Below are 55,688 nucleotides of genomic sequence, written 5' to 3'. Positions count from 1 at the left end.
CCGGGAACCCAGTCTGCTTCATGCTCCAGGTGCAGCGAGCGGACCCCCACTCCAGGTGTAATTCCGGCAACCGGCGATCCAGCGGTAAGCACGTAGCGGACATCGTAGGTGCGGAGGACTTCGGGATCGGCAGCAAGGTTCATGGCATGGATGCCGCCCTGGCTGTACCCCACCGCTACCAGCGGAGCTCCCCGCTTTGCCCCGGCCGCCTCAAGTGCCTCAAGGATTGCCTGGTTCACTTCCGAGGAGCTGTAGAACATTCCCTCGCCGATGCCTGCTTCATCGAAGGGATTGTCGCCCCCTGCCTGGATTCCTGCCGCTTGAGTGCCGGGAATGACCACGACATAAGCTGTTTCCCCTCCTTTTGGCACCTCAAGGACTTCGATGAACCCCGGTCCCCGTGCCTCAATCTGCCGTATCCGCTCCAACAGGCCGGCCGGCGAAGCCTCCAGGTCCACTGCCATCTCTTCTTCGCGCTGCACATCAATGTGCCTTGGCCTGAGGCCCGATGCAATGCCAAATACGGCGTCCCGGACCCAGGGGTTTTGTCCAATGTTGGTTTTCATTACCGAGGCCTGCGCGCCCAGTTGGCTCACCAGCCATTCCATAGTCTTTCCGTCGGCAGCCTTGGAAGTCAGGATCACAATGGCCGAGTGCAGGAGATCCTGATGGCTGCGGTACCCGAAATACTGGCTTGTTTTTGCGTGCTCTTCAGCCTTCTCGTAGTCCCGGATGCAGGTGCGGACCTCGGCACTGATCCGTTGCATCTCTGCCCGGACCGTCCGCAGCGCCCATGCACTGTCGCGCACGCTCGCCACGTAGCCCGCACCGGACCAGGCTGGCTGGTGGTCCGCCCGGCAAAGCTCGTCCAGGATGCGGCCGGATTCCTCTTCGGCCCACAACAGATCCTGTGCGAGCCCGTCGAGTTTCTCCGCGCCGGCCATGAGTTCCTCAAGCTGCACGCTGAACCCCGAGACGCCTCCGCTCACGGTGATACTGCCGTTCCGGGACGGGCCATACAGCCCAATGTCACCCTCCCCCCGTGGAGCCGCGGTGCTCATCGCGGCCAGCCGGACGTGGCGATTGGCACCCCGGTGTCGTCCTGGGCCCGCCGTGCTACCGCGAGCCGCGCCTCCTGCAGACGGTCGAGGGCGCGGCGCAGGCTGGAGGCCTGGAGAGTGACAGCATCCCGGTAAGCGCGCCCGGCCGGAGATTGCCAGTCGAGCAGCTGAATGTCATGGAATCCGCCAAGTACCTGTTCGACCTTGGCGCTGCAGGTTGCAAGGCGGCCCGCGACCGACATCAGCGTGGCATCCAGCTGCTGCCGGCTGTCCCAGATCCCGTCCATCGGACCGTCCCCCTGCTTTCCGACCCAGCCTCCCCGGCCGGATAATCCGTCCCAACCCTGCTGCTCCCAACGCTAGGCACGCGGCCCCGCCCCCGTAAGCGCCGCCGTCGGCTATGTGGACAAGTAACGTGGACGACCACGCTTAAGGCGGCCCCGGACTTCATGAAAGAATCAGCACATGCCTGAAACTGCCGCCACAGCTGATACCCGTACGCCCTCAGGACGCCTGGCCCTCGCCGCGTCATCGGAAAAGATCGCGCTTGGACCCCTGGACGGCCGTTACCAGTCCGCCGTCGCGCCACTCGTTGACTACCTGTCCGAGGCCGCCCTGAACCGGGACCGCGTGGCGGTCGAAGTGGAATGGCTCATCCACCTGACCAGCAACAACGTCCTTCCCGGCGCCGGTCCCCTGAGCCCGGAACAGCAGGACCAGCTCCGCGACATCGTCACTGAATTCGACGCCGCGTCCGTCGCCGAACTGGCTGAAATCGAAGCCGTGACCGTGCACGATGTGAAGGCCGTGGAGTACTACATCGGCCGCCGCCTCCCCGCCATCGGCATCGAAAACCTGACCGCCATGGTCCACTTCGGCTGCACCTCCGAGGACATCAACAACCTGTCCTACGCCCTCGGCGTGAAGGGTGCCGTGGAGGACGTGTGGCTCCCCGCTGCCCGCAAGCTCGTGGCGCAAATCAGCACCATGGCGGAGGAGAACCGGGCAGTTCCCATGCTGTCCCGCACCCACGGCCAGCCGGCCACCCCCACCACCCTGGGCAAGGAACTGGCCGTCATCGCGCACCGCCTGACCCGCCAGCTGGACCGGATCGCCAAGACCGAATACCTGGGCAAGATCAACGGGGCCACCGGCACCTACGCGGCCCATGTGGCGTCCGTCCCCGGCGCCGACTGGCAGCAGGTTTCCGAATCCTTCGTGGAGGGGCTGGGCCTTACCTGGAACCCGCTCACCACCCAGATCGAAAGCCACGACTGGCAGGCTGAGCTCTACGCCGACGTTGCCCGCTTCAACCGCATCCTGCACAACGTCTGCACCGACATCTGGAGCTACATCTCCATCGGCTACTTTGCGCAGATCCCAGTGGCCGGTGCCACGGGTTCGTCCACCATGCCGCACAAGGTCAACCCCATCCGCTTCGAAAACGCCGAGGCAAACCTGGAGATCTCCTCCGGACTGCTCGATGTCCTGGGCTCCACCCTGGTGACCTCCCGCTGGCAGCGGGACCTCACCGATTCCTCCAGCCAGCGCAATATCGGCGTCGCATTCGGGCACTCCCTCCTGGCCATCTCCAACGTTGCCAAGGGCCTGGAGCGCCTGGATGTCGCCGAAGACGTCCTGGCAGCGGACCTGGACACCAACTGGGAGGTCCTGGGCGAGGCCATCCAGATGGTCATGCGCGCCGAGGCGATTGCCGGCGTCGAGGGCATGGAAAACCCCTACGAGCGCCTCAAGGACCTCACCCGCGGCCAGCGCGTGGACGCTGCGCGCATGCAGGAGTTCGTGCAGGGCCTGGGCCTCTCCCCCGACGCTGAGGCCCGCCTCCTGGCCCTCACGCCCGGCAAATACACGGGTATCGCGGACCAGCTGGTGGACCACCTGAAGTAAGCCCCGCAAGGCAGGAACGTACGACGACGGCGCCGGGCCCGGGAGGGTCCGGCGCCTTTCGTTTGTCCAGGCAGGGCGTGCCTCCCGGGCCCGGAAGCAGGCGTTTCGGCAGCACTGCGGCGGGGTGGGAAACTGGAGTCATGAAGTTGCTCCTGATCCGCCACGGCGAGACCCCGGGAAACGTGCTGGGCCAGCTGGACACCGACCACCCGGGACCGGGCCTCACCGAACTGGGCGAACGGCAGGCAGAGGCGATGGCGCGGTCCCTGGTCAACGAACCCATCGGCGCCCTGTACGCGTCAACCTTGATCCGCACCCAGATCACCGCGGCACCCTTGGGCAGGCTCCGGGGCCTGGAAACCACGGTGCTGGAGGGGCTGCACGAGATCGAGGCGGGAGCACTGGAGAAGCTCACGGACCACGAGTCGCATAAGCGGTACATGGGAACGGTCATTTCCTGGGCTGCAGGTGAACTGGACAACCGCATGCCCGCAGGACCCGACGGCCACGCGTTCTTCGACCGGTTCGACGCCGCCATCGCCAGGGTGGTCGACAGGGCATCCGGGCAGCACAACACAGTGGCAGTGGTGAGCCATGGTGCGGCCATCAGGACCTGGGCCGGGCTCCGGGCCGACGGCATCGACCACGAATTCGCCGCCAGGCACGTGCTGGCCAATACCGGCATTGTGGCGCTGGAGGGTGACCCGGACACCGGCTGGAAGCTGATCCACTGGGAAGGCAGCCCGGTGGGCGGCCTCGCCCTGGCGGACCCCGCCTCCGCGGACCCGACGGGCCGGGACGCAGCCGCCCCCTAGGCCTGCTGCCGGTGGCGCCGGTGGGGCAGCGCCCGCGCGGCGGGACATGGGCCCACGTCCGCCCGGCTGCGCACGGCCGGTATGCCGCGGCGGGCTGACGGGACCCCGGGAATCAGCTGCGCTGCCATCACCGCGGCATCTGCCGCCGTCGGCCGTTCCCCGGGGTCCATGGCCGTCAGGGACCGCAGCAGGGGGACCCAGCCCCCGAGGTACTCCGGGACGTCCGGGGACCGAAGGGTCCGGGCCACCAGGGATTCAATGACGGTGCCCGGAAAGGCCTTGTTGCCGGTGAGGAGCTCCAGCAGGACAAGCCCCGTGGAGTACACGTCCCAGGACGGCGCAACGGTGCCGCCGGATGCCTGCTCGGGACTCATATAGTGCACTGTCCCGGACGAAATTCCGGGCTCGGGCGCCGAACCGGTGGCGGCGGCAATGCCGAAATCGATGATCCGGACTGGACTTCTCCGCAGGCCGCTGAGCATCAGGTTCGCGGGTTTGATGTCGCGGTGCACCAGCCCGCCGGCATGCAGGTGGGCGAGTGCACCGAAGAGGCCACGCGCCCACAGTGCCACATCACCGGACCCAGGGCGGTCCGCGCGGATGACCTCGGCAAGGCTGGCGCCCAGGGCCAGTTCCTCCACGAGGTACGGGCGCCCGGCACGGGAACCGCTGCCTGCCACCACGCCCTGGTCCACCAGGCTCACGATGGATGGATGGCTGAAGCGGGCCAGGACGGCAGCCTCATTCCGGATCCGCTGGTGCTGCTTCCGGCCGCCGGCCGTCGCGATCTTCACCGCAACGTCCGGGCCGCCCTCCAGGTCCACCGCGCGAAATACTTCGGCCGCGGATCCCCGGCCAAGGCGTTCCCTCAACTGGTACCGGCCGGCAAGGGGCGCCGCCCCGCTGTTCAGCAACGAATGCGGCGGCGCCGCAGCTGCCGTCCCGTTGGCGCTCATGCGGAGAGGTCAGCGGAACGAGGTGCCACGCGGGGTCCGGTGCTCCAGGCGTCAAGCTGGAACCCGCAGGCGCAACGCCACACGGGCGGAAGCTCGCTGTCCCCGGGGACAGTTGGGGCGAAGGTGTAGCTGGCACGCTCCCACCCAAGTGCCGGCGTCACCAGCTGCATCGGCGTACCGCAGTGGACGGCGGTGTGTCCCTGCGGCGCTGTGGTGCCGTCCAGGGTGGACCGCGTCAGGTCCGTGCGGGCATCCGGAATGGTCACGCCCATGGCGGGTTTACGCGGTGAAACTTCGGTGTAAGAGACCAACACACTCACGACTCCGTTGGGAAGCAACTTCGGGAACAATCGTAAGCTTACATATAACTAGGCGAACTAGCTAGTCAGGCTAGTGAACTTTTAATTCTTCTTCCCGGAGCTGAAGTGAATCGGTCATGCGCTGCAGGAAATCGACCACGATCCGCGCCTCTTCGGCGCTCAGGCCTTCCGCAACCGCCATCATGCGGCGGTGCATGGCGCCGAGCGTCTCCCGGACCTCCTTGTCCGACTCCACGGTGGGAACCACCACCACCGAACGGCGGTCGTAAGGGTGCGCCTCGCGGCGAACGTGCCCACTGGCCACCAGGCGGTCGATGAGCGATGTGGTGGAAGCGCTAGTAATATTGAGGAACCGGCTAAGGTCCTTGGGGACAACCTGCTTCCCCGATGCCTGGACCCGCAGCAGGTACCGCAGGGCGAGGATGTCCGTTTCGCCCATGCCCATGGAGTCCCTGGTGCTTCGGCGAATCTCGGTTTCGGCCGCGCGGTAATCGCGCAGGGCCTTCAGCACCGCCGCACTGTAGTCCAGTTGCCCGTCAGGTCCGTACCAGTAGCCGGATCCCTCGTTGCCCATAGAAACCATGACATCATTTTAGACCAACTGGTAACTAGACTGCCAAGTAATCTACTTTATGGTCGCGTGGGGGTTATCCGGGCGCTAACCCCTTGGAAACACCTGCGTAACTCGCCGCACCTAGCCTTGTCAGGCATACCCCTCCGGCGAATCGAGGCAGATATGCAGACCAACCCCAGGCTCAACATTCGACAGGTTGCCTGGTCCAACCCCGTGGGCGCTGACCTTCGCCGCGCGCAGCAGGCAGAACTCGACGCCCGCTTCGGCCGGCCCGACCATGAGCCTGGGCCGCCGCCGTCGGGCGCCGACTGCGCCGTCTTCCTGGTGGCGTACGACAAAGGCTCGGGACAACCGGTGGGTTGCGGTGGGCTCCGGCTCCTGGACGGAACGACGGCCGAAATCAAGCGGCTCTACGTGCTGCCGTACACCCGTGGCTCTGGGGTGGCCAGCTCCATCCTCGCGGCCCTGGAGGCGGAGGCCTTCAGCCAGGGCATAACCAGGATCAAGGCCGAGGCCGGGTCGGCACAACCGGACGGCCGGAACTTCTACGAAAATTCAGGCTTCGAGCCGATCCCGAACTTCGGGCCCTACACGGGCGTGGAGCACTCGTACTGCTATGCCAAACGCATCAACGCCCACAGCGCCGCCCAGACGGCCATGGCCTAGCGTCCGGCCGGCCCGGGAAGCCGTCACACTGGGACCGTGGCGGGCGGCATCAGCTAACCTCGGCCGTATGGAAGCAGCAGACATCACCTTCCGGACCCGCAAATGGGTCCGGCCGGAGGACCTCAACGCCAACGGAACCCTTTTCGGCGGCAGCCTGCTGAAGTGGATCGACGAAGAAGCCGCCATCTACGCCATCCTCCAATTGGGGAACGGCCGCGCGGTCACCAAGTACATCTCTGAAATCAACTTCGTCAGCTCCGCGGTCCAGGGTGACCTCATCGAGATGGGCCTGACGGCAACCCGGTTCGGCCGGACCTCACTGACCATGCGCGCCGAGGTCCGCAACATGATCACCAGGCAGAGCATCCTCACCATCGAGGAGATCGTCTTCGTGAACCTGGGCCGGGACGGAAAGCCGGAACCGCACGGCTATACGGAGATCACCTACGACCGGGACCGAATCCCCACCCACCACCTCGGCGGAACCCCCGACCAGGACTGAAACGTTTCCCGCCGGTTCACGCCGGGGGCCCCAACCGTTTTCCCGACAGGTCCAAAGTGAGAAGCCGGGCTGTTTATCGAATCGATAGCTATAACAGCCCGGTTTTCGTCATGCCCGGCTATAGGCTGTGCGGACATGCTCTGATTCCAGTCCAGAAATGAGTCCTGATCGTGCGTAAATTGCAGACTTTGGTTGCCGCCGCCGTTGCCGCCACCCTCCTCGCCGGCTGCGGCGGGGGCTCCACCCCGCCGGCCTCCACCGGTGAAGCCTCCGGAGCTCCCGCGGGAGCGTCCGGGGACACCCTGGTGATCTACACCAACTCCAACGGGGAGGGCCGGGGCGACTGGTTGGCCGCCAAGGCGGCCGAGGCTGGATTCAAGATCGAGATCGTGGGGGCCGGCGGCGCCGATGCCACCAACAAGCTCATTGCCGAGAAGAACAACCCCATCGCCGACGTCGCGTTCGGCCTGAACAACATGTACTTCTCCCAGGTCAAGAACGAGGGCGCGCTGGAGGCGTACCAGCCCGCGTGGGCGGGCGAGGTGGACAAGGGCCTGGGCGACGGGGAGACGTACTGGCCCCTGGTGAAGCAGGCCATCCTTCTGGGCTACAACTCGGACAAGATCTCCAAGGACGCCGCACCGAAGGACTGGACGGACCTGTGGTCCAAGGACGAGTTCAGGAGCCGCTATGAGCGGGTCACCGGCCTGGGCACCGCAACGGCGCAGCTGGTTTTCGCCGGCATCCTTTCGCGTTACCGGGATGACTCGGGCGATCTTGGGATCTCCGACGACGGGTGGAAGCAGGTTGAGCAGTACTTCAAGAACGGCAGCCCCGCAGTGGCCAAGACCGACCTGTTTGCCCGCATCGCGTCCGGCGAGGTGGACATGGGCCAGATGCCGTCCTCGATCATTGCCGACCGCGAAAAGTCCTTCAAAGTGAACGTGGACACCGTCATTCCCTCCGTGGGTGTCCCGCTTGCCGTGGAGCAGATAGCCCTGGTGAAAGGCACCAAGAAAAAGGAGCAGGCGCAGAAGTTCATCGACTGGTTCGGCAGCGCGGACGTGCAGGGCGAGTTCGCCCAGAAGTTCAATTCCATGCCCGTCAACAAAAGCGCCCAGGCGAAAGCCAACCCGGAGGTGGTGGACTTTTTCGCCGGCCTGAAGCAGCAGGACATCGACTGGAACTTCGTTCAGAAGAACATGGGCGCCTGGGTGGAGAAGATCGAACTCGAATACATGACGTAGCCCGTCCTGCCAGCCGCCGTTTCCGCGTTCCATCAGACAGGGTTGCCATGATCCGCTTGGAAGACATCGAAGTTACTTTTGGCGATTTCACCGCCATTCCGCACTTGGACCTGCATGTCCAGCCGGGTGAGTTTTTCACCCTCCTGGGGCCCTCCGGCTGTGGGAAGACGACGGCGCTGCGCACCCTGGCCGGCTTCATCCAGCCGGCCAGGGGGACGGTCCGGGTGGACGGGAAGGACGTGACCCGCCTTCCGAGCGACAAGCGTCAGGTGGGCATGGTGTTCCAGAACTATGCCCTGTTCCCGAGCATGAGCGTATGGGAGAACATCGCCTTCGGGCTCCGGGTCCGGAAGGAAAAACCTGCCGACAGCGACCGCCTTGTGCGGGACATTGCGCGGCGCGTGGACCTCAGCGACGAGCAGCTGGCCAAGAACGTGGCCGAGCTGTCCGGCGGCCAGCAGCAGCGCGTGGCCGTGGCCCGCGCCCTGGTGCTGCGGCCCAAGATCCTGCTGCTGGACGAGCCGCTGTCCAACCTCGATGCCAAGCTCCGCCACCAGTTGCGCCAGCAGCTCAAGGACCTGCAGAGCGAGTTCGGCATCACCACCGTGTACGTCACCCACGACCAGGACGAGGCCCTTGCCATGAGTGACCGGGTGGCGGTCTTCAACAAGGGGGTGGTTGAACAGGTTGGGACGCCCCAGGACATCTACGACCATGCTGCTACGGAGTTTGTCTGCAACTTCATCGGTGACAGCTCAGCCCTGACGCCGGACTTCGTGGCGGAGGTCAACCGGCTCTCCGGGGCCGGCCTCAGTACGGATGCCAGGTCCTACCTGCGCGTTGAAAAAGCCTCCCTGGACCGGCCCTCGGACGGAGGGACCGCCGTCGGGCTTCCCGCCACCGTGGTTTCCCGGACGTACCACGGCCTGCACAGCCGCTATGTGGTCCGCAGCCATGGCGCGGACATCCGCCTCCTGGTCCGTGAAGACGGCGCCGCCCACCCTGGGGCCGGCACGGCCACGACGGTCTACGTCCAGCCCGGGCATGTCCTCCAGTACCATCCGGGAACCGGCGCCGCACTGGCACAGGACCCGGCGGTTGCCCTGAAATGAGCGTCAACAGCCCGGTGCGCAGCATGGCCCGCTCCCCGTTCGTCCTGGTGGTGGGGGTCATCCTCACCTGGTTCATCGCCGCATTCCTGGTGTGGCCCAACGTCAACATCCTGATCGCCACCTTCTTCCCCGACGGCAGCTTTTCGGGCCGCGCCGCGGAGAAGCTGTTTTCCTCCCAGCGGGCCATGAAGGCACTGGGCAACAGCTTCCTGCTGGCCGTGGCGCTGTCCGTCACCGTGAACCTGGTGGGCGTCTTCATCGTCCTGGTAACGCATTACTTTCGGATCCGCGGCTCGAGGATCCTGTTCCTCGGCTACGCGTCCACGTTCATCTATGGCGGCATCGTGCTGGCGGCGGGGTACAAATTCATCTACGGGGACAGGGGCATTGTCACGTCGCTGCTGGTCCGGATTTTCCCCGGAATGGACCCCGGCTGGTTTTCCGGGTTCTTGGCCGTGCTGGCAGTCATGACCTTTGCCACCACCACCAACCACATGCTGTTCGTTGCCAACGCCCTCAAAGGCATCGACTACCAGACCATCGAGGCCGCGCGGAACCTTGGCGCCTCCACATGGACCATCCTGCGCCGCATCGTCCTGCCGATGCTTAAACCCACGCTGTTCGCTGTCACCATCCTGTCCTTCCTCACCGGCCTGGGCGCCCTCAGCGCCCCACAGGTGCTGGGCGGCCGCGAGTTCCAGACCATCACACCGATGATCCTGACCTTCACCAACAGCCCCACTTCGCGCGACCTGGCCGCGCTGCTGGCCGTGATCCTTGGCCTGGCCACCATGGTGATGCTCGCCGTGATGTCCCGGCTGGAGAAGGGCGGCACCTACTTTTCGGTGTCAAAGGTGTCCTCCGAGCTGCAGAAGCAGGACATTTCCCACCCCGTGGCCAACGTGGCCGTGCACGCCGTGGCCTATCTCCTTTTTGCCGTCTACACGCTGCCCGTGGTGCTGATCGTGCTTTATTCATTTGCCGACGGCGCAGCCATCCAGACCGGACAGCTCTCGTTTTCCAACCTGACCCTCGACAACTATGTCCGCGTCCTCACGCAGCAATCCGGGCTCCGGCCGTTCATCGTCAGTGTGGTGTACAGCGCCCTGGCTGCGGTCATCGCCGTCGGCGGCCTGCTCTTTGTGGCCCGGCTGCTGCAAAAGTACAAAAACTGGCTGTCCTCAACATTTGAATACCTGCTGCACATTCCGTGGATCCTGCCGTCGGCACTGCTGGCCCTGGGCCTGATTGTCAGCTACGACCATCCCAATCCCCTGGTGGGGGGCGCCGTCCTCACCGGGACAACGGTGATCCTGCTCATCGCCTTCGTCACGGTGAAGATCCCGTTCACGCTCCGGATGCTCAAGGCGTCCTTTGCGGCCGTGAACTCTTCCCTGGAGGAGGCCGCCGCCATCATGGGCGCCAAGACGCTGTATGTCTTCCGCCGGATCCTCCTGCCGCTGGTACTTCCGGCAGCTGCAGCCATCACGGCCCTGAACTTCAACAGCCTGCTGGACGACTACGACACCGCGATCTTCCTGGCCCATCCGCTGGTGCAGCCGCTGGGCCTGGTGATCAAAGCCAACACCGACGGGGCAGAAGGCACGGAGGGGATCGCGAACACTTTCGTTTACACGGTGCTCCTCATGGTGATCACCGGCGTGACGATGTATCTGGTGTACGGCAGGTCCGGGCGGCGGAAGGGCAGGAAGCGGCTGCCCGCAGCGCCGGCCGGCCAGCAGGCCTCCGGCGCCGGACTTTCCGGCGCACAGGCACCGGGTGAGGACGACGCCACGCGCCCGGCCGCCGCCGTCCGTTGACTACCGCCCCGAACCGCTGCCGACGGCGGTCCGTGCGTTCCGCCGGGCCAGGTTGAGCAGGCGGTCACGCAGCGGCTGTGCGCGGTCTGCGAGCGCGACACGTCCGAGCGCCGAGGAGGCCACGCTCACGGCGCGGGTGCGGAGTCTCCGCTGCCGGTTGTAGGCACGCAGCGCTTGGTCTTCGGGAAGCGTGTTAAGCAGGTCTGCCAGTGTCACCGCGTCCACCAGGGATTCGCACGCACCGCGGCCAAGGGTGGGCAGCATGCCGTGCGCGGCATCGCCGATAAGCACCGTCCGGCCCGTGACGTAGGAGCGCAGGCGTGGAACCGTCCACAGGCGCTGGGCCAGGCATTCCTCCGGCGTGGCTGCTGCCAGGGTTCGACGGATGGCAGCTGCGTGGCCGGCAAAGCGTGCCCGGGCCTGTTCCAGGGCCAATGGAACATCGATTCCATAGGGGCCGAGTCCTGACCGGTAGCTGGCGTACCAGAAGGACCCGCCCCGGGCGGCGGCCATGCCGAACAGGTCGCCGCGGCCCCAGTACTCGCCCACCTCATCCGGGGCGACCGGCGTCGGGAGGGTACCGCGGAGGGCGAGGTAGGGCGTGAGCCGGACCTCCGTGTCGCTGCCCCATCCCGCACGGCGAACCATGCTGTGGACACCGTCGGCGCCCACTACCAGGCTGCCGTCCGCGGGGACCGACTGCACGGTGTCGGTGACGCGGAGGACGGTGGCGGGCACGGCGCCATCCAGCAGCCGGATCAGGTCGATCCGGGAGATGCCGAACATCTCCCCCGCCTCGACGGTGACCCACGGTTCACCCTGTGCATTGCGGACCGACCCGCTGCCCAGCACCGGACTGACGGCCCGAGCCTGGTCCAGGATCCCCAACCGGGCCAGGGCGCGCTGGGCGTTGGGCCACATGCCGAGGGCGTTGCCGACGGTGGGCAGTTCCGGCCGTTTCTCGTACACCGTCACGTGGAAGCGGTTGGGGTCCAGGGCTGCTGCCAGGGCCAGGCCGGCGATGCCGCCGCCAACGATCGTGATCCTTTCCATGCACCCCATTTTACTACTTTTGTAGTGAGCTGGAAGGGGCCCGATTACACTGAACGCATGCCGGACCGACGTACCCAGTTGCTCGACGCCGCCCTGGACGTAGTGGCGGACAAGGGCATGAAGGGCCTCACCCACCGGGCCGTGGACACCGCCGCGGGCCTGTCGGAAGGCACTACGTCCAACTACTACCGCAACCGCGCTGCCCTGGTTGACGCCGTACTGGACCGCCTGCTTGAACTGGACGCCGCGCTCCTCCGGGAGCAGGGATCTGCCGGTCCGCCGAAGGATGCGGGCGAACTGGCAAGCCAGCTCGCCTCCATGGTGGTAATGCTTGCCGGCCGGCATGCCGGCCTGACCCGGGCCCGGCTGGCACTTTCCCTGGACAAACCGGAGTCCGTAACGGCGGGCCACTTCCAGCTGGTGGGCGGCCTGGAACATGCGCTGGCCGCGCTGGGTGTCCCGGATTCGCAGGCCCGGGCCCGGGACGTGGCCGACTACGGCGACGGGGTGCTGCTTCACCTGCTCACCGTCAGGCGGGACGAGCAGCCCGACGCTGCCGCCATCGCGGCCGCCGTCCGGCGGCTGGTGGGCAATTGAACGCTGCCCGGCCGGCCGCCGTCGTACGTTCCCGGCATCCTTAGGCCGAAGCGGGCCAGCCCGTGTACGCCTCAGCCAGGTAGGCCCTGCCGTGGCGGGAGGAGACCACGGAGTTCAGTTCGCCGAGCTGGCGGGCGCGGGAGAAATCGTCCGCGTCGGCCGGGGTGTGCAGCATGGTGGTCATCCAGTAGGAGAACTGCTGGGCCTTCCACACCCGGTCCAGGGCGCGGTCGCTGTAGGTCTCCAGGAGCCGGTCCGAACCGGAGTTGTAGTGGCTGTCCAGGCCCTCGAAAAGGAACTTGACATCATTGATGGCCAGGTTCAGGCCCTTGGCACCGGTGGGCGGCACGGTGTGCGCAGCATCCCCGGCCAGGAACAGGTTGCCGTGGCGCATGGGAGTGTGGACGAAGCTCCGGAAGGGCAGCACCATCTTTTCCAGGACAGGGCCTTCCTTGAGCTCGAAGCCGTTGCCGTTGACGCGGCTGCGGAATTCCGCCCAGATCCTGTCGTCATCCCATTCCGCCACGTTCTCCTTGGGATCGCACTGGAAGTACATCCGCTGGACCGTCTCGGTGCGCTGGCTGATCAGGGCGAAGCCGTTGGCCGAGTTGGCGTAGATCAGTTCGTCGGAGCTGCGCGGCGCCTCGGCCAGGATGCCGAACCACGCGAAGGGGTATTCGTGGAAGTACCACTTGCGGTTGGCCTCCGGGATCTGGAACCGGCAGTGGCTGCGCGAGCCGTCCGCGCCCACCAGGAAATCGGCCTGGACCTCGAACTCGACGCCGTCGGCATCGGTGAACCAGACCTTCGGCTTGCCCTCCAGGTCGTGGACGGTGGTGTCGGTGACGCTGTAGCGGACATCGCCGCCGTCGTCCTTCCTGCGCGCGGCGAGGTCCAGGAAGACGTCCGTCTGCGGGTACAGCCATACGGACTCGCCTACGAGGTCCTTGAAGTCGATGCGGTGGCTCTCGTTGTTGAAGCGCAGCTCGATGCCGTCGTGCCGGTCGCCGTCGCGCAGCACCCGGTCGGAGACACCGCTGTCCACCAGCAGGTTGACGGTTCCGTGCTCCAGGATGCCGGCACGGACGGTGTGGGCGATTTCCTCGTGGCTGCGGATCTCGACCACCGTGGACTCGATGCCGGCCTTGGCCAGCAAATGGGAGAGCATCAGGCCCGCCGGGCCGCCTCCCATGATGGCTACCTGGGTGGTGATGACTTTTCGTGCCATGGCTGCGTCTCGCTTCGTTGCGGGCCCGGGAGGGCGGATGGATGCCTGGCTTTCAGTGTGCAGCAGGGCGGGTGACCGGCGTTACAGAGATTCCGTTCAACGGATTCTAGGGCAGCTCCGGGGCCGTGGGTCAGGCCTCGGCCAGGCCCCTCGCAATCCCGCGGGCAGCCGTCTGCAGCGCCGGAACCAGCGCCTGCAGCCGCATTTCCCGCAGGGGAACCACGACGCCCAGGGATGCCACCGCGCGCTGGCGGCGGTTCAGGACGGGCACGGCGATGCCCCACGTGTCCGGATCAACCACGCCTTTGAGTTGGGCGAAGCCCTGCCGCGAGGTATCGGCGAGCAGCGTACGGACGTCGTCGGCAACCAGCTTGCCGTAGGGATCCTGGAACTGGGCGAGGTATTCATGCTGGAGGGTCCTGTTCTGGTGGGCCATGAGCGCCAGTCCGGCGGACGATATGTGGATGGGCATCCTGCCGGCCACCTGGGCCCGGTTGGCCACCGACCCGCGGCGGGAGAGGCGTTCCACGAACAGCGCCTCCCAGCCGTCCAGTACAGCCAGGTTCACGTTCTGGTTCAGGACCTGCTGGATGTCCTCCATGAACGGCATGGCCGCCTGGCGCAGCGCCAGGGCAGGCGAGGCGCGGTTCACCAGTTCCCAAAGCCGGAGGCCCGGGCGGACGATACCGCCGGGGGCGGTCTCCAGCAGCCCGTGGCCGGCCAGTTGGCCCACCAGCCGGTGCGCCGTCGTCAGTGGGAGGCCTGCACGCTCGGCGAGCTCCGACAACCGGAGATCGGCAACGTCCTGCGGGAAGGCGGAGATCAGCCGCACAATCCGGTCCACTACCGAATCGCCCGAAGTTGAGTTCGCCACTGCCGCCGCCTTCCGTTGAACGGGAAGTCCAGCGTACCGCGGCCGGGCGGCGGACTGCAGCGGGAGCCGGTCAGGCCGGCGTCCCGGCCCTTTCCGCACCGGCCCGCAGCCGGCGCCACGCCCCGGGGGCCAGCACCACCACGATGCCGACGGCGGCGCCAATGACGGTCTCGACGATGCGGTCGCGCAACAGGATGGAGGCCGAGGCGGGGACCACCAGGAGCGTCGACACCAGCGCCAGCGGCGTGACGAACACCTGGGCCAAAAGGTACTGGCGGATAATGAACAGCTCGGCGCCGAACTGGCAGAGCGCCATGACCAGCACCGTCTGCCAGGGCTGCAGGCCCACCAGCAGGACGGCAGCCAGGACCAGCAGGCCCAGCACGGTCCCGATGATCCTTTGGATGCCCCGGCGCACCCGGTGCCTGGTGCTGTGGCCCACGAGGGGAACCACGGCGGCCACCATGGCCCAGTAGTTGTGGCCGAAGCCGAGCCGGCTTCCTGCCCACGTGGCCAACGACCCGGCCAGGCCGGCCGCCACCAGGTAGCCGAAGCCCTCAAGCCACGCCGTCCGCTTCTCTGCGGGGGTGCGACGGATGCGGGGAGGCCTGGTCCAGGGGGTGCGGTGGGTGGGAAGGATCCTTGACGAGAAGCCGACGAGCAACGCGAACATGGTGGTGAGGACCGCAACCAGCATGCCTTCCCACAGCGGCGGCTGGTTGGGAATGGAGGCGATGGCGGCGAACGCGAAAATGTGGAAGAGGGAGCCTGCCGGGCGCAGCCGGAGCCAGGAAATCGCCACCGAGCAGGCGCCCGCCACCACGGTGGTGGCCAGGACCAGCAGCCATGTGTGCGCGGAGGTATCCAGGCCCAGGGCAGGACCCATCCGGGCCGCGAGGGCGGCCAGGAAGATGACCAGCAGCATCAGCAGTCCGGCCCGCAGCTGCAGCATGAAGCGGACGGCGTGCGGCTCGCCGCGGCCGTAGATTCCAGTGAAAGCTCCGAACGACGCGAAGATCGCCAGGTCCAGCCTGCCCAGCAGCACCAGGGTAATCAGGGGGACAAAGACGCCGACGGCGCACCTGATGGCCGGGTGGTGGTCTTTGTTGCCGGGGGCAATGCTGAACATTTCAGCAAGCATCTTCACGGGGGCAGCGCCTTCCTTGGGGGTGGATTCCGGGGTGGCGGCCGCGCTGACGTTCCTGGTAAATCCTACGCCGGAGGCCTCAGAAACCGGCCAACACGTTCCCATGAATGGAATCAGGAGGCAATGCGGCGGAAACAGCGCCCGCTGATGCTTGAGTCATGAACCGCCCTCCGCGCAATGCGCCTGCCGCTGAATTGAGCTGCGAAGTCTGCGGCCGGATGCCGGAACCGCACAAGGCCCGGCTGACCTTGGCCAATGTCGCTGCGATGCTGCCCATCGAGCTTCTGGTCCACGCGCTCGTGGTGGAAGCCCACCTTCCTTACGTGGCCAAGGTGCTGGTGCTGACCCTCACCGCCACGGTCCTGGTGATCTGGGTGGCCGAGCCGTCCGCCGCCCGGGTCCTTCGCAGCTGGCTGCACGCCCCGGCACTGCGTCACCGCCGGCGGCTGGCAGCGGCACCGTCGCTGTGGCGGGCGCGGACGCTGCTCCGGGACCAGCCCGGGTCGCTGCAGCGGATCACGCGCGCTTTGGCCAGGCTGGATGCGAACATCCTTGGCATCCACGTCCACCCGGCACCGGGCGGGGTCCTGGATGAGTTCGTGCTCTCGGCCCCGGGCACCGTGGGTGAGCGTGAATTGCTTGCAGCGCTGTCCGACGGCGGCGGGAGCCACTCGCACGTCTGGCCCACCACCGCACTGGCCATGGCAGACGGACAGACCAGGGCGCTGAGCCTGGCGGCAAGGATCGCTGCCGCTCCGGACGAACTGCCCCTGGCGGTGGCCGAGCTGCTGCACGCGGGCATCGTGCCGCCGTCGGACGCCGGCACCAAAGGGTCCGACGACGGGACCCGGCTTAAGATCCCCACGGCGTGGCACGGTCCCATCACCTTCACCCGGCCCGGCGAGCCGTTCACCCCGGCCGAATCGGCCCGGGCGCACCGCCTGGCGGAGCTTGCCGAGATCCTCTCGCACCGGCGGACGGAGGGACCCCGCGCGTAACGGGCCTCCGTCCGCAGTCCCTACATCCGCAGGGTCAGGGCTCCGGGCTCCATGGTCATCAGGACGTGCTTGCCCTCGCCTTCGTGGTCGCCGTCCAGCTGGTAGTCGTCGTTGTGCTCGAGGGTGATCTCGACGGTCTTGCCCTGGAAGTACTCCACGGCGGTGTCCCTGTTCTTGCCCCGGCCGATGATGCCGGCCAGCACGGACAGCCAACCCAGCTTGCCGTGGTGGGGTGCCAGCACGGCAATGTCCAGCAGTCCGTCGTCGACCTTGGCATCGGGGAAGATTTCCAGGCCGCCCTGGACCTTGCCGCAGTTGCCCACCATCACGCTGCGGACCCCGCGGTGCACCACGTCCTTGCCGTCGATCACCACGGTCGCCTTGATCGGCTTGCCGGGCAGGTTACGGATGCCGGCGTCAACGTAGGCCAGCCAGCCCACCTTGTCCTTCAGGTCCTCATTGGTGTCCGCCATGATGGTGGCGTCATATCCCACGCCGGCCATGACCAGGAACACCTGCTCCTTGTCCGGGTCGCTGCGCCGGGCACGGACAACGTCGATCTTCCGTTCGGTACCAATCAGGGCCCCGGCCATGGCGGCGTCGTAATCGGTCACGTCCAGGCCGAGGTTCCGGGCCAACAGGTTGCCGGTGCCCAGCGGCAGCAGGCCCATGGGGGTGTCCCCGCCGGCCAGGACCTCCGCGACGCAGCGTACGGTACCGTCACCGCCGGCAGCGATAACGATGTCCGCACCCTGGGCCAGCGCTTCCTTCGCCTGCCCGACCCCGGGATCCTCCTTGGTGGTTTCCAGCCAAATGGCCTCGCCCCAGCCGTTTTCCACGCAGTGCTTGGCCACCAGCCCGCGCACGTCGATGTCCACCGGCTTGGCGGGATTGACGATGATGGCGGCACGTTTGGGCGAAGTGGAGCTGATGTCAGTCATGGCGTCCTCTGATGGCGGATGGAAAGCAAGCTTCTGAGAGAAGGGTAACCCGCCGCGGGGGCCGTTCCCCGCCTACAGTGCCTTGACCGCGCCCAGCACCTGGGCCAGGGAGTCCTTGGCGTCGCCGAACAGCAGGGATGTCTGTGGCTCGTACAGCAGGTCGTTTTCGATGCCGGCGAAGCCCGGGCGCATGGAGCGCTTAAGGAAGACCACCTGCCGCGCGTCGGCCACTTCCAGGATGGGCATGCCGTAAATCGGGGACCCGGAGGACGTCTTGGCGGCCGGGTTCACCACGTCGTTGGCACCCACCACCAGGGCCACATCGGTGGTTTTGAACTGCGGGTTGATCTCGCCCATTTCCTTGAGCGACTCGTACGGAACGTTGGCTTCGGCCAGGAGCACATTCATGTGTCCGGGCATCCGGCCGGCCACGGGATGGATGGCAAAGTCCACTTCGATCCCTCGGGCCTCCAGGGCCAGCGCCAACTCGGCGGCAGTATGCTGGCCCTGCGCCACCGCCAGCCCGTAGCCGGGGACGATGATCACGCGCTGGGCATACCCCAGCAGCACCGCCACGTCTTCAGCCGAGGACGACCGGACCGGACGTTCGCTCACGGCCGTGGACCCCGCCGTCGAACCTCCCCGGAAAGCGCCGAACAGGATGCCCGCCACGCTCCGGCCCATGGCCGCCGCCATGGCCCGGGTGAGGATGGTGCCCGAGGCGCCCACCAGCGTGCCGGCCACCACCAGCAGGACGTTGCCGAGCACCAAGCCGGACGCCGCGACGGCCAGGCCGGTGAAGGCGTTGAGCAGCGAGATGACGATGGGCACGTCCGCGCCGCCCACGGGCAGCACCAGCAGGACGCCCGCGGCAAGGCCCAGGACCAGCAGCAGGACCGCAAGGGGCAACGACCCGGAAACGACGACGGCGACGCCGGAAGCCACCGCCGCCAGCAGCACCACCGACATCACCGCGGGCAGCCCGGGGAACACCACGGGCCGGGTGGTCATCAGCTCCTGCAGCTTGGCGAACGTGATCCCGGAACCGGCGAAGGACACCGCACCCACCAGGAGCGTGAAAACGATGGCCACGCGGACCCACGGTTCCCCCGCATGGCCCAGCTCGAGGAGCGCCACCAGGGCGGCAGCACCGCCGCCCACCCCGTTGAACAGGGCCACGAGCTGCGGCATCTGCGTCATTTTCACCCGCCGCGCCACGGGTGCCGCCACCGCGGAACCCACGGCGATGGCGGCCAGGATCCAGGGGATGTTCTCCAGCCGGGCGGACAGGAAGACGGTGACGACGGCGATCAGCGCCCCAAGTGCCCCCACCAGGTTTCCGCGGCGTGCCGTACGGGGGGAACTGAGTCCGCGCAGGGCCAGGATGAAGCAGACCGCGGCGGCGAGGTAGAGCAGTGAGGTCCAGACGGGGTCGAGGAGGCTCATTTACTGCCTGCCTTGGGCTGGGCGCCTGCCTTGACCGGATCCTTCTTGGCATGGAACATGTGCAGCATCCGGTCCGTCACCACGAACCCGCCCACCAGGTTGGCGGTGGCGAGGACGACGGCGAGGAGCGCCACCGCGAGAACCCACGGATCGTTCGCCTGGCCGGCGACGATGATGGCCCCTACCAGGATGATCCCGTGGATGGCGTTGGCGCCGGACATCAACGGCGTGTGCAGGGTGCTGGAGACCTTGGAGACCACCTCGAAGCCAACGAACACCGCCAGCACGGTGATGGTCAGCAGGGCGATTCCATCCATCAGCGTGTTCCTTCCTGCCCGGCCGCTGCCGTGGCCGTCCGGGCCGCGAGCAGGTCCGCGGTGGGCCGGTGCCGCACTTCCCCGGCGTGGGTGAGGCACGCACCGTCCACCACTTCGTCCCCGAAATCCAGCGTGAGGTGCCCGTCGTGGACCAGGAGTGCCAGCAGGTTGGCCACGTTCTTGGCGTACAGGCGGGAGGCGTCCGACGCCATCGCGGAGGCCGGATCCTTCAAGCCGACCAGGGTGATGTGCCCGGTTCCGTCGGCGGTGGGTATGGGGATGTCCCGGCCGGGCACGGAGCCTTCCACGTTGCCGCCGGACTCGGCGGCGAGGTCGACGACGACCGATCCCGGGCGCATGCCCTGCACCATCTCGCGGGTCACCAGGAGGGGCGCCGGGCGCCCGGGAACCGCCGCCGTCGTAATCAGGACGTCCGACTCCGCCACGTGGGGTGCCAGCAGCTGCCGCTGCCGGGTGCCGGCATCGGAACTCAGTTGCCGTGCGTAGCCCCCGGCCGCTTCAGCAGTCTCCAGGTCCAGCCGGATGAAGGTGCCGCCCATGGACGCGACCTCGTCGGCGGAGGCAGGGCGGATGTCGTTCGCGAAGACGCGCGCACCCAGCCGTTTGGCGGTGCCTATCGCCTGCAGCCCTGCCACGCCGGCGCCAAGCACCAGGACGCGGGCGGGCGGGATGGTCCCTGCCGCGGTCATGTAGAGCGGGAAGAACCGGGGCAGCCTGATGGCGGCCTCCAGGACGCACCGGTAGCCGGCCACCAGGGCCTGGGAGGTCAGGGCGTCCATGGACTGGGCGCGGGAGATGCGGGGCACCAGTTCCAGGGCGAACGAGGTCACCGCGTTATCAGCGAGCGCCTGGACCGCGGGCAGGTCGGACGACGGCGACGCGAGCCCCACCGTGACGGCTCCCTTGTGCAGGGACGCGGCGGTGTTCGGGTCAAGGGGCCGGACATGGGCCAGGACATCCAGGGCCGTTGTGTCCAGTACGGGGACGATGGTGGCACCGGCCTGCTGATACCCCGCATCGGCATGCCCGGCGCCGTCCCCCGCCCCGGTTTCCACCAGGACGTCCAGTCCCATCGCCACCAGCTGCCTGACGGTATCAGGAGTGGCGGCGACGCGCCGCTCGCCCTCCCTGCGTTCCCGCGGAATCCCCAGTTTCACCCGCCGACTCCTCTTCCTGACGAGCTGTGCAGCGGCTCTGCTGCACGCAGTTGGCTTGAGTCTAGAGCGCGGCGGCCCGCGGCGGGAGTAGCCGGCGGGGAGGTTGTGGGTAACGATTCGCCTGTCAGGCCGCGCCTCCCATGCTGCGGCGGCCCCTGGCCAGACCGGCTGCGGGTTACTTGTTGCTGGCGCGGATGGCGTCCGCCACGCTTTCCAGGTGGACCCGCATGGCCTCGGCGGCGGCATCGGCATCATGCGCGCAGACGGCATCAATGACGGCAAGGTGCTGCGGGAGCGAGACGGCCGGGCGCCCCGGCTGGCGCGCCAGGCGGAACTGGAAGCGGACCGCCTGTCCGCGCAGGCGCTGGATGGTGGCCGCGGCGGTCTTCTGCGCACTCATGGCAATGATCTTTTCGTGCATCGCCTGGTTGCCTTCCGAGTAGGACTCACGGTCTCCGCGGTCCACGGCGCCCTGCATCCGGGCGGCCAGCTCCTGCAGCTCCGCAATGTCACTCTCGGTGGCCCGTTCCGCGGCTTTGCGGGCACACAACGCCTCCAGCGCAGCCCGCACCTCGGTGATTTCAACGGCCTCGTCCACTGAGACGGCCCGCACCCTGGCGCCGCGGTTCTGGACGCGTTCCACCAGGCCTTCCACGCTCAACTCGGAGAGGGCCACCCTGATGTTCCCCCGGCTTGCTCCGTACTCGGCAGCGAGGTCACCTTCCACCAGGCGCTGGTTGGGAACCAGCTCACCGCTGACGATGGCGGTGCGCAGCAGCTCCGCGAGCTCGGCAGCCGTGAGGGCCCGGCCCGTTCCATCCACGGTTTCCACTGCCCACCATCTCCCTGCTCGGCCGGTTGCCACATTTGCTGACGATTTTCCGGATTCAGCGTACTCCAGACTTGTCCGCCTGGGCCCCGGAAACCATTGATTGTTAGCTATATTGCTGACAACATTTGCATGTGCGGTTATCGAGTTAGAACGGCGCCGTTTGGCAGGCGCCCCTGCCAGGAGCATGCGCGATGATTATTGACATCCACGGCCACTACACCACGGCCCCGGCCGCCCTCGGGTTGTGGCGTGACCGGCAGGTGGCGGCCCTGGAGGATCCTTCACTGGCGCCGTCCCGCACCGACCTGTCCATTTCCGACGACGACCTGCGCGAAAGCATCGAGGCGAACCAGCTGCGGCTCATGGACGAACGCGGCATCGACCTCACCGTCTTCTCACCGCGCGCGTCCTTCATGGCGCACCATGTCGGTTCCTTCGCAACCTCGGCGGAGTGGGCTGCCATCTGCAACGAACTCTGCCACCGGGTCAGCCGGCTCTACCCCGGGAGGTTCGTCCCGGCCGCCATGCTCCCCCAGTCCCCCGGCGTGGACCCCGCAACCTGCCTCCCCGAGCTCACCCGCTGCGTGGAGGAATACGGGGCGGTGGCGCTGAACCTGAACCCCGACCCGTCCGGCGGCCACTGGACTGCCCCGCCCCTGACGGACCGGTACTGGTATCCCGTCTACGAGAAGATGGTGGAGTACGGCGTCCCTGCCATGGTCCACGTCAGCACCAGCATCAACCCCGCCTTCCACACCACCGGCGCGCACTACCTCAATGCGGACACCACCGCTTTCATGCAGCTCATCCAGGGGGACCTGTTCAAGGACTTCCCCACCCTGAAGCTCATCATTCCCCATGGCGGCGGCGCAGTGCCCTACCACTGGGGGCGCTTCCGTGGGCTTGCCATGGCCCTGGGCAAGCCCACGCTGGAAGAGCACCTGCTGGGAAATGTCTTCTTCGACACCTGCGTGTACCACCAGCCCGGAATCGACCTCCTGCTGGAAGTCATCCCCACGCAGAACATCCTCTTTGCCTCCGAAATGATCGGCGCGGTCCGGGACATCGATCCGTGGACGGGCCACCCTTTCGACGACACGGCACGCTACATCGACGCCGCCGGCCTCGACGAGGCCGAACTCGGCGCCATCCACGAACACAACGCACGTACCGTCTATCCGCGCCTTGACGCCCTGCTCAAGCGGCAGGGCAGGTGAGACGCCGTCGAAGGGAGCCACGATGCAGGAACTTGGGGTAGTCCATACCAACATCACCCGCGCACCGGAGGACGCCGTCAAGGCCCTCTCCGCCTTCGGCGTCAGCACGGTCCATGAAGCCATGGGCAGGCTGGGCCTCATGCGCCCCTACATCCGCCCCGCCTACCCCGCTGCCACCCTGTGCGGCACCGCCGTGACCGTCCTGCTCCAGCCCGGCGACAACTGGATGCTGCATGTTGCGGCCGAACAGGTCCGGCCCGGTGACGTGGTGGTGGCCGGCTGCACCACCGAGTGCGAGGACGGCTTCTTTGGCGAACTGCTGGCAACATCGCTCCGGGCCCGGGGCGCAGCCGGCCTGGTCATTGATGGCGGCTGCCGCGATGTGGCAGCCCTCCAGGCCATGGACTTTCCCGTGTTCAGCCGGGCCATCAACTCAAAGGGCACCGTCAAGGCCACCCTCGGCTCAGTGAACATCCCGGTGGTCTGCGCCAACGCACTGGTGAACCCCGGGGACGTGGTGATTGCCGACGTCGACGGCGTGGCAGTGGTCCCCGCCTCCCGCGCCGCCGACGTTGCGGAAGCCGCGCGGAAACGCGAAGACAACGAGAAAGCCAAGCGTGGGCGTTTTGCCAGCGGGGAACTGGGGCTCGACATCTACAGCATGCGCGGACCGCTGGCGGAAGCCGGACTGCGGTACGTGGACTGAAGCCCGGGCTCCCGTTATCCCCGGGCGGTAAGGTCGGCGGAAATCAGCTTGGCGGTGGCAACGATCTCCTGTGCCACCGATGCCAAGTACGCCTGTGGGTCCGGTTTGGCCTCCACGGACTGGGCCTGCAGCGACACGTTCACGGCCGCCACCACCTTGGCTCCGTCATACACCGGCGCGGCCACGGACATCAGGCCCAGCTCCAGTTCCTGGTTCAGCAGGCACCAGCCCTGGGCCCGGACTCTGTCCAGCACCGCCACCAACTGGTCCACGGAGCCCAGGGCGCGCGGAGTGAGCGGCCTGACCTCGGCGGACGCGAGGTAGGCCTTCAGGTCAGCGGGCGGCAGGTAGGCCAGCAGCACCCGCCCCATCGAGGTGGCATAGGCGGGGAACCTGGTACCCACGGTGATGCCAACAGTCATGATCCGGCGGCTGGTCACCCGCGCAATGTAGGCGATGTCCGTTCCGTCCAGCACCGCCGCGGACGTGGATTCGCCCAGCTTGAGGGACAGTTCCTCCAGGTGCGGCTGTGCCAGCTGCGGCAGCGACAGCCCCGAAAGGTACGCGTACCCCAGCTGGAGGACCTTGGCGGTCAGCGCAAAGGTCTTGCCGTCGGTCCGCACGTAGCCGAGCTCCACCAGCGTGTGCAGGAAGCGGCGCGCCGTGGCCCGTGTCAGGCCGGTGCGGGAGGCGACCTCGGTGAGCGTCATGACCGGACGGTCGGCGTCGAAGGCACGGATTACCGCCAGCCCCCGGGCCAGCGACTGGACATACTGGTCGCCGGCCTGCGGGGCGGGCCTGGTGTCGGTACCTGCGGCGTCGGTCATGGTTACCAATCCTAGGATGCGCGCGGGTCCTGGCGTTCGGCGGGTGCGGCCTTGAGCGGGACCGGGACAAGTTCCTGGAGTTCCTCGAGGGTGCAGCCGAAGGTTTCGCGGACGGTGACGCCGTCCGGGCCGGTGAGGAACACTCCCTTGTCCGTGTAGACGCGGGTGACGCAGCCGACGCCGGTGACCGGGTAGGTGCAGGCGTCCACGATCTTTGAGGCGCCGTCGCGGGTCAGGAGGGTCATCATGACGAAGACGTCCTTGGCGCCGGTTGCCAAGTCCATGGCACCGCCGACGGCGGGAATCGCCCCGGGTGCCCCGGTGTGCCAGTTCGCCAGGTCCCCGGTGGCGGAAACCTGGAAAGCACCCAGGACGCAGATGTCCAGGTGGCCGCCGCGCATGATCGCGAACGAGTCCGCGTGGTGGAAGTAGGATGCGCCGGGCAGTTCGGTGACGGGGATCTTGCCGGCGTTGATCAGGTCCTCGTCGATCTCCCCGCCCTTGGCTTCCGGGCCCATGCCGAGCATCCCGTTTTCCGTGTGAAGGGTGATGTTCTGTTCCTCGGTGAGGTAGTTGGACACCAGGGTGGGCTGGCCGATGCCCAGGTTTACGAAGGACCCGGGCGCGATGTCCCTGGCCACCAGGCGGGCCAGGTCATCGCGGCCCAAGGGTGTGGCGGAGGTCTGGAGGGACTTTTCGTTGGACTGCACGCTCATGTCAGGCCGCCTTTTCTGCTGCGTTGCCGCTGCCGGCAACTTTGACGATGCTGTTGACGTAGATCCCCGGGGTGACCACGTTTTCCGGGTCCAGCCCCCCGGTGGGGACGATCTCGGACACCTGGACGATGGTGTGCTTCGCCGCGGCGGCCATGATGGGGCCGAAGTTCCGGGCCGTCTTGCGGTACACCAGGTTACCCTTCCCGTCCGCCTTCAGGGCCTTGATCAGGGCCACATCGGCGTGGATGGGGGTTTCGAAAACCTGCCCGCGGCCGTTAATGATGCGGGTTTCCTTGCCCTCGGCCAGCATGGTGCCGTACCCGGTGGGGGTGAAGAACCCGCCGATGCCGGCGCCGGCGGCGCGGATGCGTTCGGCGAGGTTGCCCTGCGGCACCAGCTCCAGTTCAATCTCGCCGGCCTTGTACTTGGCGTCGAAGTGCCACGAGTCGGACTGCCGCGGGAAGGAGCAGATCATCTTCTTCACCCGGCCCTCCTTGATCAGCAGGGCCAGGCCCTGGTCACCCTGGCCCGCGTTGTTGTTCACCACGGTCAGGTCCGTGGCGCCGCACTCCAGCAGCGCATCGATCAGTTCGAACGGCTGGCCGGCGTTGCCGAACCCGCCGATCATCACGGTGGAGCCGTCCTTGATGCCGGCCACGGCGTCCTGGACCGAATCTACGAAGTTCAGCATTACTGGTCCTTTCCAGCGGTGACGTTTTCGAGCACGACGGCCAGGCCCTGGCCGACGCCGATGCAGATCGCAGCGACGCCCCAGCGTTCGCCGGAGGCCTGCAGGGACCGGGCCAAGGTGCCCAGGATCCGGGTCCCGGAAGCACCCAGCGGGTGCCCCATGGCGATCGCTCCGCCGTGCCGGTTCACGATCGAGTGGTCAATCCCCCAGGCGTTGATGCACGCCAGGGACTGCGCGGCGAAGGCTTCGTTAAGTTCGACGGCGCCCACCTGCTCCCAGCCGATGCCCGCCTTTTCGAGGGCCTTGTTCGCGGCCTCGACGGGGGCGTAGCCGAAGTACTGCGGATCATTCGCGTGCGCGCCGCGCCCGGCGATGCGGGCCAGCGGATCCAGCCCCAGCAGCCCGGCGGCCGCCTCGGACCCGATCCACGCCGCGGAGGCGCCGTCGGACAGCGGCGACGCGTTCCCCGCAGTGACCGTGCCGTCCTCCGCCCGGAACACGGTTTTGAGCCCGGCGAGTTTCTCGGCGGACGAACCCGCCCGGATGCCTTCGTCCCGGACCAGGTCCGTCCCGGGCACGGGGGCGACCAGGTTGTCGTAGAACCCTTCATCCCAGGCAGCGGCGGACAGGTTGTGCGAGGCCGCGGCGAACTCGTCCTGCGCCTCCCGGGTCACGCCGTACTTCTCGCGGAGCCGCTCGGTGGCCTCCCCCAGGGAGATGGTCCACTCCTTCGGCATCGCCTTGTTCACCAGCCGCCAGCCCAGCGTCGTGGAGGCCAGGGTCATGTCCCCGGCCGGGTACGGCTTCTCCGTCTTCGGCAGTACCCACGGGGCACGGGACATCGACTCGGCCCCGCCCACCAGCATCAGGTCGGCGTCGCCGGCGTTGATCTGGCGGGACGCGATGATCGCCGCGTCCAGGGACGAGCCGCAGAGCCGGTTCACCGTGGTGCCCGGGATGGAGACCGGCAGCCCGGCCAGCAGCGTGCCCATGCGCGCGATGTTCCGGTTCTCCTCACCGGCGCCGTTCGCGTTGCCGAACACCACCTCATCGATCCGCTCCACATCGAGTCCCGGGGCACGCTGCACGGACTCCTTGATCACGTGCGCGGCAAGGTCATCCGGACGGACGGCCGCGAGGCCCGAGCCGAACTTGCCAAAGGGGGTGCGCACGGCGTCGTACACAAAAGCCTGGTTCATACGGTGGTATCCATTTCTCGAAAGACCTGCTGGGCGGTCTTGAAGGCGGTGTTGGCGGAGGGGACTCCGCAGTAGATGGCGGTCTGCAGCAGGATTTCCTTGATCTCGTCCCTGCTGAGGCCGTTCCGGAGGGCGGCGCGGATGTGCATGGCCAACTCCTCCCAGTGCCCGTGCGCCACCATGGCGGTGATGGTGACCGCGGAGCGCATCTGGCGGGTCAGGCCGGGCCGGGTCCAGATTCCGCCCCAGGCGATGCGGGTGATCATGTCCTGGAAGTCGTCGGTGAATTCATCTTTGTTGGCGTTGGCCCGGTCCACGTGCGCGTCGCCGAGCACTTCGCGCCGGACCACCATGCCGCCGTCGTAGATTTCCTGGCTGGTGGCACCGGGCTGGACCACTCCATGGCGCTCCAGGCCGCTCCCCTCAGCGCCGCTCACTTGGCGGCCCGCCGTGATTCGGCCCAGGTGGCCAGGCTGCGCATCAGGTCCGCGACGTGGGCCGGGGCCTCCGCGGGTGCCAGGTGCGAGATGCCCTCCACGGTCACCGCCGTCGCAGTGCCTCCCGCTGCGGTGATACCCCCTGCCACTTCCTCGGCCATGGCGGGGGTGGCGACGCCGTCCAGGGACCCGGCGATGACCTGGGTGGGGACGGTGATGCTGCCCAGTTCCTCCCGGACGTCGAAGGCGGCCAGCGCCTCGCAGCAGAAGGCGTAGCTGAAGCGGTCGGCGTCGCGCAGGGCGTGCAGGAGCCGGCTGCTGAACTCGGGTTCCCGGTCCATGAAGCCGGGCGCGAACCAGCGCTGGGCGGACCCCTGGATCATGACCGGCGTGCCCTGCGTGCGGACGGTTTCCGCGCGCTCCAGCCAGCCTTCGGGGGTGCCGATCTTGGCGCCGCTGTTCTGTACGGAGAGGCTCTTCAGCCGTTCACCGTGCTTGATGCCCAGCTGGAGGCCCACCGCGCCGCCCAGGGAAACCCCGGCATAGTGGAAGTTTTCGCCGGGGGCGATGGAGTCCACCAGGTCCACCACGGCGTCAGCGAGCGCGGCGACGTCGAATCCTTCGCTGGCAGCCGGCGAAACCCCGTGGCCGGGGAGGTCCCAGGCCACCACGTCGTAATCACCGCCGAGCAGGGACGCCACCCTGTTCCACAGGATCGTGGAGGTGCCCAGGGACGGCCCTGCCACGATCAGGGGGTGGTCGCCCAGGGGACGTTGGGGGGACAGCAGCGCTGCCTTCAAGGCCGGCTTAGCCACGGGAAGCTCCATTCGCGTCGGTGGTGGTGGAATCAAATTCGGGGTAGGCGGCGAGGATGCGGCGGGTAATCTCCGCCGATTGGCCCAGGTAGCTGGCGGGGTCCAGGAGTTCCTCCAGCCGGGCGTCAGAGACGACGGCGGCGGGAACGGCTTCGCGGAACAGCTTGCGGTAGGCGGCGGCCTGCTCCGAAGGAGGTGCTTCAAGGGTCCGGTCCACCACGTGCTGCAGCTGCTGCTTGCCGGTGCGCCCGTCCTGCTCCGCCAGCAGCGGAGCCACGGCGGCGGTGACGCCTTCGGCCAGCAGCAGCGGGCCGGACAGGTCGAGGTTCCGGCGCATGCCGTCCGGGAACACCCGGAGCCCTTCGGCGAGTTCCCGCAGATGGCCTGCGGCGCCGAGGGCCAGGGCCAGCAGCTGGCGGAGGGCCGGCCATTCGGTATGCCAGGCGCCGTCCGGGCGTTCGTCGTTGAAGTTGGCGGCGGCCACGTGCAGCTGGGCGGCCAGCTGTGGTGCCTGCAGCGCGGCGCTCCGGACCAGGACGGACAGCACAGGGTTCTGCTTCTGCGGCATGGCCGAGGACACGCCCCGCCCGGCCGCCCGCGGCTCCGCGACCTCAACCACCTCGGGCCGGCTCAGGAACAGGACGTCGGCGGCGATCTTGCCAAAGGCGTCCAGCACGGATGCGAGCGCGTGCCCCAGGGATGTGATGGCCAGGCGGTTGGTGTGCCAGGGAGCCGTGGCCGGGGCCAGGCCCAGCTGGTCCGTCAGGGCGTCGGCCAAGGTGAACGGCGTGGCTTGGGAGCCATCCGTCAGCACGGTTCCGGCGGCGAGTGTTCCCGCCGCCCCGCCGAACTGGACCGGGAACTCCAGGTTTTCCAGTTGCCGCCCCGCGGCGGCCACGCCCTGGAACCACTGCGCGGCCCGCAGCCCGAAGGTGTACGGCAGCGAATGCTGCGTCAGGCTCCTGCCCACGCACAGCGTGTCCGCATGCTGCCCAGCAAGGTGCGCCAGCGCCGTCGTGGTGCCTTTCAGGTCCGCCAGCACCGCGTGGACGGTATTGCGGGCCAGTAGCATCAGGGCCGTGTCCAGGACGTCCTGGCTGGTCAGGGAGGTGTGCACGGCCTTCGTGGCACCGACTCCGGCGGCATCGAGCGCCGCCACGTTCTTCCGGAGGTCGGCCAGCAGCGGGATCACCGGGTTGCCACCGCCCTGGGCGCGCAGCGCTATGCCTGCAAGGTCGTAGCGCCCCGCCTCGGCAGCGGAGGCCACGACGGCGGCCGAACCGGCAGGTGCCAGCCCGGCCCGTTCCAGCACGGCGGCCCAGCCGGCCTCGACGGCGAGGATGGCCGCCAGCACTGCCCGGTCCCCCGTCAGCGCCGCCACCAACGGCGACGCTGAGACGGGGGTGAGCAGGCCGGCGTCGGCCTCTTCCGCGAAGGCGCGCAAGTCTCCCAAAGCGGCGGCGTGGGTCACTGGAAGTCCAGGAAGACCGTCTCGCCCTCACCCTGGAGGCGGATGTCCCAGGTGAGGCCCCCATCGGGGTCGCGGCGTGCAATGAGCGTCTCGCGGCGCTCCGGCTCCAGGGAGCCCAGCAGCGGGTCGTTGGCCAGTGCCTCGGTGTCCTCCGGCAGGTAGATGCGGGTGAACAGCCGGTTGGTCAGGCCGCGGGCGAAGAGCGCCACGGAAATGAACGGGGCCGCACCCGGCTTGGTGGGGCCGGGGTTGACGGTGGTGAAGGTGAAGACGCCGGAGTTGCCCACGGCGCCGCGGCCCCAGCCGGTGAAGGTGTAGCCGTCGCGGACCAGGGAGCCGGTGCGCTGGACAACCTTGCCGTCGGCGTCCGGCTGCCAGATCTCCAGGATGGCGTCCGGGATGGTGTGGCCGGCGCCGTCATAGACGGTGCCCTGCAGGCGGATGGAGCCCGGGAAGCCGGGGGGCAGGAGTTCGTTGTCCTTCTCGAACGGGAGCGCGTAGCCGTAGAACGGGCCCACGGTCTGGCCGGGGGTGGGTACCAGTTTGGTCATCTTTCCTACTCCTCGTCGCCTGCGGCGCCGAGCGCCTCGTTTTCGGTCCAGGTCCGCTTGGGACCGGTCAGGACGATGTCCCAGTTGTAGCCCAGCGCCCATTCGGGCTCGGTGATGCTGTGGTCATAGGTGGCCACCAGCCGGTCGCGGGCGTCCTGGTCCACGATGGTCTGGTAGATCGGGTCCAGCGGGAAGAGCTGGTCGCCGGGGAAGTACATCTGGGTGATGATGCGCTGGGTGAACTCGGTGCCGAACAGCGAGAAGTGGATGTGCGCCGGCCGCCACGCGTTCAGGTGGTTCTTCCACGGGTAAGCGCCGGGCTTGATGGTGGTGAACCGGTACGAGCCGTCCGGGCCGGTGATGCAGCGGCCAATGCCGGTGAAGTTGGGGTCGATGGGCGCGGGGTGCTGGTCACGCTTGTGGATGTAGCGGCCGGAGGAGTTGGCCTGCCAGATCTCCACCAGCTGTCCTGCCACCGGGCGGCCGTCGCCGTCCAGGACCTTGCCGGAGACGATGATGCGCTCGCCCAGGGGTTCGCCGTTGTGCTGGATGGTCAGGTCCGATTCCAGGGCGTGCACGTCCTGGTGCCCGAAGGCCGGCGAGTAGAGCTCGATGGTTTCCGGGTCCGCGTGCTGCAGGCTCTTGGTGGGGTGGCGCAGGATGCTGCTGCGGTACGGCGGATAGTCCAGCCGGGGCTGGATCTCCGGCTGGCCGCCGTCCTTGAGCGCGCGGCGGTAGGCTTCGCCGATGGCGTTGATCTCTGCGCTGAGGTCCGCCTGCGACTCGATGGCCTTGTCCAGGGGCTGGTGGGCAGCCTTCGGTTCGGCCGGGGGCACGAGCTCTTCCGACTCCAGCTCGGCGTTGATGTCTTCCTTCACCGCTGGCTCCTTTCTGATCTGTTGGGTTTGTTGCGGCTGGGTACTTGGTGGTGCGGGTTTAGGTGGTGCGGTGCAGCGAGTCGTATTGGACCGCGTGCCGGACCGGGGCGTTCGGGGCGCCATAACCGTCATAGCCGCCGCGGCGTTCCACCATTTCGAAGAACACGCTGCCCACGGTGGCGGTGTAGAAGTGCAGGAACTCGCCGTCGGCATCCCGGTCGAAGAGCAGGTTGAGCTCCTGCAGGGTGGCCAGGAATCCGGGTTCCAGGTCGAACCGGGCGTCCAGGTCCTCGTAGTAGTTGGCCGGGATCTGCAGGAATTCCAGGCCGCGCTCCCGGGCGGCCCGGGCGGTGGCCACCAGGTCCTCCACGGCGAAGGCGATGTGTTCCTGGTAGGTCTTGCGGGCCTCGTTCCTGGCCTGCTGGATCGGGGCGAGGTTCAGGACCAGCCGCACCGCGCCGTCGGAAGTCTGCATTACCTGCGAGCGCACCAGGCCGCTGGGGCTGGGAACCTCCGCGAAGGGCTGCGGCTCCAGGGCCAGGGCGCTGGTGTAGAAGAGGACAGCTTCATCGAAGTGCTGCCAGGGCTGGGCCAGGTTGACGTGGTCAATGACCGCCGTGGTCCCGGCCGACGGGTGTTCCAGCCCTTCGCCGAATTCGTGGGTCCAGGCCGCGGTGCCGTCCGGGCTGCCTTGGCAGAGGAAGATTTCGGTGGAGTCCGGGGCGGCAATGCCCTGGAACACTTCCTCGTCCGCCTGGACCTTGCGGGCCACCACAGGGGCCTTGAGCTGCTGGGCGCGGGCGGAGGCAATCACGGGTGAATCGACGTCGAATCCCAGCGCGGCGATGGCGGGCTCCGCGTGCTGCGCTGCCTGTTCGTTGATGATCACGCGTGCCTGGCCCATGGTCCACAGCTGCACATCTTTGGTCCGGTGGCGGCCTTCGAACTGGAAACCGAGCTGGCCCAGGAGCTTCTCCAGCTGCGCGGTGTCGTCCGCCTTGACCTCGGCGAAGTTGAAGCCGGCGGGTTCGTTCACCTTGGGCAACGTGGCCAGTTCCATGGGATAACGACGGCGGAGCGCGGCTGGGTTGCCGGGCGTGGCTTCATTGCCGGCGAGCCATTTGGCGCTTTGCTCCTCCAGCCAGATGAGCGAGCGCATCGCATCGACGGCCGTGCGCTCCACATCCGACTGCCGGAAAACGTCGTTGAAGACCTCCAGGGACACCGGCCCGGTGTAGCCCGCGCGGACCACGTGGCCCATGAACTTGGCCAGCTCGAACTGCCCTTCGCCCGGGAACACCCGGTAGTGGCGGCTCCAGGACAGCACGTCCATGGAGAGCTTGGGGGCGTCGGCCACCTGGACAAAGAAGATCTTGTCCGCGTTGATGTCCTCGATCGGGGCGGTGTCCCAGTCGCGGGAGAGGATGTGGAAGGAATCCAGGCAGGTGCCCAGGTTGGGGTGGTCCACCATCTCCACCAGGCGGTGGGCGTGCTCGTAGTCGTTGACGTACTTGCCCCACGCCAGGGCCTCGTAGGCCACCTTGACGCCGTGGTCCCCGGCCAGGTTGGCGAGCTGTGCCAGTTGTTCGGCGCGGACGGCATCGTCGTCGATGGTGGCGGTGGCAACGTTCGAGCACACCAGGATGGTGTCCATGCCCAGGCGTGCCATGAGTTTGAACTTGGCCTCGGCGCGCCGGAGGTTGGCTTTGAGCAGGTCCGGGGTGACGCCGTCGAAGTCGCGGAAGGGCTGGTACAGGTCCAGGCCGAGCCCCAGGTCCGTTGCCATTTTCCGGACGTCTTCCGGGCTGAGCGGCGAAGTGACAAGGTCCTGTTCGAAGATCTCGATGCCGTCGAAGCCCGCGATGGCGCAGGCCTGCATCTTTTCCTTCAGGGTGCCGGAGAGGCAGACGGTGGCGATTCCGGTGCGCATCAGGCGGCCACCTCCTCGGCGGCTACAAGGTCCAGGAAGTGCGAGCGCATGCGCTCCGGGTCAGCGTCCAGCCCGGTGAAGATCCGGAACGCGTCGGCGGCCTGGCCCACCGCCATGCGGCCGCCGTCCAGGACCTCGCAGCCCTTGGCGCGGGCGCCGCGGACCAGTTCCGTGTCGATGGGGCGGTAGACAATGTCGGCCACCCAGTGCCGGGGCTCGAGCAGGTCCAGGTCCAGCGGGACGCCGGGGTGGGCTGCCATGCCAACGGGTGTGCAGTGCACCAGGCCGTCGGCCAGCGGCATCAGCTGCGGCAGCTCCGTCGTCGTGCGTGCCGCCACGGTGCTGTCCGGGAAGAAACCTGCCAGTTCGGCGGCGCGCGCTGCGGCGCGCTGGGGATCCATGTCCACCAGCTCCAGGGTCTTGACGCCTGCGCTGAGCAGGGCGTAGGCGACGGCGGAGCCGGCACCTCCTGCGCCGAGCTGCACCACGCGGTCCAGCCGCGCGCCGGGCAGGCCGGATGCCAGGGCGGCGGCGAAGCCGGAAAAGTCCGTGTTGTGGCCGATGAAGCGGCCGTCCCGGATGACCACGGTGTTCACGGCGCCGAGCCGGCGGGCGTCCGGGCTGACCTCGTCCAGGTGCTGGAGTACCAGCTGCTTGCAGGGGTGGGTGATGTTCAGTCCGTTGAAACCCAGGGTGCGGGCGCTCTGCAGGATGGCTCCCACCGCTTCCCCGGTCAACCCCAGTTCGAGCAGGTCGATGGGCCGGTACAGGTAGCGCAGGCCCTGCACGTCACCTTCCCGTTCGTGCATGGGTGGCGTGAGCGATGGCGTGACGCCGTCACCAACCAGTCCCACCAGGTAGGACTCAGTTCGAATGCTCATGCGTGCAGCTCCTTTGGTACGGCACCGGGCAGGCGCGGACCTCGGGCCGCGCTGCGGGGTGATAGGGATTACAGTACAACAGATGTTCACTTATCGCACTTATGTTCTTCATACGAACAAAGGGGGGCGAAAAGTTGTTGGGGCGCTGGGCCCGCTATCGCTGCGGCAGCCGGGCCGCAAGCTCGGCGGCGGCCTCCTGCAGCAGGGGAACATGGGCGATCAAGTCCTCAAGGTCCAGCCGGAAGACGGGAACAGCCGTGGCCAGTGACGCGAAGGCGTGGCCTTGGCTGTTGAGCAGCGGGACGGCAACCGCCCGCATGCCGGCCTCATTCTCTTCATCCATGACGGCGTAGCCCTGCCGGCGGACCTGGGCAATCTCGGCCCTGAACGCCTCCCGGTCCGTGATGGACTTCCCGGTCAGCGGCTCAAGCGGCAACTCCGCGAGGAGCTTTTCGCGCTCCCCGTCCTCGGCGAATGCCACCAGGGCCTTCCCGACGGCGGTGGTGGACAAAGATCCCAGATGGCCGGGGTCGCTGGTCACCCGGAAGATCTGCGGGCCGTCCACTTTGCTGACAGTGAGGTGGTGGAGGCCGTCCCGGACGCTGAGGATGGTCGCTTCGCCGGTTTCGGCAGTCACCCTGCGCAGTACCGGCATGGCCGTACCGGCGAAACCGTGGTGGTTGGAAACACGCTGGCCCAGCTGGAAGATCCGGAGGCCGAGGTGGTAGCGGCGGCCATCCGGCTCGTAGTCCACGAATCCGTCGCGCGCCAGTGATCCGAGCAGGCGGTAGGTAGTGCTGAACGGCAGTTCCGCCCGGCGGGATATGTCGGCGGCACTTGCGCCACGGGGCTCCTCCCCCAGCAGCACCAGCAGTCCCAGGGCTTTGCCCACCATGTCCGTCCGGTCCGCCGCTTTCTTTGGCCCCACCTTCTTCCCACCGTCGGGCTCTTCCGCCAGCGCGGCAGGGTCCGGCTGAACGTCGTCGTTCATTGTGGCTTGGTTCACACTCATGCTTCGATATTGCCACAATGTGAGAGCTATTTCTAGATGGTGACTATTTTCTTGACAGGTGACCATCCTCACAGTCATAGTTTCTGTATCGCACAAGTAGCTCCCACCATGTGGCTACCCTTGCCGGGTCTTTCCACCGGACTCCAGCCGCATCGCCGCCCGCACCAAGGCAACGGCGGCTGCGACCCCCAGATCCATCCGCGACAATGTCGTCACACCAAAGGAACACCATGAGCCAGACACTTCCGTCCGCCGGGGCGGGTGCCCTCACCTCCGGCGGGACGCCCAAGAAGGCAGCCCTCGCCAGCTTCCTCGGCAGCGCCGTCGAGTATTACGACTTCTTCATCTTCGGCTCCGCAGCCGCACTGATCTTCCCCAAGGTCTTCTTCCCCGACGCCGACACCAATGCGGCCATCATGTCCTTTGCGACGTTCGGCTTCGCCTACGTGGCCCGGCCGGTGGGCGCCATCATCCTGGGCCACTTCGGCGACCGCGTGGGCCGCCGCAAGGTGCTGATGTTCACGCTGTTGCTGATGGGCGCCTCCACCTTCGTGATCGGCTGCCTGCCGGACTTCAAGACCGTCGGCTGGTGGGCTCCCGTCCTGCTGGTGCTCGCCCGCCTCTGCCAGGGCCTCTCGGCCGCAGGCGAGCAAGCCGGCGCCTCCTCCATGACCCTCGAGCACGCTCCGGACAACCGCCGTTCCTTCTTCACCTCCTGGACCCTCACCGGCACCCAGGGCGGCCAGATCCTCGCAGCCCTGGTGTTCATCCCCGTCCTGGCCCTGCCGGATGAGATCAAGTTCGGCATCGGCTGGCGCATCCCGTTCTGGCTCAGCGCCGTGGTGGTGGTGGTGGCGTTCCTGATCCGCCGCACCCTGCACGAACCGCCCGCCTTCGAAGAAGCCCGCAAGACCGCCCAGATCGCCAAGTTGCCCGTCGCCGACCTGCTCAAGGGCCACTGGCGCGACGTCCTCCGCGTCATCTGCTGCGCGTTCATCGCCGCCGTCTCCACCGTGTTCGGCACCCTGGCCATCAGCTACGCCAAGACCGTGGCCGGCGTGGACGGCACCACCACCCTGTGGCTCGTCGTGGGTGCAAACCTGGTGGCCCTGGGCACGCAGCCGCTCTTCGGGATGCTGGCGGACAAGATCGGCCGCAAGCCCGTCTTCATCTACGGCGCCGTGGCCAGTGCAATCCTCACCCCGGTGTTCCTGCTCAGCCTGGAGTCCGGCAGCATCCCCCTGATGTTCCTGGCCGCCATTGGCTACTTCTCCGGAGGCTACGCGGCAGCCAACGCCGTCTGGCCCTCCTTCTACGCCGAGATGTTCAGCACCAAGGTCCGCTTCTCCGGCCTGGCCATCGGCACGCAGCTCGGCTTCCTGATGGCAGGGTTCGCCCCGGCAATCGTTGCGGCCATGGGTGGCATCAAGCCCGGCGGCTGGGTGCAGATCAGCATCTTCACCGCCATCATCTGCGCCGTTGCAGCAGTGTCCGCCCTTACGGCCCGGGAGTCCTTCCGGACGCCCACCAGGCTGCTCGGCCTGAAGTAGGCCGTCCGCCGCTTACAGACTGGCCCGGTTTCCAGGCCGGAGAGCCCGCCATTCCCCCAAATGGCGGGCTCTCCCCCATTAAAACTGGGCCGGCCTGGGGCTATCGGCCCGTCGCCAGCACCGAGGCGAGGTCGAAGTTCACCGGCTCCTCCAGCTGCGCGTAGGTGCAGGATTCCGGGTCCCGGTCCGGCCGCCAGCGGTTGAACTGGGCCGTGTGCCGGAACCTCTCGCCTTCCATGTGGTCGTAGCGGACCTCCACCACCAGTTCGGGCTTCAGGGGCACGAAGGACAGGTCCTTCCCGGCGCTCCAGCGGCTGCCCTCCGCGTTCCGCGGGGTCCGTTCGCCTTCCTCCTGCCTGGCCCAGGCCCAGGGGTGGTTGTCGAAGTCCGTCACCAGCGGCTGCAGCTCCTGGAACAACTCCTGCCGCCGCTTCATCGGGAAGGCGCCGATCACACCCACGCTGGCCAGGCCGCCGTCGTCCTTGTACAAGCCCAGCAGCAGCGAGCCGATGGCGTCCGGCCCGCTCTTGTGCAGGCGGTAGCCGGCCACCACGCAGTCCGCGGTGCGCTCGTGCTTGACCTTGAACATCACCCTCTTGTCCGGCTCGTACCGGCCGTCCAGCCGCTTGGCCACGATGCCGTCCAGCCCGGCACCCTCGAACTGCTCGAACCACTGCCCGGCGGTGTCCTTGTCCGTGGTGGCTGCGGTGAGGTGGACGGGCGCCTTGCTGCCGGCGAGCGCCTTCTCCAGGGCGGCCCGCCGCTCCGCAAAGGGCCGGCCGGTGTAGTCGTCCCCACCCAGGGCCAGGAGGTCGAAGGCCACAAAGCTTGCGGGGGTCTGTTCCGCCAGCAGCTTCACGCGGCTGGCGGCAGGGTGGATGCGCTGCTGCAGCGTGTCGAAATCCAGCCGGTCCCCGGACGCCCCCACCAGGATGATCTCGCCGTCCACCACGCAGCGCGGGGGCAGGTTTTCCTTGAGCGCAGCCACCAGTTCCGGAAAGTAGCGGGTCATGGGTTTCTCGTTGCGGCTGCCGATCTCCAGGTCATCCCCGTCGCGGAAAATGATGGACCGGAAGCCGTCCCACTTGGGTTCGTAACTGAGGCCTCCGCTGCCGGGGATGCCATCGATGCCGCTGACGGCCTTGGCGAGCATGGGCGGGACGGGCGGCATCACGGGAAGTTCCATGTGCCCATTCTTGCCCGGCCGGCGGCCCGGGCGGTAGGGCGGCGCGCCCGCTTCAGGCCGCCAGCAGCCACACGACCAGCACCAGCACCGGTGCAGCGGCGGCCGTGGAGAGCAGGATGGTCTCCCGCGCCACCGCCACCCCGCGACCGTACTTGCTGGCGAACAGGAACACGTTCTGGGCCGAGGGCAGCGCGGCCATGAGCACCACACCCAGGAGCATGTGGTGGTCCAGGTTGAACAGGAAGCGTCCGACGACGAATGCCACGGCAGGCATCACAGCGGACTTCAGCGCCGTGGCAGTGAGGATCTCGGCCGTGTGCCCGCCGCTCCGGAGCATCCTGGTGCCGCGCAGCGACATGCCGAAGGCCAGCAGCACCACCGGGACAGCCGCACCGCCCAGCAGGGTCAGCGGCGCCATCACCGGGGCAGGCAACTCCACGTGGAACGCTGCCAGGACCACGCCGAGGAGCGAGGCGATGATCATGGGGTTGCGGAAGGGCTGCGTGAGCATCAGCCGCGGCGAGAACCGGCCGGCTTCCGAGAGGTCCAGCAGGGTCAGGACCAGGGGGGCGGACAGGAGGAGCTGGACCAGCAGGACCGGGGCCACCGGGGTGGCGTCCCCCAGGGCGTAGAGCGTGATGGGGATGCCGATGTTGTTGGCGTTGACGTAGGAGCCGGCCATGGCACCCACCGCAGTCTCGGCCAGCGGCCGCCGGAACCAGATCCGGCTGGCGGCCACGTAGAGGAACGCAGTTGCCGCCGCCGTGATCATGGCCAGCGGAACATAGGCGGAAAAGACCACGGACAGGTCTGACTTGAGCACCACGGTGAACAGCAGGACCGGGTTGGTGATGAAGAAGGCGGTGCGGGTCAGTGCGTTGATGGTGGGTTCATCGCCCAGGCCACAGCGCGCAGCAAGGTATCCGACGGCAATGACGACGCCGATCACCGCCAGTCCGACCAGCACACCGCCCACGTGGGGTACTTCCTTCCCGTTCCGCCGTGCACCACCGCAGGAAGGCAGTACTACAAGTTCACAACTTATCGAATAGGGAGCGCTGTGCCAGCAGGCGTCCACGGACTGGCCGTCCCCGCCGCCTGCCGCCCGCGCTGTGTGAAAAGATCAACCATGCGCGCCATGCAACACTCCAGCAAACTCCGGAATGTCCGCTATGAACTTCGCGGCCCCATCCACGAGGCGGCGAAGAACATGGAGGCCGAGGGGCACCGGATCCTCAAGATGAACCTCGGTGACACTGCGCCTTTCGGGCTGGAAGCGCCGGAGTCCGTGGTGGTGGACATGATCCACCACCTGCGCGGCGCCCAGGGGTACAGCGATTCGAAGGGCATCTTCACGGCGCGGACGGCCATTTCGCAGTACTACCAGACCCGGGGCCTCATGAACATCGGGGTCGAGGACATCGTCATCGGCAACGGCGTCAGCGAATTGATCTCCATGTGCCTCCAGGCGTTCATGGAGAACGGCGACGAAATCCTGGTCCCCGCGCCGGACTACCCCCTGTGGACCGCCGCCGTGACCCTGACCGGCGGCAAGGCCGTGCACTACATCTGCGACGAGGCCGAGAACTGGTGGCCGGACCTGGCCGACGTGGAAGCAAAGATCACCAGCCGCACCAAGGGCATTGTGATCATCAATCCGAACAACCCCACCGGCGCCGTCTACCCCCGGCACATCCTGGAACAGTTCGCCGGCCTGGCCCGGAAGCACAACCTGGTCCTGTTCTCCGACGAGATCTACGAGAAAGTGCTCTACGGCGATGCCACGCACATCCACACCGCGGCCGTGGCCGAGGACGTCTGCTGCCTGACCTTCAGTGGCCTGTCCAAGGCCTACAGGATGCCCGGCTACCGTGCCGGCTGGGTGGCCATCACCGGTCCACTGGCCGCCACCGCCGCCTACCGTGAAGCCCTGGAACTGCTGGCGTCGCTGCGCCTGTGCGCCAACGTTCCCGCGCAGCACGCCATCCAGACCTGCCTGGGCGGGTACCAGAGCATCGACGCGCTGGTGAAGCCCGGCGGCCGGCTGCGCGAACAGCGGGACCTGGCCCACAAGCTCCTCACTGCCATTCCCGGCGTGACGTGCGTCCCGGCGTCGGGCGCCATGTACCTGTTCCCGCGCCTGGACCCGGACCTGTACCCGATCGAGAGCGACGAGAAGTTTGTCCTGGACCTGCTCCGGGACCAAAAGATCCTGGTCTCCCACGGGTCGGCCTTCAACTGGCCGGCGCCGGACCACTTCCGCTTCGTCATCCTCCCCTCGGTGTTGGACATCGAGGAAGCCGTCCGGAGGATTTCCACGTTCCTGGCGGCCTACCGCGGCGGGGCGGCAGCCTGAAACCGGGGCGGCGCGAAGAACTAACCGCGCCCTAACCGCTGGGAAACCGGCACGCAACATTCGCGGCCCACACTTGGTATTGCAGGCAAGAGCCCGCACCAGCTCCAGCCAGGAGGCCCCGCGATGTTGAAGAAGGCGACCACGCATGTAACACGAGTCCGCGCCCTGGACCAGCTCCACCGCGGCGACGAAATCGAAGCCCGCCTTTCGGTGGGGCCCTCCTACGACGACGTGGTGATCCGCCGCGGCAGCGTGCAGGAGACAGCTCCCGGCATCGGCGTGGTCTGGATCCTGGACCGCATCAGCGGGGTGCGGAAGGCTATCAATACGGACGAGTGCAGCGTTTGGCGGGTGGCCTAGCCGGTCCGGGAAGACGGCTGCGGGCGTAGTCAGGAAGGACTGTCCGCAACCTGTTCCTGCTGCCGGAGCGCGAGCGAATGCAGCCACTCGATGCTGGCGTCCGTTACCGGATGGGCGGTCCCGAGCGACTCCAGGAACTCCCGCACCCCAACCATCTCCGCCTCCCTCCGGACGGCATGCAGCCGCGTCCCCTCAAGCATCCGCGCCACCAGCGCGTCGCCTGACGGGCCAAGTTCCGCTGCGATCTGGCTGATGATCCAGTCTTTTGCCCCTGCCGCCTCGGCGGCCGTGACCGCCTCCAGGACGGATGCGGCCAATCCCTTCATGAACACGCTGCGGAGCAGCTTCCGGCCGGCGGCAGCACCGGCTTCGCCGCCTGCGCCGGCCGCCGGGATACCCCATCCGGTGAAGAGTGACAGCAGGGCATCAGCCCCCGTGCCGCTAATCAGCAGGGGCGAATTGATCCGCCCGCGGGGAACGGGCGCCAGGATGGCGACGTCGGCGAAAAGGACTCCGCTCCTGGCGGCCCGTTCCGCCAACTGCCGCTTTTGGCCCGGTGCCGCGGTGTTCAGGTCCGCGAAGACGGCTTCCGGGTCCATGGCGGCCAGCGCCTCCGCAAGGACGGCTTCCGCCGCGCCGGCACCCACCAGGCTGATCACCAGTCCGGCGCCGGCCACCGCTTCGCTGATTCCAGGGGCCTGCAGCACCCCCGGCGGAACTGCCTGGACCACCGGATCCGTCCCCGTCACCCGCAATCCACGGCCGGCCAGGTCCTCGGCGTAGATGCTCCCGGCTTCTCCCAGGCCCAGGACGGCGACAGCGGGGCCGGCCGTTCCCACCGGCCTATCGGGCACCGGCGGCAGCGGTCCGCCAGCCGCCGTGGTATTCAGTGCGGGCTGTCACCGCGTAGGGGGCGGGGCTGACGACGGCCCGGACACTGATTTGTTCATGCGGTTCCACGGTGGTCTTCCGGGACCCTCCGTCGGGTTCGCCCCAGACAACCCGCACCTCGGTACCGATCTCCACGTTGGGGTCTACCGTGGCCAGCGAGAGGCCGCGGCGTTCGTTGGCCGTCACGCCGGTGAAGAGCGACAGGCCCACCCCCGTCCCGTCGGCGTCGATGACGGAGTCGTAGTTGGAGGACCCGTAGTTGGCGTTGGGGACGTCGAAGAACTGGTAGCCGGGCTTGTCGCGGTCCAGGAACGACGCCCAGATGGCGGCCAGGTCCTCGTCGTTCCAGGCGAGGGTGACTTTTTTCCGCTGGGCAGCAGGGTCGACCCCCTGGAGGGCGTCGCGGCCAATGAAGTCGTGGTCGAATTTCACGAAGGAGCCGTAGCCCAGTTCCCAGGGGGTGAGGTAGTAGTCCTCGATGTTGCCGGAGACAAACGAGCCGGCGAGCGCGTTGACCGCTTCATAGCTGGTTGCCGGCAGCCATTGGCGGTAGGCGCGCTCGGCGTCGCTGCTGTAGATTGCCGGCAGCGGCGAGGGGATCCAGCCCGATTCCAGTGTGTTCGAGGAGTAGGCCCGCGACCCGCACGGTTCCAGCCCGAACTCAGCCCCGGCCTCGAGCACGGCATCACGGATTTTTCCGTGCTGTTCGTAGGGTCCCCAGATTTCAAGCCCCGGCGCTCCCGCCATGCCGTGGCGCAGAGTCCGCACCTGTTCCCCGGCGATGCCCAGGTGGCCCATGTGGAAGAACCTCACCTGCTCCAGGGTTCCGCCGTTGAGTTTCTCGATGATCTGCCAGGCGCTGGGGCCCTGGATCTGGAAGCGGTAGTACTTACGGCTGACCGGCTGTCCGTACGGGCGCGACGGCGACCTGTCGTCGTAGGTGCATTCGACGTCGTAGCCGCCGGTTTCGGCGTGGAACTGGAGCCAGTTGGCAGCCGGCGCGCGGCCCACGTAGACAAACTCCTGCTCTTCCAGGTGGAACAGGATGCCGTCGCCGATCACCCCGCCGTTGGAGGCCGCGGGGACGAACTGTTTGGCGGTGTTGACCGGGAAGTTGGCGAAGCTGTTGATGCCGGTGTCCGAGAAGAGCTTCAGGGCATCGGGGCCCTTTACGAAGAAGTTGACCATGTGGTGGGACTGGTCGTAGAGCACCGCGGTTTCGCGCCACGCGCGCTGCTCGCGCCGCCAGTTGGTGAATTCTGCCGGGACCACGGGGTAGATGTAGGTGCCGAGTTGGGAATTGCGCAGCAGTTCGACGGTATTGCCCGCCGCATCGAGCACGTCCTGCAGGGATTTCGGGGCCATGGGCTGTTCTCCTTCGGTTCAGTGGGTGGCGCGGTAGCTCTCGCGTGCGTATTGCACGAAGGGAGCGGGGGCGACGGTGGCTCGGATGGGGACCTGCCGGTGGGGTTCCACCTGCAGTTTGGCGGAGTTGGGCTCTTCGCCCCAGAGCACGGTGACCTCGGCGCCGTCTTCCAGTCCCTCCACCGCCGCCAGGGAAACAAAAGAGTGCTCGTTGGCGATGTAGCCGCAGTCAAAGGACTGGCCCACCGTGACGCCGTCCTGGAGCACCCGGTCCACCTGGAAGAGGGCATAGCGGGCCTTGGGCAGTTCGATGTATTTGGCGGGGAGGCCGGGACGCAGGATGGAACCCATCACGTCCTGGACGTCGTCGGGGTTCCAGACGAGTGTCACCTTGCGGCGGGAGGAGGTGCGGGAGAGCGCTTCCAGCGCCTCCCGCCCCACGAAGTCGTGGTCGAACGCGATGGAGCGGCCGTACCCGAGCTCGTACGGGGTCAGGAAGTAGTCCTCGATGTCCGCTGAATCGAAACTCCCGCCCAGGGAACCGGCCGCTGAAGCCGGAAGCCATTCGCGGTAGCCGCGCAACCGTTCGTCCGTGAAGACCGCCGGCACGGGCGAGGGCACCCAGCCGGACTCAAGGTTCGCCGTCGAATAGCCTTTTGCCCCCACCTGGGTCAGGCCGAACTCCCCGCCGGCCTGAAGCAGCGCGTCCCTGACGCGTCCGCCCTCTGCCCAGGGGCCGAACAGCTCAAAGCCGGGCTGTCCGGCCATGCCGTGCCGGATGGCCCGGACCTGCAGTCCGGCGATGGGGAGGTGCCCCATGTGGAAGAACCCGAGTTGCGGCACCGGGGCGCCGGTGAGTTTTTCGACGATGGCCATGGCGGTGGGCCCCTGGAGCTCGTAGCGGAACAGGCTGGGGTCTCCGGCGCGGACGATCGAGTTTCCGTCCCGGGAAACTTCAACGTCGTGGCCTCCGGTTTCGGCGTGGTACTGCACCCAGTCGATGGCCATCGGGTGGCCCACCAGGTTGAAGGACTGTTCGTCAAGATGTGCCAAAATGGCGTCGCCAATGAGCTGCCCTGAATGGTTCACCGCGATGAACTGCTTGGCACGGTCCACGGGGAAGTTCGCGAAAGAGTTCACCGCGAGCCCGCGCAGCAGCCCCTCCGCGTCCGGCCCGGAGAGGAAGAGATCGGTCATGTGGTGGGACTGGTCCAGGAGGGCGCAGGCCGTACGCCAGGAATTCCGCTCGGAGCGCCAGTTGCTGAACTCCGCCCGCACGGGAAAAACGTGGGGGCTGGCCGGGGAATCACGTAGAAGCTGGACCGGTGAAGCGGCCCGGTCCAGCGCTTCCTGCAAAGTCCCTGTCACTGTGAAATGCCTGTCACTGCGAACTCCATCGTTCGGTCCACGGCGGGGGGCAGCCCGGGACGTCCAGTACCAACACGATTGCTAACAAAATTGTATCGGATGTCTTGACCAAAGTTCCAGAGCGTGGTTTTCTGGCACTGTCCGCCGAAAAGGACTGACCATGGGCCGTCCAGGCACCATGCCCGCCGTGGAACGCGAGGGTGCACATGCCGGGTACAGAGGGGATCCCCTGCCTCCTGATGCGGGGCGGGACCTCCAAGGGTGCGTTGTTTTTGGCCTCGGACCTGCCTGCCGACCCCGCAGAACGCGACGACCTGCTGTTGCGGATCATGGGCTCGCCTGATCCCCGCCAGGTGGACGGACTGGGCGGGGCGCACCCCTTGACCAGCAAGGTTGCCGTCATCTCGCCGTCTCCGGACGCCGGCGCGGACGTGGACTACCTGTTCCTCCAGGTCGCCGTGGACACCGCACTGGTCAGCAGCCGGCAGAACTGCGGGAACATCCTTGCGGCCGTCGGGCCCTTCGCCGTCGAGCGGGGCCTGGTGCAGCCGGCGGACGGCCAGACCGAGGTGCGCATCCGGATGCTGAACACGGGCAGCATGGCCACGGCGCGGTTTGCCACCCCCGGCGGGGTGGTGGATTACGACGGCGGCCCGGCGGCAGGCGGGGCGGTGGCCATCGACGGGGTTCCAGGTACGGCGGCAGCCATCCGGCTCAATTTCGAAGGCACCGCGGGATCTTCGACCGGTGCCCTGTTTCCCACAGGCCACGTCATGGACCGCGCGGACGGGGTGGACCTCACGTGCGTTGACAACGGAATGCCGACCGTCCTGATGCGCGCCGCCGACCTGGGCGTCGCCGGGGACGAGGCCCCCGCAGACCTTGAGGCCAACGCAGGCCTGGCACAACGGCTGGCCGGGCTCCGCCTCGCGGCGGCGGACCTGATGGGCATGGGCGATGTCAGCGCTGCCACCGTGCCCAAGCTGGTGCTGCTGGCGCCGCCGCGGGAGGGGGGTGCCATCGCCACCCGCAGCTTCCTTCCCGTCCGGGTCCACACCTCCATCGGCGTGCTGGGAGCACTCACCGTGGCGGCCGGAGTACTGGCCGAAGGATCGGTGGGCCACGACCTGGGCGTCCTTCCTTCACCGGGAGAACCCTTCCGGGTGGAACACCCCAGCGGGCACTTCGACGTCGAGGTGTCCATCGAGGCCACCCCGGACGGCTACACCGTGACCCGCTCAACCGCCCTCAGGACGGCACGGAAGATTTTCGATGGACGCGTCTTCCCGCGCCCCTGACGCCTGCACAACGACCCCCTTTAGAGAGGACAGCTTCATGACCGGGTATACCTCGTTCGACGTCGCCCACCTGGGAAACGTGGAACTGCTGACCCCCGTCTTCGAGGAAAGCCTGTGGTTCTTCCGCGACCTGCTCGCCATGCGCGTCGTGGCGGAGACCAGCAGCGCCGGCACGAAGTCCGCCTACCTTCGCACCTGGGACGAATACCAGCTCTACACCGTCAAACTCACCGCCTCGGCCGATGCCGGTGTCGGGCGAACCACCTTCCGGGCCACCAGCCAGGAGGCACTGGAGCGCCGGGTCGCCGCCATCGAAGCCACCGGCCTGGGCATCGGCTGGGAAGACGGTGAAGTGGGAACCGGGCCCACCTATTCCTTCCGGGACCCCGACGGGCACCTCTTGGGCATCTATTACGAAACCGAACGGTACGTGGCCACGGACGACAAACCCGCCCTGAAGAACCAGGCCTCGGCCTTCCCCGGCCGGGGAGTCAACGCCCGGCGGCTGGACCACATCAATTTCCTGGCCAAGGACGTGGTGGCCAACGGGGAGTTCGTGGCCCAGGCGCTGTGCGGGCGGGAGAGTGAGCGCATCCGGCTCGACGATGGTGGATACGCCGCCTGGTGGTTCCACTTCAACAACAAGTCCTACGACATCGTGTATTCCGACGACTGGCTCAAGCACGGCAACCGGCTCCACCACGTGGCGTTCGCCCCCGATACCCGCGAGGACATCCTGAAGGCCGCGGACATCTTCCTTGAAAACGGCATCCACATCGAGTCCGGTCCGCACAAGCACGCCATCAACCAGACGTTCTTCCTGTATGTCTGGGAGCCCGGCGGCAACCGGATCGAACTGGCCAACGCCGGCGCCCGCCTGCTGCTTGACCCGGACTCGCCCGTGGTCGAGTGGAGCCAGGAGGAGCGCCGCAAAGGGCAGGCCTGGGGCATGAAAACCATCGAGACGTTCCATACGCACGGAACGCCGAACGTCAGCCAGTGAGAATATTAAAGGATCCCGGCAGTACCGCACAGAGAGGTGCATCATCATGACCAACACAGTGGACACGTCCGCCCCGGTGACCACCGGCCTCTTCATCGGAGGCACCGAGCGCCAGGCCGCCGCCACCATGGAGATTGCCGATCCCGGCAAGCCCGGCACAGTGGTGGGCCACGCCGCGGCCGCCGGGCCGTCCGACGTCCAGGATGCCATCGCCGCGGCAAAGGCGGCCTACCCCGGATGGGCTGCCCTGGGGGCTCAGGAGCGAGCGGACCGGATGCGGCAGGCGCTGGAAGGCATTGCGGACTTCCGCGATGAGGATGCCGCCATCCTTTCGCAGGAAAACGGCAAGATCCGCATGGAAGCCTGGGTGGACTCGCTGGTGTTCGAGATCAGGTGGAACCTCGCGCTGGAACTGGCTCCCGACGTCGACACCGCCAAGACGCTGCCGCCCGCGCCCGGCATTCCCGTCTCCACGTCTGTCACCTTCCAGCCCCTGGGCGTGGTGACGGTCATCGTGCCCTTCAACTGGCCCATTGCCATCCTCGCGGCCTCGCTGCCGCACGCACTGCTGGCAGGGAACACGGCAATCGTTAAGCCGCCGCCCACCGCGCCGCTGGCAACCACGCGCGTGGTCCAGCGGATTGCCGAAAAGCTTCCGCCAGGGGTGCTGAACGTGGTGACCGGCAAGGACGCGGACATGGCCGAACTCATCACCAGCCCGGACATTGCCAAGGTCTGCTTCACGGGAAGCGTGGGCGGCGGCAAGCGCATCATGGAAATGGCTGCGAAGTCCCTCACCCGCGTGACGCTTGAACTCGGCGGGAACGACGCCGCCGTCATCCTCCAGGACGCGGTCCTTGACGACACCCACCTGGACCGGCTCTATGCCGCCATCTTCGACACGACCGGCCAGATCTGCATGAACGCAAAGCGGGTCTACGTGCACCGTTCGCGCCTGGACGAGGTGGTGGACGGGCTCTCGCAGCGGCTTGGAAAGGCGGTCATCGGCTACGGGCTCGACGACGGGACCACGATGGGTCCGCTGCACTCCCCCGTGCAGAAAGCCTTCGTGGCCGAACTCATCGAGGAGGCCAAGGAAGCGGGCGCCGATGTCAGGGAGTTCGGCACCCTTCCCTCGGACCCTGAACTGCACGGCGGGAACTTCCTGCGCCCGGCACTGGTCATCGATCCGGACCCCTCGCTGCGGGTTGTCACCCAGGAACAGTTCGGGCCCGTGATCCCCCTGATCCCGTTCGACACGGAGGACGAGGCGGTGGAGGCGGCGAACGCCACCTGGGCGGGCCTGTGCGGTTCGGTGTGGACCGCCGACCCGGCAGCGGCCGACCGCGTGGGCGGCAGGCTGGTCTGCGGCTACGTCTGGGTGAACGACCACGGGGCAACCCGCCTGGACCTGCGCGCCCCTTTCGGCGGCATGAAGCAGTCCGGCATGGGCCGGGAACAGGGCATCGAAGGGGTCCGGGCCTTCCAGGACACCCGCGCCATCGCCCATCTCGAACCGGGCGCAGCCGAAGGGTAGGGCCTGCGGACGGCCGGCAGGCAAGCAGGGATCAGCAATCCCGGAATAGCTATCGACATTACCTATGCTCATAGGTAATCTTGGAGGCGGGTGCACCGCTGCACCCGCCGAAAGGATGACCTGATGGCGACTCGAACCATGCCCGCCCCCAACCGGGCAGCATCCCTGGAACTCATCAAGAACTTCTCGCTGGAGATGACCGGCAAGGACATTCCTGCCCTCATCGAGGCAAAGGACGGCATTCCGCCGGGCACCCGCATCAATGTCACCTTCCTCGGCAACGAGGACCTGGAGATGCGGGTGGCCGCGGCCAAGGCGGCCCGGGACCTGGGGTTCATCCCGGTGCCGCACGTTTCGGCGCGCCGGCTGAAGTCGAAGGGCGACCTTGAGGAGTTCCTTGGGCGGCTCCAGGAGGTGGGCGCCGCCGAGCATCTTTTCGTGGTGGGCGGCGACCCCGCAGAACCGGAGGGCCCGTACAGGGACTCCCTGGCACTGGTCAACACCGGGCTCCTGCAGCAGTACGGGGTCCGGGAGGTGGGAATCGGCGGGTATCCGGAAGGCCATCCGGACATCCGCAAGGAAGATCTCTGGCGTGCCCTGGAGGACAAGTCCGCAGCCCTCGCCGCGCAGGGGCTTAAGGCCTCCATCATCACGCAGTTCGCCTTCGACACGGCGCCGGTTGCCGCGTGGATCGACGAGGTCCGGGCCAGGGGCATCCAGGCTCCCATCCGCGTAGGCACGCCAGGCCCGGCCGGAGTCAAGCGGCTCCTCGGTTTCGCTCGGCGCTTCGGCGTGGGAGCCAACGCCATGATCGTGAAGAAATACGGCTTCTCGCTGACCAACCTGATGGGCGACGCCGGCCCGGACCGGTTCGTCAACGATCTGGCCGCCGTACTGGCCGACCATGCACCGCGGCAGGACCACCACCTTCCGGCGCAGGTAGGGCTTCACTTCTACACTTTTGGCGGCCTGCTGGCCACGGCCAACTGGGTCCGGCACTTCACCGAAGAGGGCTAGGGCGGCAAGCCATGGTCCTGCACACCGAATCCCGCAAGGACCAGTCCTGCCTGATCGTCCACGGGCCGGACCAGCCGGGCATCGTGGCTGCCGTAGCCGCCCTGGTGACCCGCAACAGGGGAAACATCGTGTCCCTGGACCAATACTCCAGTGATCCTTCGTCGGGTGATTTCTTCCAGCGGGTGGTCTTCAACCGGCCGGACCTGTCCGCCGCCATGCCCGGGATCGAGGCCGACCTCGCCCGGACGCTCGCGCCCCTGGGGCTGACCTGGACGCTGACCGACCGCTCCATCCCCAAGCGCATGGCCATCCTGGTCTCCACCTCAGACCACTGCCTGCTCGAACTCCTGTGGCGGCACCGGAGGGGCGAACTGCCGGTGACCATCCCCATGGTGATCTCAAACCACACCAACACGGCGGAGGACGTGCGGTCCTTTGGTGTCCCGTTCTTCCACGTCCCTTCCGCCGGTCCGGACAAAGGCGCGGCCGAAGCCCAGATCCTGAAGCTCCTGGAAGGGAACGTGGACTTCGTGGTGCTGGCCCGGTACATGCAGATCCTGTCCCCCGGATTCCTGGACGCGGTTGCCGTACCGCTGATCAACATCCACCATTCCTTCCTGCCCGCGTTCGTGGGCGCCGCCCCCTACCGCAAGGCGAAGGACCGGGGCGTCAAGCTGATTGGCGCCACCTCGCACTACGTGACCAAGGACCTGGACGAGGGGCCCATCATCGAACAGGATGTGGCCCGCGTGACGCACGCCCACTCGGCGCAGGACCTGCAGGCGCGGGGCGCCTACGTGGAACGCGCGGTGCTCTCCCGCGCCGTCCAGTGGCATGCCGAAGACCGGGTCATCCGGCACGGCAACCAGACCATCGTCTTCTGAGACCCACCAACAATCCGATACAGAACAAGAGGTTCAACGTGGCACCGAAAAACCTGCAGGAAGTCCTCGACGCGTCGAAAGGGGCCGTGGATCTCCTCCGCAACTCCCAGATCGGCTCCTACATCTACCCGGTGGTGCCGGCCGACTTCCAGAACTGGATCAAGGAGCAGACCGCGTGGCGTCAGACGGCCGTGCTGTACGACCAGTCCCACCACATGGACAACCTGTTCCTGAAGGGGCCGGACGCCATCAAGCTGATCACGGCGACCGCCATCAACTCCACCGTCACCTTCCCGGTGAACAAAGCCAAGCAGTACGTGCCCACCACAGAGTCCGGGCACGTGATCGGCGACGGCATCCTCTTCCACGAGGCGGACGACGAGTACGTGTACGTGGGCCGCTCCCCGGCGGCCAACTGGCTGCTCTACCACGGCGAAACGGGCGGTTACCGGGACCTGGACATCACCGTGGACCGGCGCTCCCCGTCGCGGCCGTACGGCCACCCGGTGACCCGCCAGTACTACCGCTTCCAGATCCAGGGACCCAACGCCTGGCAGGTGATCGAAAAACTCAATGGCGGAGCCCTGGAGCAGCTCAAGTTCTTCAACATGTCCACCATGACCATTGCCGGCACCACGGTCCGCACACTGCGCCACGGCATGGCCGGCGCGCCGGGGCTGGAGGTGTGGGGACCGTACGCGGACCACGACCGCATCCGCGACGCGATCGTGGACGCCGGAGCCGAGTTCGGACTGGTCCCCGTCGGTTCCCGGGCGTACCCGTCCAACACCCTCGAATCGGGCTGGATCCCGTCTCCCCTTCCCGCCATCTACACCGGCGAAGCAGAGCGCGGCTACCGTGAATGGCTGCCGGCAGATGGCTACGAAGCAACCGGGACCCTGGCAGGATCCTTTGTGTCCGGGAACATCGAGGACTACTACTTGACCCCGTGGGAGCTGGGCTACGGCTCATTCGTGAAGTTCGACCACGACTTCATCGGCCGGGACGCGCTCCAGAAAATCGACCCCGCCGCCCAGCGCAGGAAAGTCACCCTGGCCTGGGACGCCGAAGATGTCACCTCCATCTTCGCATCGCTGTTCGATGTGGACGGACCCAGCTACAAGTTCTTCGACCTGCCCCTGGCAAACTACGGCTCGGCCAACTACGACTCCGTGGTGGACGCCGACGGAACCGTGGTGGGTTACTCAATGTTCACCGGCTACAGCGCCAACGAACGCCGCGCCCTCTCGCTTGCAACGATTGATCCCAACGTTCCCGAAGGCACGGAACTGAAGGTGGTATGGGGTGAGCCCAACGGCGGCACTGCCAAGGCCGCCGTCGAACCCCATGTGCAGACCGAGGTGCGTGCGGTGGTCAGCCCCGTGCCCTACTCCACCGTGGCCCGCGCCACCTACCACGGCGGGTGGCGGACGAACTACCAGTCGGCCTAGGCTGGGGACCCCGGAGTGCGGGGGCGCGTGCGCCCCCGCACCTTCCTTGAGCCCTTGGAGGAGTACCGCATGAGCCTTCGGTACGCGCTGCTTGCGCTGCTGCGCGTGGGCCCGCTGTCAGGCTATGAACTGCAAAAGCAGTTCTCCATGTCGGTAGGCCACGTGTGGCACGCCCCCGACTCGCAGATCTACCCTGAGCTGCGCAAGATGGAGGCGGAAAACCTCATCGAAGGTGAGGAGCAGCCCCGGGGCCAGCGCGCCACGCGGCGGCTGTACCACGTGACGGATACCGGAAACCAGGCCTTCCTTGACTGGATGCAGACGCCCCTGGAGTACGCCCGGGTCCGCGACCCCGCCCACCTGCGGGCCGCCTACCTTGAAGCGGCGTCACCGGAGGCCGCGCGGGCGTTCTTCCGGCGGCATATGGACCAGTGGGAGTCCGAACTCGCCCAGTGGGAGGGTGAACTCCAGCGCATCGACCAGGTGGACAACCCAATGCTGGTGCGCCGCCTGGCCGTGACGGATCCGGCCGACCGTGAACGGACCATCGCCTTTAAGCGGTTTACCTACGAGGGCCTGGTGGACCGGGCCCATGTGGAGATCGCGTGGGCCCGGCGCGGGCTGGAACTGGTGGACACCCTCGAGTCCGGGGGCGGCGCCCGGCCGGAGCCGAGCGCCGCCCGCGCCTAGCGGATACCGCCCTGGTCAGCCAAAGTTCTCGGCCGTTGCGTAGCCCTTGCCGTTGTACTTCTGCACCACCACCGAGGACACGGCCGGCTGGCCGTCCACCGTGGTGTTGACCGACGTACCTTCCAGCATCAGCGGCGCCTTCAGGTCCTTGATGTCCCGCAGCGCCGTCATGAAGCTGTCCCGGGTGGGTTCCTTCATGTTCTGGAACGCCTTCTCAAGGGTGGCGCCCACCATGTAGCTCCACATGCAGTGCGGGAAGGCCGGCATATCCGGGTAGTTCCCGTACTTCTTGAGTTCGTCAAGGAATTTCACGACGTCGGGGTCCTTGGCGAACGCGGGGCTCTGCGGTGCCTTGGCAAAGGACACCGAGTAGATGCCGGGGTAGGCGGCAGCGCCGCCGGGCTCAAGGATCGCAGTGGGGCTGGACGTATTGGAGGGCAGGAACCAGCTGGGCTTCCAGCCGATCTGCTGCGCCTTCTGCAGCGCGGCGATGGTCAGCGGCGTGATGGACATGGCGTTGAAGAAGACGTCCGCTCCGGAGGAGGCCAGCTGGGTGAGCTGGGCATCAACGGATGTGTCGGTGGCCTCGTAAGTCTGCTCCCCCACCACCGAGATGTTGGATGCTCCCTGGATGGCTTCCTTGAAGCCGGCAACGTAGCCCTTGCCGTAGTCATCGTTCTGCGACAGGATGGCCACCTTGTGCTGCGCGCCCGACTTCGCCAGGAGCTTGCCGAAGGCGCCCCCCTCATTCTGGTAGATGGGCACGAAGCCCAATTGCCACGGGCTCTGCTTCCGGTCGCTGAAGAGCGGGTCACCGGTCATCACCAGCACCTGCGGGACTTTCTGGCTGATCGCGGCGTCGCGGAAAGCACGGTTGGTGGGGGTGCCCAGGCCGGCCGTGGCGGCAAAGACGTTGTCCGACACCATCTGCTGGAAGTTGGCCAGCGACTTTTGCGGATCGTAGGCGTCGTCGTAGGACTTGATGTTCACGGTTCGCGTCTTGCCGTCGCCAAACTTCACGCCGCCGGCGGCGTTCGCGGCACCGAAGTAGGCCGAGACGCCGGCCACGGTGCACTTGCCCGGCCCTGCGGTGGCGCCGCTAAGGGGGGTGGTGATGCCAAGCGTGATCGCCGAGTCCGTGATCCCGGGAGAGGACGCAGAACCGCCGCCGCCCTGGCCGCCGCTATCGCCCCTGCAGCCGGACAGGGAGAGCGCGAGGGCGGCTGTTACGGCAACGATGCCAAGTACCCCGCCGGGCTTCTTTCTCATGTTCATGGTCCATCTTGCCTCTCTGTTTGTTCATGTCCCTCCAGCGCATCGTCCGGAACCGGGCGGTGCGCTGGAGCGGTCTGCTGGGAAGTCTCCCGAACCGGGCCGGCGGAGGACCGGCGGCCCGTGGAGCGGCCGGCACCGGTCCGGCGGGTCAGCCGCCGCACCACCCGGGGCACGCTCACCAGGCCGCCGGGCAGCAGGAACAGCACCGCGAGAAGGATGGCGCCCTGGCTGACGGTGGTGAGGTTGGGATCGATGGCGTTGGTCAGCTGTGGGACGAAGACGTAGTAGGCACCGCCAAGGAGGGACCCGGCGATGCTGCCCGCGCCGCCGATGACCATGGCAGCCAGGAGGCTGATGGAGTGGCCGAAACTGAGCGTCTCAGGCGACGTGTACTGCACGGCGGCGAGGTACAGGAAGCCGCTGGCCCCGCCGAAGATGGAGGCGATGGTAAAGGCGAGCACCTTGGTCCGGTAGGGGGAAATGCCCATGGAGGCCGCGACAGCCTCGTTCTCCCGGACCGCCGCGAACGCCCGCCCGTACTTGCCCCGGACCAGGCTCCGCGCCAGCAGGAAGGCCGCGGCTGCCACCACCAGGACGATGTAGAACTGCCACTGGTCGTTGTCCAGCCCGGACCAGTCGGGGGCGTCCGTGAACCGTGCGGAGATCCCCTGCGAGCCGCCGGTGAATTCGGAGAGGCGCTTGGCCAGGGGTACCCCGACGATGGGGAGGGCGATGGTGACCATCGCGATCGCCAGGCCGCCCAGGCGTGCGGCCGCGAGGGCCACCAGCAGCCCCACCACACCGGCCACGGCGCAGGCCGCGACGAACACCAGCAGGATGTTCCAGCCGTGGTTGACGCCGTAGGCGGTGACATAGGCTCCCAGCCCCACGAAGAAGATCTGCCCGAGGTTGACCTGGCCGGTGTAGCCCATGACGATGTTCAGCCCGAGCACCGCCACCGCATAGACACCGATGCGGACCAGCGTCTGGTTCGCAAAGGGCGGCAGGGCCAGAGGGGCCACGATCAGCACAATGGCCGCGAGGGCGGCGAGGAGTATCCGGACCCATGGCCTGCGTGCAGTGGCGGCAGCGGCATTCATCAGACCCTCACCACGACCTTCCTGCCGAACAGGCCTTGGGGACGGACGATGAGGATGACGAAGATCAGCGCGAAGGGCACCGCGATTTTGAGGTCGTGGCCGATGAGGGGAACGTAGACGGCCACCAGGTTTTCCAGGACACCGATTGCGGATGCCGCCACCACGCAGCCGATGGGACTGGTCAGGCCGCCGAGGATCACGGCGGCGAGCGCGTAGACGAGGGCGGTGTCCAGCATGCCGGGCGTCAACGTCAGCTGCGGAGCAACCAGGACGCCGGCAACCGCCCCCAGGGTGGCAGCGAGTCCCCAGCCCACCATGAGCAGGCGGCCCACCGGCAGGCCCGAAAAAGCGGCCGACGCCGGGTTGTCGGCAACGGCGCGGAGGGCCAGTCCCAGCTTGGTGCGCAGGAAGAGCAGTTGCAGGACCACCATGATCACAACGATGGTCACGGCGGTGGCAAGGGACCTGACGCTGACGACGGCCCCGAGGATTTCAACGCTGGTCAGCGGGAAGAGCGACGGGAACCCCAGGTTGTTGTAGCCCCACAGGACCGCGCAGATACCGGTGACCAGGGTGAGCAGGCCGATTGTCACCACCACTGCGGTGTCCGGATCTCCCCGTTCAAACCGCCGGATCAGGAAACGTTCCACCAGTGCGCCGAAGAGGAAGGACAGGACAATGGCAATGATGATGGCCAGGATGAGCGGCAGGCCGAGCTGCACGAACGCGTAGGCGAGGTAGGCGGACAGCACCGCCATGCCGCCCTGCGCGAAGTTGATCAGGCCGGTGGCCTGGTTCACCAGCACGATTGCCAGGGCCAGGGCCGCGTAGATGGAGCCGGTGGCCAGGCCGTCGACGACGAGTTGGATGAAGGTTCCCATGTCGGTCAGCCCCCCAGGTAGGCGCGGCGGATTTCGTCCATGCCCTTGAGTTCGGCCGAGGTTCCGGTGAGGACGTTCCGGCCCGTTTCCAGGACGGTAGCGGTGTCCACCAGGGAGAATGCGAGGTTTGCATTCTGTTCCACCACCAGCATCGCGATCCCGGATTCGAGCCGTAGCCGCCGGATGGCCTGGTACACCGTTTTGGCGGTGCTCGGTGCCAGCCCCAGCGAGGCTTCGTCCAGGAGCAACAGTTTGGGTTTGGCCATGAAGGCGCGGCCAACCGCGAGCATCTGTTGTTCGCCGCCCGAAAGCGCTGCTGCCCGCGAGCCAACCCTGTCCTGCAGTTGCGGAAACAGGTCCAGGCAGTAGTCGATGTCACCGGCGATGGCCTTCCGGTCCTTGCGCAGGTAGGAGCCCACCATCAGGTTCTCCCGCACGCTCAGCTGGCCCAGGGTGCCCCGCCCTTCAGGTACGTGTGCTACGCCGAGTGCTGCCACTTGGTCCGGCCGGAGGCCCCTGATGTCCCTGCCATCGAACCGGATGCTGCCGCCGG

General features: G+C 67.3%; 56 protein-coding genes (2 of these 56 cut by a window edge). 21 read left to right on the top strand and 35 right to left on the bottom strand.

The genetic code is table 11. The annotated features are described in order from the left end of the window. Both J2T23_RS14875 and J2T23_RS14870 read right to left on the bottom strand, forming a co-directional pair. Nucleotides 1-989 carry the 5' portion of a hypothetical protein gene (locus J2T23_RS14875; protein ID WP_307361172.1) on the bottom strand. Its footprint begins 316 nt before the window's first position, so only the first 989 of its 1,305 coding nucleotides appear in the window; its start codon is at nt 987-989; the stop codon falls past the left edge of the window. Between the two features lie 68 nt (nt 990-1,057). Further along, on the bottom strand, nt 1,058-1,348 hold the full coding sequence (locus J2T23_RS14870; RefSeq protein ID WP_307361170.1) for a hypothetical protein: 291 nt from the start codon (nt 1,346-1,348) through the stop codon (nt 1,058-1,060). 178 nt (nt 1,349-1,526) lie between these two features. Between J2T23_RS14870 and purB the strand changes: the two genes are divergently transcribed. Both purB and J2T23_RS14860 read left to right on the top strand, forming a co-directional pair. After that, a complete protein-coding gene (gene purB, locus J2T23_RS14865; protein ID WP_307361167.1) occupies nt 1,527-2,969 on the top strand; it encodes an adenylosuccinate lyase in 1,443 nt (480 codons plus the stop codon). Nucleotides 2,970-3,109: 140 nt separating this feature from the next. After that, the gene (locus J2T23_RS14860) at nt 3,110-3,784 is read left to right on the top strand and encodes a histidine phosphatase family protein (protein ID WP_307361165.1); all 675 of its coding nucleotides are present in this window, start codon (nt 3,110-3,112) and stop codon (nt 3,782-3,784) included. Here J2T23_RS14860 and J2T23_RS14855 read toward each other — a convergent pair. The 3 genes from J2T23_RS14855 to J2T23_RS14845 form a co-directional block, all read right to left on the bottom strand. Next, nucleotides 3,781-4,740: a serine/threonine-protein kinase gene (locus J2T23_RS14855; RefSeq protein WP_307361162.1), complete on the bottom strand. Its 960-nt coding sequence runs from the start codon at nt 4,738-4,740 to the stop codon at nt 3,781-3,783. The genes J2T23_RS14860 and J2T23_RS14855 overlap by 4 nt on opposite strands. Beyond that, nucleotides 4,737-5,054, bottom strand: coding sequence for a hypothetical protein (locus tag J2T23_RS14850; RefSeq protein WP_307361159.1), 318 nt, complete (start codon nt 5,052-5,054; stop codon nt 4,737-4,739). The genes J2T23_RS14855 and J2T23_RS14850 overlap by 4 nt, the downstream gene beginning before the upstream one ends. Before the next feature lie 76 nt (nt 5,055-5,130). Then, entirely contained in the window at nt 5,131-5,643 is a 513-nt protein-coding gene (locus J2T23_RS14845; RefSeq protein WP_307361156.1) for a MarR family winged helix-turn-helix transcriptional regulator, read from the bottom strand. Nucleotides 5,644-5,796: 153 nt separating this feature from the next. Here J2T23_RS14845 and J2T23_RS14840 point away from each other — a divergent pair, with 153 nt between their 5' ends. The 5 genes from J2T23_RS14840 (at nt 5,797) to J2T23_RS14820 (ending at nt 10,981) form a co-directional block, all read left to right on the top strand. Beyond that, entirely contained in the window at nt 5,797-6,300 is a 504-nt protein-coding gene (locus tag J2T23_RS14840) for a GNAT family N-acetyltransferase (RefSeq protein WP_307361154.1), read from the top strand. Nucleotides 6,301-6,367: 67 nt separating this feature from the next. Further along, nucleotides 6,368-6,802: an acyl-CoA thioesterase gene (locus J2T23_RS14835; protein WP_141158919.1), complete on the top strand. Its 435-nt coding sequence runs from the start codon at nt 6,368-6,370 to the stop codon at nt 6,800-6,802. 170 nt (nt 6,803-6,972) lie between these two features. Beyond that, nucleotides 6,973-8,049, top strand: a complete 1,077-nt coding sequence (locus J2T23_RS14830; RefSeq protein WP_307361151.1) for an extracellular solute-binding protein — start codon at nt 6,973-6,975, stop codon at nt 8,047-8,049. 47 nt (nt 8,050-8,096) lie between these two features. Next, a complete protein-coding gene (locus J2T23_RS14825; RefSeq protein WP_141182776.1) occupies nt 8,097-9,161 on the top strand; it encodes an ABC transporter ATP-binding protein in 1,065 nt (354 codons plus the stop codon). Further along, on the top strand, nt 9,158-10,981 hold the full coding sequence (locus J2T23_RS14820; RefSeq protein WP_307361148.1) for an ABC transporter permease: 1,824 nt from the start codon (nt 9,158-9,160) through the stop codon (nt 10,979-10,981). The genes J2T23_RS14825 and J2T23_RS14820 overlap by 4 nt, the downstream gene beginning before the upstream one ends. On the opposite strand, the gene J2T23_RS14815 is transcribed toward J2T23_RS14820, so the two are convergent. Continuing rightward, the gene (locus J2T23_RS14815; protein ID WP_307361146.1) at nt 10,982-12,034 is read right to left on the bottom strand and encodes an FAD-dependent monooxygenase; all 1,053 of its coding nucleotides are present in this window, start codon (nt 12,032-12,034) and stop codon (nt 10,982-10,984) included. 57 nt (nt 12,035-12,091) lie between these two features. On the opposite strand from J2T23_RS14815, the gene J2T23_RS14810 reads away from it, so the two are divergent. After that, entirely contained in the window at nt 12,092-12,631 is a 540-nt protein-coding gene (locus tag J2T23_RS14810) for a TetR/AcrR family transcriptional regulator (RefSeq protein ID WP_307361144.1), read from the top strand. 40 nt (nt 12,632-12,671) lie between these two features. Here the strand turns inward: J2T23_RS14810 and J2T23_RS14805 are convergent, their stop codons facing one another. From J2T23_RS14805 to J2T23_RS14795, 3 genes are all read right to left on the bottom strand, one after another. Then, nucleotides 12,672-13,859: a 4-hydroxybenzoate 3-monooxygenase gene (locus J2T23_RS14805; RefSeq protein ID WP_307361141.1), complete on the bottom strand. Its 1,188-nt coding sequence runs from the start codon at nt 13,857-13,859 to the stop codon at nt 12,672-12,674. A 130-nt stretch (nt 13,860-13,989) separates the two neighbouring features. Continuing rightward, nucleotides 13,990-14,733, bottom strand: coding sequence for an IclR family transcriptional regulator (locus J2T23_RS14800; RefSeq protein WP_307361139.1), 744 nt, complete (start codon nt 14,731-14,733; stop codon nt 13,990-13,992). Nucleotides 14,734-14,803: 70 nt separating this feature from the next. Next, nucleotides 14,804-15,880 carry an FUSC family protein gene (locus J2T23_RS14795; RefSeq protein WP_307361253.1) on the bottom strand — a complete coding sequence of 359 codons (1,077 nt, stop codon included), beginning with the start codon at nt 15,878-15,880 and terminating at the stop codon, nt 14,804-14,806. Nucleotides 15,881-16,038: 158 nt separating this feature from the next. On the opposite strand from J2T23_RS14795, the gene J2T23_RS14790 reads away from it, so the two are divergent. Further along, the gene (locus J2T23_RS14790) at nt 16,039-16,878 is read left to right on the top strand and encodes an ACT domain-containing protein (RefSeq protein ID WP_307361137.1); all 840 of its coding nucleotides are present in this window, start codon (nt 16,039-16,041) and stop codon (nt 16,876-16,878) included. Between the two features lie 20 nt (nt 16,879-16,898). Here J2T23_RS14790 and J2T23_RS14785 read toward each other — a convergent pair whose 3' ends face one another. The 5 genes from J2T23_RS14785 to J2T23_RS14765 form a co-directional block, all read right to left on the bottom strand. Then, on the bottom strand, nt 16,899-17,819 hold the full coding sequence (locus J2T23_RS14785; protein WP_307361134.1) for a diacylglycerol/lipid kinase family protein: 921 nt from the start codon (nt 17,817-17,819) through the stop codon (nt 16,899-16,901). Between the two features lie 72 nt (nt 17,820-17,891). After that, complete coding sequence (locus J2T23_RS14780; protein ID WP_307361131.1) at nt 17,892-19,265, bottom strand: NAD(P)(+) transhydrogenase (Re/Si-specific) subunit beta; 1,374 nt, start codon at nt 19,263-19,265, stop codon at nt 17,892-17,894. Next, complete coding sequence (locus J2T23_RS14775) at nt 19,262-19,582, bottom strand: NAD(P) transhydrogenase subunit alpha part 2 (protein WP_307361129.1); 321 nt, start codon at nt 19,580-19,582, stop codon at nt 19,262-19,264. The genes J2T23_RS14780 and J2T23_RS14775 overlap by 4 nt, the downstream gene beginning before the upstream one ends. Next, a complete protein-coding gene (locus J2T23_RS14770; RefSeq protein ID WP_307361126.1) occupies nt 19,582-20,760 on the bottom strand; it encodes a Re/Si-specific NAD(P)(+) transhydrogenase subunit alpha in 1,179 nt (392 codons plus the stop codon). The genes J2T23_RS14775 and J2T23_RS14770 overlap by 1 nt, the downstream gene beginning before the upstream one ends. 175 nt (nt 20,761-20,935) lie before the next feature. Then, nucleotides 20,936-21,592, bottom strand: a complete 657-nt coding sequence (locus J2T23_RS14765) for a GntR family transcriptional regulator (RefSeq protein WP_141158906.1) — start codon at nt 21,590-21,592, stop codon at nt 20,936-20,938. Between the two features lie 191 nt (nt 21,593-21,783). Between J2T23_RS14765 and J2T23_RS14760 the strand changes: the two genes are divergently transcribed. Together J2T23_RS14760 and ligK are read left to right on the top strand one after the other, a co-directional pair. Further along, on the top strand, nt 21,784-22,809 hold the full coding sequence (locus J2T23_RS14760) for an amidohydrolase family protein (RefSeq protein ID WP_307361123.1): 1,026 nt from the start codon (nt 21,784-21,786) through the stop codon (nt 22,807-22,809). Between the two features lie 22 nt (nt 22,810-22,831). Next, on the top strand, nt 22,832-23,515 hold the full coding sequence (gene ligK / locus J2T23_RS14755) for a 4-carboxy-4-hydroxy-2-oxoadipate aldolase/oxaloacetate decarboxylase (protein ID WP_141158904.1): 684 nt from the start codon (nt 22,832-22,834) through the stop codon (nt 23,513-23,515). A 14-nt stretch (nt 23,516-23,529) separates the two neighbouring features. Here ligK and J2T23_RS14750 read toward each other — a convergent pair whose 3' ends face one another. The 12 genes from J2T23_RS14750 to J2T23_RS14695 all read right to left on the bottom strand — a co-directional run bounded on the left by J2T23_RS14750 (nt 23,530) and on the right by J2T23_RS14695 (nt 34,923). Then, complete coding sequence (locus J2T23_RS14750) at nt 23,530-24,342, bottom strand: IclR family transcriptional regulator domain-containing protein (RefSeq protein ID WP_141158903.1); 813 nt, start codon at nt 24,340-24,342, stop codon at nt 23,530-23,532. A gap of 11 nt (nt 24,343-24,353) precedes the next feature. After that, a complete protein-coding gene (locus tag J2T23_RS14745) occupies nt 24,354-25,058 on the bottom strand; it encodes a 3-oxoacid CoA-transferase subunit B (RefSeq protein WP_307361120.1) in 705 nt (234 codons plus the stop codon). A gap of 1 nt (nt 25,059) precedes the next feature. Further along, nucleotides 25,060-25,749 (bottom strand): 3-oxoacid CoA-transferase subunit A, encoded by a 690-nt coding sequence (locus J2T23_RS14740; RefSeq protein WP_307361118.1) that lies wholly within the window; start codon nt 25,747-25,749, stop codon nt 25,060-25,062. Further along, a complete protein-coding gene (locus tag J2T23_RS14735; RefSeq protein WP_307361114.1) occupies nt 25,749-26,948 on the bottom strand; it encodes a thiolase family protein in 1,200 nt (399 codons plus the stop codon). The genes J2T23_RS14740 and J2T23_RS14735 overlap by 1 nt, the downstream gene beginning before the upstream one ends. Next, on the bottom strand, nt 26,945-27,385 hold the full coding sequence (pcaC, locus tag J2T23_RS14730) for a 4-carboxymuconolactone decarboxylase (RefSeq protein WP_307361111.1): 441 nt from the start codon (nt 27,383-27,385) through the stop codon (nt 26,945-26,947). The genes J2T23_RS14735 and pcaC overlap by 4 nt, the downstream gene beginning before the upstream one ends. Then, complete coding sequence (locus J2T23_RS14725; RefSeq protein WP_307361109.1) at nt 27,382-28,200, bottom strand: alpha/beta fold hydrolase; 819 nt, start codon at nt 28,198-28,200, stop codon at nt 27,382-27,384. Before J2T23_RS14725 ends, pcaC begins: the two co-directional genes overlap by 4 nt. Continuing rightward, nucleotides 28,193-29,671: a lyase family protein gene (locus J2T23_RS14720; protein WP_307361106.1), complete on the bottom strand. Its 1,479-nt coding sequence runs from the start codon at nt 29,669-29,671 to the stop codon at nt 28,193-28,195. Before J2T23_RS14720 ends, J2T23_RS14725 begins: the two co-directional genes overlap by 8 nt. After that, nucleotides 29,668-30,222 (bottom strand): protocatechuate 3,4-dioxygenase subunit alpha, encoded by a 555-nt coding sequence (gene pcaG, locus J2T23_RS14715; RefSeq protein WP_141158896.1) that lies wholly within the window; start codon nt 30,220-30,222, stop codon nt 29,668-29,670. Before pcaG ends, J2T23_RS14720 begins: the two co-directional genes overlap by 4 nt. 5 nt (nt 30,223-30,227) lie before the next feature. Then, the gene (gene pcaH / locus J2T23_RS14710) at nt 30,228-31,100 is read right to left on the bottom strand and encodes a protocatechuate 3,4-dioxygenase subunit beta (protein WP_141158895.1); all 873 of its coding nucleotides are present in this window, start codon (nt 31,098-31,100) and stop codon (nt 30,228-30,230) included. Nucleotides 31,101-31,158: 58 nt separating this feature from the next. Further along, nucleotides 31,159-33,030: a bifunctional sugar phosphate isomerase/epimerase/4-hydroxyphenylpyruvate dioxygenase family protein gene (locus J2T23_RS14705; RefSeq protein ID WP_307361104.1), complete on the bottom strand. Its 1,872-nt coding sequence runs from the start codon at nt 33,028-33,030 to the stop codon at nt 31,159-31,161. Beyond that, a complete protein-coding gene (locus J2T23_RS14700) occupies nt 33,030-33,911 on the bottom strand; it encodes a shikimate dehydrogenase (RefSeq protein WP_307361101.1) in 882 nt (293 codons plus the stop codon). Before J2T23_RS14700 ends, J2T23_RS14705 begins: the two co-directional genes overlap by 1 nt. 154 nt (nt 33,912-34,065) lie before the next feature. Further along, nucleotides 34,066-34,923: an IclR family transcriptional regulator gene (locus J2T23_RS14695; protein WP_307361099.1), complete on the bottom strand. Its 858-nt coding sequence runs from the start codon at nt 34,921-34,923 to the stop codon at nt 34,066-34,068. 230 nt (nt 34,924-35,153) lie between these two features. Here J2T23_RS14695 and J2T23_RS14690 point away from each other — a divergent pair, with 230 nt between their 5' ends. Then, nucleotides 35,154-36,473: an MFS transporter gene (locus J2T23_RS14690; RefSeq protein WP_141158891.1), complete on the top strand. Its 1,320-nt coding sequence runs from the start codon at nt 35,154-35,156 to the stop codon at nt 36,471-36,473. A 100-nt stretch (nt 36,474-36,573) separates the two neighbouring features. Here the strand turns inward: J2T23_RS14690 and J2T23_RS14685 are convergent, their stop codons facing one another. Both J2T23_RS14685 and J2T23_RS14680 read right to left on the bottom strand, forming a co-directional pair. After that, nucleotides 36,574-37,659 (bottom strand): ATP-dependent DNA ligase, encoded by a 1,086-nt coding sequence (locus J2T23_RS14685; protein ID WP_141158890.1) that lies wholly within the window; start codon nt 37,657-37,659, stop codon nt 36,574-36,576. Nucleotides 37,660-37,711: 52 nt separating this feature from the next. After that, on the bottom strand, nt 37,712-38,635 hold the full coding sequence (locus J2T23_RS14680; protein WP_307361096.1) for an AEC family transporter: 924 nt from the start codon (nt 38,633-38,635) through the stop codon (nt 37,712-37,714). 153 nt (nt 38,636-38,788) lie between these two features. On the opposite strand from J2T23_RS14680, the gene J2T23_RS14675 reads away from it, so the two are divergent. Continuing rightward, on the top strand, nt 38,789-40,015 hold the full coding sequence (locus tag J2T23_RS14675) for a pyridoxal phosphate-dependent aminotransferase (protein ID WP_141158888.1): 1,227 nt from the start codon (nt 38,789-38,791) through the stop codon (nt 40,013-40,015). Between the two features lie 123 nt (nt 40,016-40,138). Next, nucleotides 40,139-40,375 (top strand): hypothetical protein, encoded by a 237-nt coding sequence (locus J2T23_RS14670; RefSeq protein ID WP_141158887.1) that lies wholly within the window; start codon nt 40,139-40,141, stop codon nt 40,373-40,375. A 29-nt stretch (nt 40,376-40,404) separates the two neighbouring features. Here the strand turns inward: J2T23_RS14670 and J2T23_RS14665 are convergent, their stop codons facing one another. From J2T23_RS14665 to J2T23_RS14655, 3 genes are read right to left on the bottom strand one after another with little or no spacing between them, the layout of a single operon-like run. Continuing rightward, nucleotides 40,405-41,214, bottom strand: a complete 810-nt coding sequence (locus J2T23_RS14665; RefSeq protein ID WP_307361094.1) for an NAD(P)-binding domain-containing protein — start codon at nt 41,212-41,214, stop codon at nt 40,405-40,407. Nucleotides 41,215-41,218: 4 nt separating this feature from the next. Beyond that, nucleotides 41,219-42,631 carry a vanillate/3-O-methylgallate O-demethylase gene (gene ligM / locus J2T23_RS14660; RefSeq protein WP_307361093.1) on the bottom strand — a complete coding sequence of 471 codons (1,413 nt, stop codon included), beginning with the start codon at nt 42,629-42,631 and terminating at the stop codon, nt 41,219-41,221. Nucleotides 42,632-42,649: 18 nt separating this feature from the next. Next, nucleotides 42,650-43,999: an aminomethyl transferase family protein gene (locus J2T23_RS14655; protein WP_307361092.1), complete on the bottom strand. Its 1,350-nt coding sequence runs from the start codon at nt 43,997-43,999 to the stop codon at nt 42,650-42,652. 206 nt (nt 44,000-44,205) lie between these two features. Between J2T23_RS14655 and J2T23_RS14650 the strand changes: the two genes are divergently transcribed. The 7 genes from J2T23_RS14650 (at nt 44,206) to J2T23_RS14620 (ending at nt 51,879) form a co-directional block, all read left to right on the top strand. Next, nucleotides 44,206-45,297, top strand: coding sequence for a 4-oxalomesaconate tautomerase (locus J2T23_RS14650; RefSeq protein WP_307361090.1), 1,092 nt, complete (start codon nt 44,206-44,208; stop codon nt 45,295-45,297). Between the two features lie 37 nt (nt 45,298-45,334). Continuing rightward, nucleotides 45,335-46,300 carry a VOC family protein gene (locus tag J2T23_RS14645; RefSeq protein ID WP_307361088.1) on the top strand — a complete coding sequence of 322 codons (966 nt, stop codon included), beginning with the start codon at nt 45,335-45,337 and terminating at the stop codon, nt 46,298-46,300. A 46-nt stretch (nt 46,301-46,346) separates the two neighbouring features. Further along, complete coding sequence (locus J2T23_RS14640) at nt 46,347-47,837, top strand: aldehyde dehydrogenase family protein (RefSeq protein WP_141158881.1); 1,491 nt, start codon at nt 46,347-46,349, stop codon at nt 47,835-47,837. Nucleotides 47,838-47,960: 123 nt separating this feature from the next. Continuing rightward, nucleotides 47,961-48,854 (top strand): methylenetetrahydrofolate reductase, encoded by an 894-nt coding sequence (locus J2T23_RS14635; RefSeq protein ID WP_307361085.1) that lies wholly within the window; start codon nt 47,961-47,963, stop codon nt 48,852-48,854. Nucleotides 48,855-48,865: 11 nt separating this feature from the next. Beyond that, nucleotides 48,866-49,738, top strand: a complete 873-nt coding sequence (gene purU, locus J2T23_RS14630) for a formyltetrahydrofolate deformylase (RefSeq protein WP_307361082.1) — start codon at nt 48,866-48,868, stop codon at nt 49,736-49,738. A 38-nt stretch (nt 49,739-49,776) separates the two neighbouring features. Then, nucleotides 49,777-51,189, top strand: a complete 1,413-nt coding sequence (gene ligM, locus J2T23_RS14625; protein WP_307361080.1) for a vanillate/3-O-methylgallate O-demethylase — start codon at nt 49,777-49,779, stop codon at nt 51,187-51,189. Nucleotides 51,190-51,258: 69 nt separating this feature from the next. Further along, nucleotides 51,259-51,879, top strand: a complete 621-nt coding sequence (locus J2T23_RS14620; RefSeq protein ID WP_141182803.1) for a PadR family transcriptional regulator — start codon at nt 51,259-51,261, stop codon at nt 51,877-51,879. 15 nt (nt 51,880-51,894) lie between these two features. Here J2T23_RS14620 and J2T23_RS14615 read toward each other — a convergent pair whose 3' ends face one another. The 4 genes in view from J2T23_RS14615 to J2T23_RS14600 are tightly spaced (at most 5 nt apart) and all read right to left on the bottom strand, a layout consistent with a single transcriptional unit that may run on beyond the window. Beyond that, entirely contained in the window at nt 51,895-53,148 is a 1,254-nt protein-coding gene (locus J2T23_RS14615) for an ABC transporter substrate-binding protein (RefSeq protein ID WP_141158877.1), read from the bottom strand. A gap of 2 nt (nt 53,149-53,150) precedes the next feature. Continuing rightward, complete coding sequence (locus J2T23_RS14610) at nt 53,151-54,254, bottom strand: branched-chain amino acid ABC transporter permease (RefSeq protein ID WP_307361077.1); 1,104 nt, start codon at nt 54,252-54,254, stop codon at nt 53,151-53,153. After that, nucleotides 54,254-55,135: a branched-chain amino acid ABC transporter permease gene (locus tag J2T23_RS14605; RefSeq protein WP_307361075.1), complete on the bottom strand. Its 882-nt coding sequence runs from the start codon at nt 55,133-55,135 to the stop codon at nt 54,254-54,256. Before J2T23_RS14605 ends, J2T23_RS14610 begins: the two co-directional genes overlap by 1 nt. A gap of 5 nt (nt 55,136-55,140) precedes the next feature. Next, nucleotides 55,141-55,688, bottom strand: the 3' portion of a protein-coding gene (locus tag J2T23_RS14600; protein WP_141182806.1) for an ABC transporter ATP-binding protein. The gene runs 163 nt beyond the window's last position; 548 of the gene's 711 nt are visible here — the last part of the coding sequence; the start codon falls outside the window, past its right edge; the stop codon is at nt 55,141-55,143.

Source organism: Pseudarthrobacter niigatensis, assembly GCF_030812615.1.
Lineage (GTDB): Bacteria > Actinomycetota > Actinomycetes > Actinomycetales > Micrococcaceae > Arthrobacter > Arthrobacter niigatensis.
Note: the sequence above shows the minus strand (reverse complement) of the source record. Positions and strands in the feature narration are given on the sequence as shown.

What these genes read in the sequence shown, in the direction of transcription:
- purU (WP_307361082.1), top strand. Translation starts at nt 48,866, where the DNA reads ATGGTCCTGCACACCGAATCCCGCAAGGACCAGTCCTGCCTGATCGTC.
- J2T23_RS14780 (WP_307361131.1), bottom strand. Translation starts at nt 19,265, where the DNA reads ATGAGCCTCCTCGACCCCGTCTGGACCTCACTGCTCTACCTCGCCGCC.
- J2T23_RS14815 (WP_307361146.1), bottom strand. Translation starts at nt 12,034, where the DNA reads ATGGAAAGGATCACGATCGTTGGCGGCGGCATCGCCGGCCTGGCCCTG.
- J2T23_RS14675 (WP_141158888.1), top strand. Translation starts at nt 38,789, where the DNA reads ATGCGCGCCATGCAACACTCCAGCAAACTCCGGAATGTCCGCTATGAA.
- J2T23_RS14740 (WP_307361118.1), bottom strand. Translation starts at nt 25,749, where the DNA reads ATGCTGAACTTCGTAGATTCGGTCCAGGACGCCGTGGCCGGCATCAAG.
- J2T23_RS14750 (WP_141158903.1), bottom strand. Translation starts at nt 24,342, where the DNA reads ATGACCGACGCCGCAGGTACCGACACCAGGCCCGCCCCGCAGGCCGGC.
- J2T23_RS14820 (WP_307361148.1), top strand. Translation starts at nt 9,158, where the DNA reads ATGAGCGTCAACAGCCCGGTGCGCAGCATGGCCCGCTCCCCGTTCGTC.
- J2T23_RS14840 (WP_307361154.1), top strand. Translation starts at nt 5,797, where the DNA reads ATGCAGACCAACCCCAGGCTCAACATTCGACAGGTTGCCTGGTCCAAC.
- J2T23_RS14700 (WP_307361101.1), bottom strand. Translation starts at nt 33,911, where the DNA reads ATGAGCATTCGAACTGAGTCCTACCTGGTGGGACTGGTTGGTGACGGC.
- J2T23_RS14860 (WP_307361165.1), top strand. Translation starts at nt 3,110, where the DNA reads ATGAAGTTGCTCCTGATCCGCCACGGCGAGACCCCGGGAAACGTGCTG.
- J2T23_RS14640 (WP_141158881.1), top strand. Translation starts at nt 46,347, where the DNA reads ATGACCAACACAGTGGACACGTCCGCCCCGGTGACCACCGGCCTCTTC.
- J2T23_RS14605 (WP_307361075.1), bottom strand. Translation starts at nt 55,135, where the DNA reads ATGGGAACCTTCATCCAACTCGTCGTCGACGGCCTGGCCACCGGCTCC.
- J2T23_RS14690 (WP_141158891.1), top strand. Translation starts at nt 35,154, where the DNA reads ATGAGCCAGACACTTCCGTCCGCCGGGGCGGGTGCCCTCACCTCCGGC.
- J2T23_RS14635 (WP_307361085.1), top strand. Translation starts at nt 47,961, where the DNA reads ATGGCGACTCGAACCATGCCCGCCCCCAACCGGGCAGCATCCCTGGAA.
- J2T23_RS14760 (WP_307361123.1), top strand. Translation starts at nt 21,784, where the DNA reads ATGATTATTGACATCCACGGCCACTACACCACGGCCCCGGCCGCCCTC.
- J2T23_RS14835 (WP_141158919.1), top strand. Translation starts at nt 6,368, where the DNA reads ATGGAAGCAGCAGACATCACCTTCCGGACCCGCAAATGGGTCCGGCCG.
- J2T23_RS14790 (WP_307361137.1), top strand. Translation starts at nt 16,039, where the DNA reads ATGAACCGCCCTCCGCGCAATGCGCCTGCCGCTGAATTGAGCTGCGAA.
- J2T23_RS14870 (WP_307361170.1), bottom strand. Translation starts at nt 1,348, where the DNA reads ATGGACGGGATCTGGGACAGCCGGCAGCAGCTGGATGCCACGCTGATG.
- J2T23_RS14805 (WP_307361141.1), bottom strand. Translation starts at nt 13,859, where the DNA reads ATGGCACGAAAAGTCATCACCACCCAGGTAGCCATCATGGGAGGCGGC.
- ligM (WP_307361093.1), bottom strand. Translation starts at nt 42,631, where the DNA reads ATGGCCCCGAAATCCCTGCAGGACGTGCTCGATGCGGCGGGCAATACC.
- purB (WP_307361167.1), top strand. Translation starts at nt 1,527, where the DNA reads ATGCCTGAAACTGCCGCCACAGCTGATACCCGTACGCCCTCAGGACGC.
- J2T23_RS14620 (WP_141182803.1), top strand. Translation starts at nt 51,259, where the DNA reads ATGAGCCTTCGGTACGCGCTGCTTGCGCTGCTGCGCGTGGGCCCGCTG.
- J2T23_RS14735 (WP_307361114.1), bottom strand. Translation starts at nt 26,948, where the DNA reads ATGAACCAGGCTTTTGTGTACGACGCCGTGCGCACCCCCTTTGGCAAG.
- J2T23_RS14685 (WP_141158890.1), bottom strand. Translation starts at nt 37,659, where the DNA reads ATGGAACTTCCCGTGATGCCGCCCGTCCCGCCCATGCTCGCCAAGGCC.
- J2T23_RS14645 (WP_307361088.1), top strand. Translation starts at nt 45,335, where the DNA reads ATGACCGGGTATACCTCGTTCGACGTCGCCCACCTGGGAAACGTGGAA.
- J2T23_RS14705 (WP_307361104.1), bottom strand. Translation starts at nt 33,030, where the DNA reads ATGCGCACCGGAATCGCCACCGTCTGCCTCTCCGGCACCCTGAAGGAA.
- J2T23_RS14855 (WP_307361162.1), bottom strand. Translation starts at nt 4,740, where the DNA reads ATGAGCGCCAACGGGACGGCAGCTGCGGCGCCGCCGCATTCGTTGCTG.
- J2T23_RS14695 (WP_307361099.1), bottom strand. Translation starts at nt 34,923, where the DNA reads ATGAGTGTGAACCAAGCCACAATGAACGACGACGTTCAGCCGGACCCT.
- J2T23_RS14825 (WP_141182776.1), top strand. Translation starts at nt 8,097, where the DNA reads ATGATCCGCTTGGAAGACATCGAAGTTACTTTTGGCGATTTCACCGCC.
- J2T23_RS14745 (WP_307361120.1), bottom strand. Translation starts at nt 25,058, where the DNA reads ATGAGCGTGCAGTCCAACGAAAAGTCCCTCCAGACCTCCGCCACACCC.
- ligK (WP_141158904.1), top strand. Translation starts at nt 22,832, where the DNA reads ATGCAGGAACTTGGGGTAGTCCATACCAACATCACCCGCGCACCGGAG.
- J2T23_RS14845 (WP_307361156.1), bottom strand. Translation starts at nt 5,643, where the DNA reads ATGGTTTCTATGGGCAACGAGGGATCCGGCTACTGGTACGGACCTGAC.
- J2T23_RS14650 (WP_307361090.1), top strand. Translation starts at nt 44,206, where the DNA reads ATGCCGGGTACAGAGGGGATCCCCTGCCTCCTGATGCGGGGCGGGACC.
- J2T23_RS14670 (WP_141158887.1), top strand. Translation starts at nt 40,139, where the DNA reads ATGTTGAAGAAGGCGACCACGCATGTAACACGAGTCCGCGCCCTGGAC.
- J2T23_RS14610 (WP_307361077.1), bottom strand. Translation starts at nt 54,254, where the DNA reads ATGAATGCCGCTGCCGCCACTGCACGCAGGCCATGGGTCCGGATACTC.
- pcaG (WP_141158896.1), bottom strand. Translation starts at nt 30,222, where the DNA reads ATGACCAAACTGGTACCCACCCCCGGCCAGACCGTGGGCCCGTTCTAC.
- J2T23_RS14785 (WP_307361134.1), bottom strand. Translation starts at nt 17,819, where the DNA reads ATGACTGACATCAGCTCCACTTCGCCCAAACGTGCCGCCATCATCGTC.
- J2T23_RS14775 (WP_307361129.1), bottom strand. Translation starts at nt 19,582, where the DNA reads ATGGATGGAATCGCCCTGCTGACCATCACCGTGCTGGCGGTGTTCGTT.
- J2T23_RS14615 (WP_141158877.1), bottom strand. Translation starts at nt 53,148, where the DNA reads ATGAGAAAGAAGCCCGGCGGGGTACTTGGCATCGTTGCCGTAACAGCC.
- J2T23_RS14810 (WP_307361144.1), top strand. Translation starts at nt 12,092, where the DNA reads ATGCCGGACCGACGTACCCAGTTGCTCGACGCCGCCCTGGACGTAGTG.